A 41519-nucleotide genomic window follows, 5' to 3' on the forward strand; every position below is an offset into this window, starting at 1 on the left:
GCCCGGCGCCAGCGGACCTTGACCCGCGCACCGGGCAGGAGAGCGCCGCCGAACCGGCGCTGCGACCGTGCGGCTGCGGGAGCGAGGGCGACGAGCCGCTCCCCGGAGGCCGCCAGCAGGTGGACGACGCGGTCCGCCTCCCCCCTGACGGTCGTTGCGAGCACGATCGCCTCCGTCTCGCCGCGGGTCACAGCACCGCGAGAAGCGTGGTCGCGAGGCCGAGGAAAATCAGCGAGCCGACCACGTCGGTCGTTGTGGTGACGAACGGGGTCGTCGAGATCGCCGGATCGATGCCCAGCCGGTGGAGAGCCAGGGGCAGCAGCGACCCGACGAGCGTCGCCACGGTCATCGACATCGCCAGGGAGCTCCCGACGACGATGGCGACCGGGAGGGCCCGGTCCGCCGGCAGCCCCGACAGCCAGTGGAGGGTGGCGAAGCTCCCCGCCGCGAGCAGCAGTCCGTAGACCATGCCGAGGACGGCGGCCACGCCGATCTCCCTCAAGAAGGACCGGAGCAGAACGCCCTCGTGGATCCGGCCGGTGGCCAGTCCGCGGATCACCACGATCGCGGTCTGGTTCCCCGCCGAACCCCCCATCCCGAGGACGATCGGGATGAAGGCCGCCAGCCCGACGACCCGCTGCAGCGTGGGCTGGAAGCCGCTGATCACGAACGATGCCAGCATCCCGCCGCAGAAGGTCGCCACGAGCCACGGAGAGCGGGTTCGGACCGACTTCCAGATCGACGGCTCGATCCGCTCCTCCTCGGAGGTCCCCGCCATCCGGAAGATGTCCTCGGTTGCCTCCTCGCGAAGGACGTCGATCACGTCGTCGATCGTCACCATCCCCACCAGGCGCCCCTGATCGTCCAGGACCGGGATGGCGATCAGGTCGTACTTCGCCGCGATGCGCGCGACCTCCTCCTGGTCGGTGTCGGTCCGGACGGTGATGAGGTCGGTGTTCATGATCTCGGACAGTCGCGTGTCCGGAGGATGGAGGAGCAGGTCCCGCAGCGAGAGCACGCCGACGAGGTGGTTCCGCTCGTCGACGACGTAGACGTAGAACGCCATCTCGACGCTGCCCCGCGTTTGGAGCTCGCGGATCGCCTCGGAGACGGTGTAGTGCTCGGGAAGCGAGAAGACCTCCGGCGTCATGATGCGGCCGGCGGTCTCCTCTTCGAAGATCAGGAGCTGCTCGACGCCCGCCTTCTCCTCGGGGCGCATCGCCTCGAGGATCGCCTTCGCCTCCTCCTCTTCCAGCTCGGTCAACAGGTCGGCGGCATCGTCGTCCGCGCACTGCTCGAGGAGGCGCGCCGCCGGCTGCGGGCCGAGGCGGCGAAGGAGCCCCGGTCCGCTGCCCGGCGCCAGCTCGACGAGAAACGCGGCGCCGAGTTCGGGATCCCGCTCCGCGAGCGCCCGGAACAGCGCCACCTGCTCCCGCTCCGTCATCTCCTCGTAGAGGGGAGCGAAATCCTGGGGACGCGTCTTCGCCAGCAGGTTGAGCAGGTGGGCGAAGGCGCCGCGCCGGAGGAACCGGCGGACCGACTCCAGAACGAGGATCTGCCGGCGATCGAGCGGTGCGGGCACGGAACTCCCCTCTCCGCCGGCGAACTCGCCGGCAAGCCGGGCATTTTAGCGCGAAACGCCGTGCCGGCCCGTCCTCAGCCGGGGTAGACGCCGATCTCTCGCAGCACGCCGATCCGGTCCCGCCAGGCTTCCCGCACCTTCACCCAGAGTTTCAGGAAGACGCGGCGCCCCGTCATGGCCTCCAGCTCCTTGCGGGCCTCGGTTCCCACCTCCTTCAGCATCCGGCCCCGGTGCCCGATCACGATCGCCTTCTGGGAGGGCCGCTCCACGTAGATCACCGCGTGGGCTTCCAGGAGGCCGTCCTCCCGCTCTCCCAGGTGCTCGACCGCCACCGCCACGGCGTGCGGCACTTCCTGGCGGAGGCGCTCGAATAGCTTCTCCCGCACCAGCTCCGCCACGATCGTCCGCTCGCGCTGGTCCGTGACGAAATCGGGGGGATACATCGGTTCGCCCGGCGGAAGCAGCGAGACGACCGTCTCGAGCAGGCGGTCCACGTTCTCCCCCGTGAGGGCCGAGACCGGCACCGCCTCCCGGCAGCCCCACTCGCGCACGCCCTGCTCGATCAGCGGCAGCAGGCGTCCCTTGTTCATCCGGTCCAGCTTGTTCAGGACCAGCACCACCGGCCGCTCCGGCGCCACCTTGCGCACTTCGTCGAGGACGCGGCGGTCCCCCGCCCCGACTCCGGCCGCCGCGTCGACCACCCAGAGCACCACGTCGGCGTCGCCGGCGGCCGACCGGGCCTGCTCCAGCATCAGCTCGCCGAGCTGGCGGCGAGGCCGGTGAAAGCCGGGGGCATCGACGAACGCCACCTGACCCGTCGGGAGCGTGCGGACGCCGAGGATCCGGTGGCGGGTCGTCTGCGGCACCGGGGAGACGATGGCCACCTTCCTCCCCACGAGGCGGTTCAGGAGCGTGCTCTTCCCGACGTTGGGACGACCCGCCAGCGCCGCGAATCCGAACCGCTTGCCCTGATCGCCGTCGCTCACTTGCCCGTCCCTTCCGCCGCCGGCCGGAGCCGAACGGCCGCGACCCGCCGCCCGTCCAGCCGGGCGACCTCGAGTTCGATCCCCCCGGCCAGCTTGGCACGATCCCCCAGCCGCGGCACCCGCCCCAGGCGGGAGAAGAGGAGGCCGCCGATCGTGTCCACCTCGTCCTCGGGAAGCTCGACACCGAGCCGCCGCTCCAGCTCGTCGATCGGCATCCGCCCGTCGACGAGCCACTCCCCGCCCGGCTGCGGCTGCAGCGGCTCGCGGGCCGGTTCGTGCTCGTCCCTGATCTCCCCGACGATCTCCTCCACCAGATCCTCGATCGTGACGATTCCGGCGGTGCCGCCGTACTCGTCCACGACGACCGCCATCTGCTGGCGCTCCCGCTGCAGCTCCCGGAGAAGCTCCAGGACCGGCTTGCTGGCCGGCACGAGCCGCACGGGGTGCATCAGATCGCGGGCGCGCACGTCGGGCCGCGGCGCGACGAGATGGGGAAGCACCTCCCGGAGCGAGACGATTCCCACGATCTTGTCCAGGTTCCCCTCGTACACCGGAAGTCGGGAGTGGCGCGAGGCGACGAGAGCCCGCCGGAGAGCGTCGATGTCCGCGTCGGCGGGGACCGCCTTGATCTCGGTCCTCGGCGTCATCACCTCGCGGACCACCTGGTCGCCGACGTCGACGATCTCGCGAAGGAGTTCGCTCTGCTCCCGTTCCAGCAGTCCTTCCTCCTCCGCGTCCCTGATGTACTCCTCGATCTGCTCCTCCCGCCGTTCCTCCTCCTCCACCCCCGTCTCGCCGCGCCGCCGGGCGGCGGCCAGCTCCCCGAGGCGCACCACCGGCGCCACGAGCAGTCCGAGCGACTTGTCGACCGCCCGGAGCAGCGGGGAGGCGAGGCGAAGCACCCGTTCCGGGAAGGCGCGGGCCACGAGCGCCTCGGCCAGCCGCGCGCCGAGGACCACCGCGGCTCCGATCCCGGCCGCCTCGACGACACCCCGCGGCCAGCCTCCGCGCGCCGCGATCGCCGCCGCCATGAGCGCCAGCGCGACGTGCCGGAGGAGCTGGACGGCGACCCAGGTGCGCGAGCCGGGCGCGAGGTCACCGCCCACGCCGGCGGCCCCGAGCAGCCTGTGCGCGGCGTGCCGCCCCAGACCGAGGCGGGCGGCCGCCGCCAGTCCCAGCGCGACGTAGGCGGCGGCGCTCCCGGCGGCCACCCCGAGGGGCAGGGCGCCTCCGGTCATCGCCGCCTCCGGCGAGCGCGGAGCCGGCGCCCGATTTCGCGTTCCGCCCGTTCCATCTCGCCGTCGTCCCGCTCGTGATCGAATCCCAGCAGGTGCAAAAGGCCGTGGATCGCGAGCGCCTCGAGATCGCGGGTCGCGGGGCGGCGCCCGCGGCCCGCCCGGCGCGCCGCCTCGGCGGGGCAGATGGCCAGATCGCCGAGGTAGCCGGCCGGCCCGTGCGCCGGGAAGGAGAGCACGTCGGTCGGGAGGTCCCGTCCCCGCCAGGTCCGATTGAGCCGCCGCATCTCTTCGGGATCGGTCAGCTTGACCGTGACCGTCGCGCGGGGAAGGCCCAGGACTCGAGCCGCGCCGCGCACCCCTGCGGCGATCGCTGCGGCCGGCTCCCGCTGGTCTTCCTCCGAGACGATCTCGACCCTCATCGGCCGGTGCTCACGCGGCGCCCTCCGGATCGTCCCGCTCCCCGCCCTCTCGGCCTCGCTCCGCGGCCTCGTGACGCTCGTAGGCGCGGACGATCCGGCGCACCAGCTCGTGGCGGACCACGTCCCGCTTGTCGAAGTGGACGAACGCGATCCCCGGAATGCCCGCGACGATCCGGCGGGCGTGGATCAGCCCCGACTGCCGGCCCGGGGGAAGGTCGATCTGGGTGATGTCCCCCGTGACGATGGCACGGGAGCCTTCCCCGATCCGCGTCAGGAACATCTTCATCTGCTCCGGCGTCGTGTTCTGCGCCTCGTCGAGAATGATGAAGCTGTCGTTCAGCGTGCGGCCGCGCATGAACGCCAAGGGCGCCACCTCGACGATCCCTTGCTCGATCATCTTGGCGGCCCGCTCCCCCTCCCAGATGTCGAACAGGGCGTCGTAGAGCGGCCGGAGGTACGGATCGACCTTCTGCGCCAGGTCTCCCGGCAGGAACCCGAGCCGTTCGCCCGCCTCCACCGCCGGCCGGCAAAGGACGATCCGGCGCGTCTGCCGGCGCGCGAGCGCCTCGATCGCCATCGCCACCGCCAGGTAGGTCTTGCCCGTTCCGGCGGGCCCGATGGCGAAGACGATGTCGTGGGACGCGATCGCCTCGAGGTACTCGCGCTGCCGGGGCGTGCGCGGGCGCACCGTCCGCCGCCCCGCTCCGGCGATGACGCTCGACTCGAGGACCTCGGCCAGGCGGACTTCGGGCTCCCGGCGGTACAGACGGCAGGCCTGGGCGACGTCGGGAGCGCGGAGCGTCGTTCCGCGAGCGGCCATCTCGGCGAGCTGGTTGAGGAAGGCCGCGCAGGCCGAGGATGGGGCCGGCTCCCCGAGGATCCGGACCTCCCCTTCGCGCGCCAGCAGCCGCACGCCGAAGGTCTTTTCGATCAGCCTGAGGTTGCCGTCGTAGTCGCCGACGACGGCGCGGAAGGCTTCGCGCGGAAAGCTGACACGGGGCCCGCGCGCGTCGGCCTTGGCGTCGCTCACCGGCGGTGCGCCGCCGCGGCGGCGGGCGCGCGCCTCACGAGCGCGGGGCTCGGCGGCAGTCCGGATCCGATCCGGCGAGGCAGCTCGTGAGGACGTCGGGGGGATGGAATCGCGTCTGCGGTCACTGTCGCTCGAAGGCGGACCCCTCCGCCGGCCGGCCGCGAAACCGCTGCGCGGAACCGGCCTTTCGGGGGAAAGCTACCACCTGGCGCCGCGAGCGTCAATTCGCGGCGGGTCATGCAGTTGGGTCGCCCGCCCGCCCCAGTCCGAGCTCCGCGAGCTGCTCCGGATCGACCGCCGACGGCGCGCCGGTGAGCGGGCAGAAGGCCGAGGTGGTCTTGGGGAACGCGATGACGTCGCGGATCGACTCCCGTCCGAGGAACAGGGCGACGAGCCGATCGAGGCCGAGCGCGATGCCGCCGTGCGGAGGCGCTCCGTACCGGAGCGCCTCGAGCAGGAACCCGAACCGCTCCTGCGCCTCCCGCTCGTCGATCCCGAGGGCCCCGAAGACTCGCTTCTGAACGTCGGGGCGGTGGATCCGGATGCTCCCTCCCCCGATCTCCACCCCGTCCAGCACGAGGTCGTACGCTCGCGCGCGGACGCGGCCCGGGTCGCTCTCGAGGTGGTCGAGGTCCTCCGGGACGGGGGCGGTGAACGGGTGGTGGCAGGCGAACCAGCGCCCCGCCTCCTCGTCGAACTCGAGCAGGGGAAATTCGGTGATCCAGCAGAACGCGTGCCCCGTACCGCCGAGACCCTCGCGCCGGGCGACGGCCAGCCGGACGGCCCCGAGCGCCCGCCGCGCCGTCTCCAGGGGCGCGGCGACGAACAGGGCGAGCGTGTCTCCCTCCGCCCCGAGCGCCTCGAGCAGGGCCTCGGCGCCGCCGGTGCCGAGCGGCCGGACGGCCGGCCCGCGCAGCTCGCCGCCCTGCCGCTTGATCCAGGCGAGACCGGCGGCGCCGGCCTGGCGCGCCACCTCCGCGAGCTCGTCGATCGCCTTGCGGGAGTATCCGGCGCCGCCGGGGACGGCGATCCCCCGGACGACGCCGCCCTCCGCCACCGCCCGCCGGAAGACCTCGAACTCGCCGGCCGCCGCGGGCCCGGAGACGTCGCGGATCTCCAGCCCGAAGCGCAGGTCGGGTGCGTCGGTCCCGTACCGATCCATCGCTTCGCGCCACGTCAGGCGCGGGAAGGGCGGGTGCACCGTCCAGCCGGCCTCGGCCGCGGCCTCCCTCACCACACCCTCGACGACCGCCATGACGTCGTCCGGCTCGACGAACGACATCTCGATGTCGACCTGGGTGAACTCCGGCTGCCGGTCGGCGCGCAGGTCCTCGTCGCGGAAGCAGCGGGCAACCTGGTAGTAGCGCTCCACCCCCGCGACCATCAGGAGCTGCTTGAACAGCTGCGGGGACTGGGGAAGGGCGTAGAAGCGGCCCCGGTGCACCCGCGAGGGGACGAGGTAGTCCCGCGCTCCTTCCGGCGTCGAGCGGGTGAGGATCGGCGTCTCCACCTCCCAGAACCCCTCCCGGTGCAGCGCCTCCCGGATCGCCCGGGTGATCCTGGAACGCATCTCCAGCGCCTGCCGCATCGGCTCGCGCCGGAGGTCGAGGTAGCGGTACCGGAGCCGCGTCTCCTCCGTGGGGAGCTGGGCGGCGGCGGGCTGGAGGGGCAGCTCGTCGGCATCGGCCAGGACGCGCAGCGCCTTCGCGCGCACCTCGATCTCTCCGGTGGCCATCTCGGGGTTGACCGTCTCCGGGGTGCGCTCCGCGACGAGGCCCTCCACCTCGACGACCGTCTCCACGCGCAGGCCGGAGGCGGTCCGGTGGATCGGGCCCGATTCCGGGTCGAACACCACCTGGACGATCCCCGAACGGTCGCGCACCTGCAGGAAGACCAGACCGCCGAAGTCGCGCCGACGATGGACCCAGCCGGCCACGCGCACCGTTCGCCCCGCGTCTTCGCGCCGCAGCAACCCGCACGGCTGCCGCTCCGGCCGGCGCCCTTCATTCCCCATCGCCACCGTCCTTTCGGGTTCCGAGCAGCTTCGCGGCGAGCGCCGCCGGTTCCAGCGGCGCCTCCGTCTGCTCTCCGCTGTCGAGGTCCTTGAGGGTGACCCTCTCCCGGGCCAGCTCCTCCTCTCCGATCAGCACGGCGTAGCGGGCCCCGGAGCGGCCGGCGCGCTTCATCTGTCCGCCGAGCCCGTGGCCCGAGGTGTCCCACAGCACCGCCAGCCCGCGAGCGCGGAGCGACTGGACGTACCGGAAGGCACGGCGGCGCGCTTCCTCTCCCAGCGTCACCAGGTAGACGTCCGGGCGGCGGGCCGCCTCCTCCGAGTCGGCGCCGGCGGCGAGCAACAGGCGTTCGATCCCGGCGGCCCACCCGAGTCCCGGGACGTCGGGCCCGCCGAGCGCCGCGACGAGTCCGTCGTAGCGGCCGCCGCCGAGGACGGCGTTCTGGGCCCCGAGCGCCGCGCTCCTGATCTCGAATGCGGTGCGAACGTAGTAGTCGAGACCGCGAACCAGCCGTGGATCGACGAGCGGTTCGACACCGACCTGGCCGAGCGCGTCGACGACGGCCTCGAAGTGCCGGCGGCACGGTTCGCACAGGTGATCGAGCGCCCGCGGAAGGCCGTCGAGCGCCGCCTGGCAGCTCTCGTTCTTGCAGTCGAGCACGCGCAACGGATTCCTGTTCATCCGGTCGCGACAGTCCCGGCACAGCGCCGGGGCGCGTGCCTCGAGCGCCTCCAGCAGCGCGGCCCGGTAGCGCGGACGGCAGTCCCGGTCGCCGAGGCTGTTGACGTGGAGGCGGAACTCGCCGACGCCCGCCTGCCGCACGAACTCCGTCGCGAGCACGATCGCCTCGGCGTCGGCCTCCGGGGCGGGCTCGCCGAAAACCTCGATGCCCACCTGGTGGAACTGCCGGAGCCGCCCCTTCTGCGGCCGTTCCCGGCGGAAGGCCGGTCCGAGATAGTAAAGGCGTGTCAGGCCGCGCCGGTCCAGCCCGTGCTCGATGAACGCCCGGCAGACCGAGGCGGTGATTTCGGGCCTGAGGGAGACGCTCTCATCTCCCGCGAGGAAGGTGAACATCTCCTTTCCGACGATGTCGGTCGCCTCCCCCACCGAGCGGACGAAGAGCTCGGTCCGCTCGAGGTGCGGCGGGCGGATCTCCCGGAAACCGTACCGGTGCATCAGGCGGTGCACCCCCTGCTCGAGGCGCTGCCAGCGCTCCGTCTGGCCCGGAAGGATGTCGTGGAACCCGCGCAGGCTCTGCAGTCGTCTGCCCACGAGACGCCTCCGCCCGCCGGGGTCCGGCGGGCGGGCCATTCTGCCACGCCTCCCTTCCGGGGTCAGACGGCCGCGCCCGCGCGCCGCGTCCGCTATGCTCCCCCGCCGATGCGACGCTCCTGGCTGATCGGTGCCTGCCTGATTCCCGCGGCCGCGGCGGCCGGGCCGCCCGCCCCGCACCTGGCGGTGCCGTTGCCGGCGGCGCCGGTGTCCGGTCCGCTGGCGATCCCCGGCGATCCTCCCGCGCTGCTGCTGTGGTACGGGGACACGCTGGAAAAGCGCGAGGCGGCCACCGGCGAGCCCGTCTGGCGGATCCCGCTCGGGCCCGGAGGCCATCTGCAGTCCCGGGCGTTCGGCGAGGGCCGCTGCGGTCCCGCGGTGGGGTGGGCCGGTGTAAAGGACGGTGCCGCCGAGTTCCGGTCGATCTGCCTCGCGGACGGACGGATCGCGGCCCGGACCCCGCTCCCGCGCAGCCCGGTGGGCGCTCCTGTGCCGGTCCCCTCCCCGGACCGGCCGCTGCGCTGGTTCGTTCCGCTCGAGGGCGGGACGGTGGCCGAAATGGACGCCGAGGGCGGCGTCCGGGCCGTGCACGTCGTGGGCACCCCGCTGGTCCCTCCGCTCGTCGCCCTCCTGGGCGGGGCGGCCGCGTGGGTGGGCGATCCCCCGAGGCTGACGCCGCTCGAACGGCACCGGCGGCGCGGTCTTCCCGAGGGAGCCGATCCCCGCACCGCGGCGGTCGAGGGGGACTGTGTGGTCGCGGGCGCCGGGCGGGCGGCCGTCGCCTGGAGCTGCCGCCGCCGCCACGGCCGGATCCGGTGCCGGCGCCTCTGGCGGCAGCGCCTCGGCGCCGGGCTCACCGCACCCCCGGTCATCGACGGCGGCCGCGTCCTCGTTCCGAGCCTCGACACGTTCCTCTACGGGTTCGCGCGCGACAACGGCCATCTCCTGTTCAGGTCCCGCGCCGAGCACCGCCTCGCGTCCCCCGGAGCCCTCTTCGACGGACGGATCGCCTTCACCCCCGCAGCCACCGCCGAGATCCTCGTCTTCGACCGGGGGGACGGGCGCCGCGTGGCGACCATCCGCGGCGAGCGGGGGGAGCTCTTCCTCACCCCGCCGGCTCCGGCGGGCGACCGCGTGTTCGTGGCCGTGCTGGCGTTCCCCGGGGAGAAGGTCGAGCTGCGCGGCTACCCCTTGCCGTCCGATTGAGGCCCGGTCCCCGGCCCCACCGGCTCGCCGCGCAGCGCCGCGAGGAAGCGCTCCTCGATCAGGCGGCACACACCGTCGCCCGGCTTCCCCTCGCCCTGCACGGGAAGGCGATCGAGCGGCAGGATCGCCTTGGCCATCGAGCGATGACCGCCGGCGCCGCCCAGGTCGCCGAAGGCCGCCTTCACCACCGCCCCTGCCTTCTGCACGAACCCCACGTTCCGGATCGAGATGCTGACCTCGCCGTCCACCACGCCCGAGACGACCGACCAATCGACGTCCTCGATCTGGAGGCAGAAATCGGCCAGCTGCGGGATGACGTCCTCCCGCGCCACGCGGCCGAGGTGGCTGAAGATCACGCGCTCCTCGATCCGCGCGTTGCGCAATCCGTCGGCGAACGCCCCGAGCGTCTCCCGCGGCAGTGCCGGACGTTCGATGCGCCTGATCCAGTTCAGGTTGGCTCGCTGGAACAGCCACGTGAAGGCATCCACATCGGCCGGCGTCACCGGGCGGTCGAGCATCATCGTGTCCGCCCGGATGGCGTACAGCAGCGCGGTCGCGAGGCGCTCGTTCACCTTCACGCCCTCGGCCCGGAGGTACTCGACGAGGATCGACGCGGTGGCCCCGTAGGCGTTCCGGACGTCGCGGAACCTCGCTTCGTAGGTGGTCTGCACCGGATGGTGGTCGATGACCGCGTCCACCCGGGGCAGCCGGATGCGCAGGTGGGGCGGTTGCGTGTCGACCATCACGATCCGATCGAACCTCTCGAGGTCGCCTTCGGTCACCGGCTCCACGCCGAGGTCGAGCACCCGGAGCATCGCCAGATTCTCGGGCCGGGTCACCCGGCCGAACGATCCCATCGGCATCGTGGAGCGCGTCCGCCCGAGGAGGGTGCGCAGCGCGAGACCGCAGGCGAGTCCGTCGGGATCCGGATCGTCCTGCAGCAGCACGAGGATCTTCTTCGCGTCGCCCAGGATCTCCCGGAGCCGCCGGACGAGCGGGCGCGCCGCCGCCAGCCGCGCGTCGACGGCCAGCGACTCGCGGAAGCGCTCCCCCACCGGCACGATGTGGGCCCAGGGGTAGTCGGTCACCGCGAAGGAGAGCTTCTCCAGCGGGACGTTAGAGAGCGCGATCACGGGGGTGTCCCGCCGTTCCGGCTTGACCGCCTCGAGGACGGTCCGCAGGCGCCGGTGATCCCGGAGCGAGATCACCAGAAGCCTGGCGGGGAGGAGTTCTCGGTACAGCGCCCGGTCGCGCAGGCGCCCGCGGGCGACGGCGACACCCTGCCGCTTGAGAAACCGCTCGAGCGAGACCGACTCCACGGCGAAGGCCAGCTCCTCCGGGCGGTTCCCGAGCGCCTGGAGCATGAGCACCGCGTGCGAGCGGCTCTGGCAGACGACGGCGTAGCGCACGGCCGTGCCTCAACCGCACCCGCGGCGGCGCCGGCTCCACGCCGCGCCGGCGGCCGCGGCCGCGCCGGCGGCGTCGGCCGCGAGATCGCCGAGGGAGGCGTTCCGGCCGGGGACGAAGCCCTGGTGCACCTCGTCGAGCCCGCCCCAGCCCGCCGAAAGCGCACCCGCCAACAGGCAGCCGGGCGCCGGCCTGGCCGCGGGAGGGCGCAGGGCATAGACCCAGCTCGCGGCGAGCGCGGCGTAGACCGCGGCGTGGGCGAGCTTGTCGGACCCGGAAGGCAGGGGCACGGGGCTCGGCCGGTGGCTGGAGAAGAAGATCGCCGCCATCAGGCCGAGCGGCACCAGGAGCCGGCGCCGGTCGGGTGCGTTCCGGTTCTGCCTCGACGAGCCGCGCATCGTCCGCCGCCTCAGGTGAACGGGTACATCAGCAGGGAGACCGCCAGCGCGCCGCCGGCCAGCGCGGCCCACATGATCGCGGCGAACCGCAGCCGGCGTCCCCGTTGCGCCACCAGATGCGCGAAAAAAGTGCTGAGGATCGCTGCGAAGAGCATCATGTGCGCGACGTGGATCACGGGCTCAGCTCCGCCTTCCGATCCCGATGTCCCAGGCATCGAGGATCAGCAGGAGATTCATCAGTCCGGCCGCGAGAAGATAGGTGCTCCCGTAGTTGCTGTACGGCCGGTAGAAGCGCCGGCGGCGGCGTTCCAGCGCCGCGGCCTTCACGGGCGATCCCCCGCCCTGCTCTTCGCGATAGAGGAGAGAGCCGTACATCGACAGGCGCATCAGCGGATCGAGCGGGCCCAGCGACAGGTGGGCGCCGACCTGGAGCGTCGTCAGGACGGGGGCCCGCCTCGCGTCGATGATCCCGAGGTTGCCGTCGCAGGCGACACCGAGCCCCACCGTGAGGAGGACGAGGGTGCAGAAGACCGCCGCGCGGCGCCGCGCCCCCAGGTAAAGGTGCCCCGCCCCCGGGAAGAGCCAGGCGAGCTGAGCCGCCCGCAGGGCGCGGCGAAGGTCTCCACCGCGCGCGGCGTTCCGCTTCATCGTCCGGCCCGTGCCACCCCGGGTCCGCTCACGCGCCGTCCCCCTCCTCCGGCTCGACCTCCACGACGACCTCCACCTCGAGATCCCCGTGAACGTGGATCAGGACCCGGTGGGTGCCGATCCGCTTGATCGGCTCTTCGAGCCTCACCTGCCGGCGCTCGATCGGCAGGCCACGCCCGGTGAGCTCGGCGGCGATGTCCTGGGCGCTCACCGACCCGTAGAGCAGTCCCGTCTCTCCGGCCCGCCGCTTGAAGCGGATCACGTCGAGACCCCGGAGCCGCTCGGCGACCGCCTCGGCCTCCGCCCGCTCCCGCGCCTCGCGCGCCAGCTTCGCGCGGGTTTCGACCTCGACCTGCCGCCGGATCCCGGGCGTCACCTTGTAAGCGAGCCCCTTCGGAATCAGGTAGTTCCGGGCGTAGCCGTCGGCGACGTTGACGATCTCGCCGCGCTTTCCGAGATGAGCGACGTCCTCTCGAAGGATCAGTTCCACGGTCCACCTCCCCGCCGCTCAGTCCGCCGTGTAAGGCAACAGCGCCAGGTGACGGGCGCGCTTGATGGCGCGGCCGAGCTGCCGCTGGTGCTTCGCGCAGGTGCCCGAGGTGCGCCGCGGCAGGATCTTGGCCCGCTCCGGGATGTAGTTCTGGAGGGTCCGCAGGTCCTTGTAGTCGATGATGTCGACCTTCGCCTCGCAGAACTTGCAGTACTTCTGCCGCCGGAACAGGAATCGGCGGCCCCGTCGCCGTCCGCCCGACATCACTCCTCCTTCCCGGCGGAGCCGTCCGCCGGAGCCTCGGCGGTCTCGTCGCCGGCGTCATCCGGTGCTTCCGGTGGTTCGCCCGCCTCGTCGCCGGCCTCCTCCTCGTCGGCGTCCTCGGGCTGTTCGTCTCCCTCGACCTCGTCCTCCTTCTCCTCTTCGGCGACCAACTGCCGCGCGGCCTCCGCCGCGGCCTGGGCGGCCCGCTCGGCCGCGCGCCGGAGCTGTTCGCGCCGGCGCTCCTCGAGCTCGGCCTTCTCCTCCTCGGTGGGAGGCCGCTCGTGGTCGGCCCGTACCGAGAGGAACCGGAGGAAGGTGTCGGACAGACGCACCCTGCGGAGAATCTCCTTTTCGACCTCCGGCTCGGCGTCGTACAGGAGGAGGGTGTAGTTGCCCTCGTTGAACTTCTTGATCGGATAGGCGAGCTTGCGGCGGCCCCACCGGTCCACCTTGAGCACCTTCCCGCCCATCTCGGCGATCAGGTTCTCGAGGCCGGTGATCTGCTGGTCGAGCGCCTCCTCGGCGACGCTCGGGGCCGCCACGAGAACCATCTCGTAGCGACGCATTCTTCGTTCCCTCCTGGACGTCAGGCCCCGGTGCGGCGGGGCGAGGGGGTCTTCGAAACCGGGCGATGCTAGCACCGGCCGGGGGGAGCCGCCACGCTCCCCCCGGCCGGCCGGATCACCGGAGCAGAGGCGCGATCACCAGCGCCACCACGCTCATCAGCTTGATCAGGATGTTCAGCGAGGGCCCGGCCGTGTCCTTGAACGGATCGCCGACCGTGTCTCCGATCACCCCCGCCTTGTGGGCGTCGGAGCCTTTGCCTCCCAGATGGCCCTCCTCGATGAACTTCTTCGCATTGTCCCAGGCCCCACCCGCGTTGGCCATGAACACCGCCATCAGCACGCCGGAGGTGGTGACGCCGGCCAGCAGGCCGCCGAGCGCGGCGGGCGTGTGGGCGTCGTTCAGGAAGCGCGAGCCGAAGCCGACGACGACGGGGGTCACCACCGCGAGAAGTCCGGGCACCACCATCCGCCGGATCGCCGCCGCCGTCGAGATGTCCACGCACCGGGCGTAGTCGGCGCGCGCCTTCCCCTCCATCAAGCCGGGGATGCTCTTGAACTGGCGGCGCACCTCCTCGATCATGTCGAACGCGGCGTCCCCGACCGCCCGCATCGCCAGCGCCGAGAAGAGGAAGGGAAGCATCGCCCCCACCAGAAGTCCGGCGATGACGTCCGGCTGCGAGAGGTCCATCGTCATCGGACGGCCGCCGGCGGAGATCTGCGTCTGGAAGGCGGAGAAGAGGGCCAGCGCGGTGAGCGCCGCCGATCCGATCGCGAAACCCTTGCCGATCGCGGCCGTGGTGTTCCCGACCGCATCCAGCTTGTCGGTGCGCCCCCTCACCTCGGGTGGCAGGCCGCTCATCTCGGCGATTCCGCCGGCGTTGTCGGCGATCGGCCCGTAGGCGTCGACCGCCAGCTGGATTCCGGTGGTGCTCAGCATGCCGAGCGCCGCCAGCGCGATGCCGTACAGGCCGGCCAGGCGGTAGGAGACGAGGATGGCGCCCGCGATCCACAGGACGGGCAGCGCGGTGGACCTCATGCCGACGGCGAGGCCGGAGATGATGTTCGTGGCCGGTCCGGTGGCGGAATCGTGCGCGATCGACTGGGCCGGCTTCCGGTCCTTCGACGTGTAGTACTCGGTCGTCAGGCCGACGAGAATCCCGGCGAGCAGTCCCGCGACCACCGCGGCGAAGACCTTTCCCCAGCCGATGGCCGAGCCGCCGTCCGCGAAGGTGATTCCCCGTACGGGAACCATGATGCGGGAAAGGACTCCGGCGCCGACGACCATCAGTCCCCCGGCGACGAACGACCCGGTGTTCAGAGCCGCCTGAGGGTTGCCTCCCTCCTTCACTCGGACGAAGAAGGTGCCGATGATCGAGGCGACGATCCCGACCCCCGCGAGGTACAGGGGGAGCATGGTCGCGTTGTAGAAGCCGGTGGCCGCCGATGCGCCGATGACCATCGAACCGACGATCGCGCCCACGTAGGACTCGAAGAGATCGGCCCCCATTCCGGCGACGTCGCCGACGTTGTCGCCCACGTTGTCGGCGATGACCGCCGGATTCCGCGGATCGTCCTCCGGGATCCCGGCCTCCACCTTGCCGACCAGGTCGGCTCCCACGTCGGCGGCCTTGGTGTAGATGCCGCCGCCGACGCGCGCGAACAGCGCGATCGACGACGCTCCCAGCGAGAAACCGGTCAGCACGGTCACCACGTCGCGGAGGAATTCGGCCCGGCCGGCGGTGCCGGGGATGCCGAGAATTCCTGTCTCGTGGTAGAGCGCGAGCAGAAGGCCGAGCCCCAGCACGCCGAGTCCCACCACCGACAGACCCATCACCGACCCGCCGGTGAAGGCGACCTTCAACGCGGCGTTCAAGCTGTCCCGCGCGGCCTGCGTGGTCCGCACGTTGGCGGCGGTGGCCACCCGCATCCCGAAGAAGCCGGCAAGCCCGGAACAGAGCGCCCCGACGACGAACGAAAAAGCGACGAGCGGATGCTTGAAACCCCCGTCGGTGGCGCCGCCCATGTTGCTCAGCGCCAGCAGGACGGCCACCGTCACCACGAACACCGCGAGGACCCGGTATTCGCGCGAGAGGAAGGCCATCGCTCCCTCGCGGATCGCCCGTGCGATCTCGTTCATCCGGTCGTCGCCCGAGGACGACCGGTTCACCGACCCCGCCCGCGCCCAGGCGAACGCGAGAGCGAGCACGCCCAGAGCGGGCACGACGAGGAGTCTCCAATCCATCGCGTCTCCCTCCGCGGGGCCTCCCGTGCCCCGCCATGGTTCCCGGAGCCGTTCCTCCGATCCGCCGGCCGCCGGTCAGCCGTCGCCCGCGCGGCGGCGGTTGAAGCGCTGCATCGCCGCGTCGACGCCGTCCGCCAGAACCGCCTCGGCGGCGTCGGCCGCGAGCTCGATCCCCACCTCGAACGCCTCGCGCTCCTCGCCGCTCGGGGCGGAGAGGACGTAGCGCTCGAGCGGCAGGCGGTCGGAGGCGGGGCGCCCGATGCCGACACGGATCCTCGCGAAGTCGCGCGTCCCCAGGTGCCGGACGATCGAGCGGAGGCCGTTGTGCCCCGCGATCCCTCCGCCCATCTTCACCCGGACGGTCCCGGGGGGGAGGTCCGCCTCGTCGTGGATCACGAGGAGCCGTCCCGGGTCCGCCCCGTGGTAGGCGAGCAGCGGCCGCGCCGCCTCGCCCGCCAGGTTCATGAAGGTCAGCGGCTGGGCGAGGAGCGCCGGCGTACCGGCCACGTTGCCCTGGCCCAGCCGGGCCCGGTGCCGCACGCGGTCGAGGGCGATTCCGTGCCGCGCCGCGAGTCTTTCGACGACACGGAAGCCCGCGTTGTGCCGCGTCCGCTCGTACTCGGGGCCCGGGTTGCCGAGCCCGAGCACGATCCACACGCCGCCGGGCCCCCGGGCGCGTCAGGAGCCGGACTCGGAGGAGCTCTCCTCCCCGCCGGCACCTTCGGCCGCCGCGCCCTCGGCCGCCGCCTCCTCCTCGGCCGCCGCCTCCTCCTCGGCCGCCGCCTTGCCGACCACCGTCACGATCGTCTCGGTCGGCGGCGCCAGCAGCTCCACTCCCTCCGGGAGGGGCAGGTCTCCGGCGTCGAGGTGCTGGCCCACGTGCAGGCCCGAAATGTCGGCCCGGAGCGCCTCGGGGATGTTCCCCGGCAGCGCGCGGATCTCGACGGAGCGGGTGACGAACTCGACGAGGCCTCCCTCGTTCTTGACGCCCGTCGGCACCCCCTCGAGCTCGATCGGCACCTCGACGGTCACCGGCTGGTCCATCTCCACCCGCCGGAAGTCGGCATGGATGAGCCGGTCGGTCACGGGGTGCCGTTGCGCTTCGCGGATCATCACGAGGCGCCGCAGTTCCCGTCCCGCCAGTTTGAGCTGGATCAGCGTGTTGACGCCCTGCTTGCTCTGCAGGACCGCCTCGACCGGTCGCGGATCCACCTCGATCCCGACCGGCTCCCGGCCGCCGCCGTAGACGACCCCGGGAATCTTCCCCTGGCGGCGCAAGCGCCGCGACGCGTTCTTCCCCAGCTCTTTGCGGGGCTCCACTTCGATCACGACCCGTGGCTTCATCGCCTCTTGTCCTCGCCTCGTTGGGCCCCGGATGCTCAGACGAACAAAGAACTGATCGACGAATGGTTGTGCGTGCGGCTGATCGCCTCGCCGAGCAACGGGGCCACGGAGAGCACGTCGATCTTCTCGTTCCGGCGCCGCCTCTCGTCGAGCGGAATCGTGTTGGTCACGGTGATGCTCTCGAGGGGGGCCTTTTCCAGCCGTTCCATCGCGTCGCCCGACAGGACCGCGTGGGTGAAGCATCCCCGGACGGAGCGCGCCCCCGCCTCCATGAGCGCCCGCGCGGACCCGAGAAGCGTTCCTCCCGTGTCGATGATGTCGTCCACGATGACGCAGTCGCACCCGGCGACATCCCCGATCACGTGCACCGATTCGGCCACGTTGGGGCCGGTCCGCCGCTTGTCCACGATCGCCAGGCCGCACTGGAGGCGCTTCGAGTAGAAGCGGGCGCGCTCGACGCCCCCCGCGTCCGGGGAGACGATGATCGGGCGCTCGAGCCCCATCTCGCGGATGTGCTCGATCATCAGCGGTGCGGCGAACAGGTGGTCGACGGGGATGCTGAAGAACCCCTGGATGGCGGGCGCGTGGAGATCCATCGTGAGCACGCGGTCCGCGCTGGCGGCCTCGATCAGGTCGGCGACCAGGCGGGCGCTGATCGGAACCCTCGGCTTGTCCTTCCGCTCCTGCCGCGCGTAGCCGTAGTAGGGAATCACGGCGGTCACCCGCGCCGCCGACGACCTCTTGAAGGCATCGAGCATGAGCAGCAGCTCGAGGATGTTCTCCGCCGGAGGGTTCGTCGGCTGGATGACGAAAACGTCCGCTCCCCGGACGTTCTCGAGCACCTGCACGTAGACCTCGCCGTCGCTGAACCGCTCCAGCTCGATCCGTCCCGGGGGCACGCCGAGGTAGGCACAGATTTCCTGGGCGAGCTCCGGGTGGGCGGAGCCGGAGAACACCTTCATCGGCCCGACGGCCGTCACCGCGCTGGTTCCGCTCACCGTCACCGGCCAGGAGCCTCGGGCCGCGGGCCCTCGGTCGCGGCCCCGCCGGGAAGCGGCGCCTCCGGGGCCTTCGCGGAGCGCTGCTCTGGCTCGACCGGGTCCGGCGCTTCGCGCGGCCTCCGGACCGAGCGCGGCAGCGTTCCCGCGGCGAGCACGGCCTCGTACTTGCTCAGAACCTTCTCCTCGAGCATCCGCCTCGTCTCGCTGTTCAGCGGATGGGCCACGTCCCGGTAGGTGCCGTTCTTTCTCTTCTTCGAAGGCATCGACACGAACAGACCGTTGTTGCCGTTGATCACCTTGATGTCGGAGACCATGAAGCAACCGTCGATCACGATCGTGACGTAGGCCTTGAGCTTCTCTTCGTCGACAGGGAAAACCCGGATGTCCGTGATCTCCATCGTGCTGTCACCTCTCCCGTCACGCCCCGCCGGCCCGCGCCCGGCCGCCGCGCGGAAGCGTCCGCGTGAGGCAGACCCACGCCTCCGGCTCAGCCGCCGCCAACGCGCGGGCCGCGGCCGCCGCCTCCTCCTCTGCAGCGAACAGGCCGAAGACCGCCGATCCGCTCCCCGTCATCGCTGCGCGTCCACCCGCCTCGGCCAGCCGCTGCACGAGCCGCCGGATGGCCGGTCGCAGTTCCGCCGCGGGCCCGAAGAGCATGTTCCCCACGGGCGGGAGGCGGCGCGGAGCCGCGCGCAGCTGGTCCAAGAACCGCTGGATCTTAGGCGGATCCCTCCGGGGAGTCAATCGCGCGCGGGCGTACACCTCCGCTGTGGACAGGGGCGGACCGAGCCGGGCGAGCACGACGGGCAGGGGCCGCGGCCAGTCGGGAAGCGGCTCGAGCTCGTCTCCCCTTCCCCGGCCGATCGCGAGCCCCCCTTCGAGCAGGAACGGAACGTCGGCACCGAGTCGCGAGGCGAGGCGGCGGAGCGCTTCCTTCCCGAGGCGCCGGCCGGCGAGCTCCTCCAGCGCGACCAGCACCGCCGCGGCGTCCGACGAGCCGCCTCCGAGGCCCGCTCCCTCCGGGATCCGCTTCCGGAGGGCGATCCGGATCCCGCCGCTCCATCCCGCGGCCCGCCGGTAGACCTCGGCCGCCCGCCAGGCCAGATTCCGCTCGGGCGGGAGATCGAGCCCCTCCGCTTCGATCACCGTGCGGTCCGGGCCTTCCGCCACGGAGACCGTGACCTCGTCGGCCAGCTCGACCGTCTGATAGACCGTGGCGATCTCGGTGTAGCCGTCCTCCCGGCTGCCGAGCAGGTCCAGAACGAGGTTGATCTTCGCGGGAGCCGCGAGCCGGAGCCGCCTCCCCTCGCTCACGAACCGTACTCCTTCCTCGCGAACCCGGGCGGAACCGCGGGCCACGCCCCGGGCCGGGGCGAGGGGGCCTCCTGCGTCTTTCTCAGCTCGATGCGGGCGCCGCTGGGATGGCGGGCCACACCGCCCGGGGTCAGCCGGCCGTCCGGATCGCCGTCCCGCACCCGCTCGACCACCCGCCACCGTCCCGCTCGCTCCGCACCCCCGCGCAGGAGCTCCAGCAGCAGCCGTCCGCTCAGGGGGAGGCCGAGTTCCCGCCTCCACGCGCGGGAGTCCGAGGCGGGAGCGTCGACCACCAGGCGTTCCGACGGGAGGAGGAGGCGCGTCCGTTCCTTCTCGATCGCCACCACCAGCGCCGGTCCCCCGACGATCCCGCGGATCTCCAGCACCGAGGGAGCGTCCCCGCAGACGCGCGCGCGGAGGGTGAAGCGCCGGCGCTTCCCCTCGGGGCTGACGTAGCGCCCGCGGTAGGCGGCGTCGACGCAGTCGCCGGCGCTGGGGGTCCGGCCCGCCGCCGGAGGCCGCACGGCGCACCCCGGCGCGGCGAGCAGCCAGGCGGCGGCGACGAGGGCGGGAACCGGCGTCCGCCGCCAGCGCGTCACGGCCGAACCGCGCTCCGTTCGTGCCGCCGGATCTTGCCGAGCAGGCGCTCTCGATCTTCCGGAAGCCGGTCGAAGCCCAGCCCGAGGGCCGCCTTCCACTCCGCCACCGCGCGGTCCGTCTGCCCGAGGGCCGCGTAGACGTCGCCCAGATGCTCGCGCATCTCGGCCACGGCGTCGCCCGTGGCCCGCTGCACCGCTTTCAGGAGCAGCGGAAGGGCCTCCTCCGAGCGGCCCGACCGGTGGAGCGCCCACGCCAGGCTGTCCAGGTAGGCCGGCGTGTCGGGCCGCAACTCCAGGGCCCGTTCCACGAGGCGGATCGCCTCCGGGAGGGAGCGGCCGGCGTTCGCCAGCAGATAGCCCAGGTCGTTGAGCACCCGGTGATCGTCGGGGTCGACCTCCAGCAGCCGCCTGAAGGCCGCCTCCGCTTCCCCGAGCCGCCCGGCGGCTTGCAGGGTGATCGCCCGCGCCCGCAACACGACCGGATCGGGATCGGGCGGCAGACCGACCGCGTCCAGCAGGCGCGCGGCCAGATCGGCCGCTTGCCAGCCGGTGAGAATCCCCGCGACGCGGGCGGCGAGCCGGTGGCGCTCCGGTCCCGGCGGGAGGGCGGCCAGCGCCACCTCGAGCGCCTCCTCGGCACCCTTGTCCCTCGCGCGGTCCACGCTCAGGGCGATCAGCCAGGGATCCTCCGGCGCCTCCTCGAGCCGCGAGTCGAGCAGCGCCGCCGCCTCCCCGGCACGCCCCGCGGCGTCGAGAGCCTGCAGCCGGAGCCGAAGCACGGAGGCGTCGCCCGGATCGAGGGCGTCGAGCGCGGCGAGGGCGTCCTCCGGTTCGCCGGCGCGCAGCCGGTCCCTGGCGGCCCGCAACCGGAACACCGGCGCCAGCTCCTTCTGCCGGTCGTCGTCGAGAGCGCGCACGAGCGACTCGTACCGCTCCGCCGCCTCCTGCCACCGGCCCGCCTGCTCGGCGGCCTGGGCCCAGACCAGGAGGGTGCGCGGCGTGACGTAGATGTCGGCCAGGCCCGCCAGCAGCTCGAGCGCTTCCGCCCCCCGCCCCATCCGGACCAGCGCCTCGGCGAGGTCCCGGCGGATCAGGGGGTCGGCCCGGCGAAGGGCCAGCGCGGCTTCCAGCGTTCGAACGGCGTCGAACGTGCGCCCGAGCCTCAGGTAACCGAGGCCGAGCCGGTGGGCGATCTCGGGATCGTTGGGGCGCAGAGCCCTCAGCCGCGACAGCGCCGAGACCTGCCCCTCCAGGTCGTGCCGGCGCCCTTCCAACTCCACGAGCAGCTCGAGGAGCGGGAGGGCGGCCCGCCCCTGAACCTCCACCCCCTCGAGCAACGAAACCGCGCGATCGGTCTGCCCGGCGGCCACCAGGGCGCGGGCGAGGACGAGCCACGGCGCGGCGGCATCGAGGCCGGGAGTGGCGGCCGCCCGCCGGGCCACCTCCTCCGCCTCGTCGAAGCGGCCCTCGCTGCCGAGCAACCGGATGAGATAGGTCCACACGCCGACATCGTTCGGATCGACCTCGACGGCGGCCTTCAGCTCCTGGATCGCGCGGTCGAGATAGCGCGCGTCGCCGCTCTCCCGGTACCGGTCGCGGGCCAGCTCGGCGAGCACCAGGTGCCCGTCCGGATCGTTCTCGGTCAGCGCCACCGCCCGCGTGGCTTGCGCCTCGGCGCAGGGCCGGTCACCCAGCCTCAGGCAGAGCCGGGCGAGCGCGGACCGCACCCGGGGGGCCTGCGGGTCGAGTTCCGCGACCTTTTCCATCTTCTCGCGGGCCTTGCGGAACTCTCCCGCCGCGGCGAGGTCCTGGGCCTCGAGGAACAGGACGTAGGCCTCGGCCCGCTCTCGGACGGCCTCGGGGGCGGCTCCGCCCTCCGGATCCGCCGCGGCCGGGGCCGCCAGAAGAGCCGCTGCCACGCCGCTCGAGGCCGCCAGCGCGCGAAGCCGGGGGACCATGCCGCCGGCCCCCCTCAGGCGGCGGGCGCGAGCGCCCGCTCGCCGTCGCCGGCGGCTCCGGAACGGATCCACTCCAGGGCGGCGCCCAGGAGGCGATCGCTCTCCCCGCCGATCTCCTCGACCCCGGCCTCGGGGGTGAGGATCTTCTCCGGCTCGAGCCCCTCCCCCGCCCAGCGACGGCCGCCCGGCGTCGTCATCTCCCGCGTCGCCAGGAGGATCCACCGGTGGTTCCGCAGCTCGATCAGCTCCGGAACCCCGCCGAGTCCGTACGTCGTTCGGCCGCAGAGGCGGGCTCCCGACCGCTCGGCGAGAAGGGCCGCGAGCGCTTCTCCGACGCCCGCCGTCGTCCCGTCCATCAGGACGAAGAGGGGATCGAGCCGGACGGGGCCCTGCTCCGGGGCGGCGATCGGCCGGGGGTCCCCCTCCTTAGGAACGAGATCGAGCAACCGACCGCCGGGCAAGAGCACCCCCGCGAGCCGCGTCAACGAGGAGGCTTCGAGCCCCACCACCCCCCGGACATCGACGAGGATCGGCGCGCCGGGGTGCGCGGTCCGGTAGCGGGTGAGAGCCTCGGACAGCGCGGCCGCATCCACGCGGTCCGGGTCCTCGATCCGCAGATGCAGCACCGGGCCCGCCTTTTCCGACGCGGTGAAGCCCGGTCCGGTCGGCGGCTCGAGCGTGACGGTGACGGTTCGGCGCTTGAACTGCGAGCCGTCGAGGATGACCAGCTCCCGGCTCTCGCCGGGTCGACCGGACAGCAGCCTCTCGACCAGCGGCAGCGGCATCAGCCGCGTCGAGCGCCCGTCGATCCTCCAGATCTGGTCGCCGGCCTCGAGACCGGCCTTGTCCGCCGGCCCTCCCGGAACGACGCGGACGACGACCGGGATCCCTCCCGACGGCAGCACGCGCAATCCGCAGCGGGCCGGACCCGGGGGCCGCTCGAGAAGGGCCCGGTCCCCCTTCTCCAGGTAGGCGCTGGCCGCGTCGAGCGAACCCAGCATCCCCTTGTAGGCGCCCTCGAGCAGTCTCTCCTCGTCCACCGGTTCGACGTAGTTGGCCCGGGCCAGCCTCCACACCTCCTGGAAGACGCCGAGGTAGCGGTAGGTGGCGCGGTTGTGGAGACCGGCCGCCAGCCCCACCGTCAAGAGAAGGACCAAGGCGGCCGCGTAGGCGAGGCGACGGGGACGTGGAAGCTGCATATGTCAAAGGATAGGCCAGACCCGAGGCGGCCACCATCCCGAACCCGGTTCACCCGCCCTCCGCCGGCGGCGCGCCGGGCTTGACGACGAGCACCGGGCAAGGGGCGGTCCTCACGACCCGCTCGGCCACCGAGCCGAGCAGCAGGTGGCGCGCCCCGGTGCGGCCGTGGGTGGCGATGACGATCAGGTCGGCACCGACCTCCCCGGCCACCCGGACGATCTCGGCATGCACGGTCCCCGCCTCGACCCGCCGCTCCACCCCGCCGGGCGCGTCGAGTCCGCCCGGGGGCGCGAAACCCTCGAGCTCCCGCCGGGCCCGTTCGACGGCCGCGTGGAGCAGCTCCCCGTCGGAGAAACCGGCGATGTCGGGAACGAACGTGGGCAAAAGGTCCGGCACGACGTGGACGAGCACGAGCCGCCCGCCCGTTTCCCGGGCGATGTCTCGGGCGGTCTCGAGCCCGTGGCGCGAGTGCTCCGAGAAATCGACCGGAACGAGGATCGTCCGCCAGCGAGGCATGCGGGCCTCATCCCCCGGGGGCGAGCCGGGGAACCACGTACAGCAGGGCGAAGACGGTCAGGCCGTACAGGAGGATGTTCACCACCAGGGGGCGGTCGGCGACGAGTTCCCGCGCGGGGCGGCCGCCCTCACCGCGGACGTGGACGAGGTAGAAGTAGCGGAAGATCCCGTACAGCACGAACGGCACCGTCAGGCCGAGGTAGGGCGTTCCGAGCTTCCGCGCCACCTCCTCCGAGAGCGCGTAGAACGTGTAGGCAACGACCGTCGAAGCGGTGACCACCGCGATCATCTGATCCAGGAACGGCTCGGTGTAGCCGGCGAGCACCGCCCGGTGCCGCGTCGCGTCCCCCTCCAGGCTGGTCAGTTCCTGCCGCCGCTTGCAGAAACCGAGGAACAGGGCGAGGAGCGAGGTGCAGAGCAGGAGCCAGCTCGAGAACTCGACGTCGATCGCCTCCGCCCCGGCCACGGCCCGCAGGGCGTACCCCGACGCCAGCACCATCACGTCGAGAATCACCACCCGCTTCAGCGCCAGGCAATACGCCAGCGAGACGGCGGCATAGGCCACCGCCGCAGCGAGGAACCCGAGCCCGAGCAGCGCGCTCCCGGCGAGGCCGGCGGCGGCCAGACCCGCTGCCAGGGCGAGCGCCAGCGGCAGGGGCACGAGACCTGAGGCGATCGGCCGGCTCCGCTTGACCGGGTGGAGCCGGTCGGCCTCCCGGTCGACCACGTCGTTGACGAGGTAGACGAACGAGCTCAGGAGGCAGAAGAGGAAGAACCCCGCGGTGGCCCTCAGGACGGCGTGCGGATCTCCGGCTCTCTGGGAGAAGACGAGCGCCGCGAACAGGAGAACGTTCTTCACCCACTGGTGCGGCCTGAGCGACCGGACCACCCCGGCCCACACCCTGCGTCGGGACACCGGGGAGGCGGCCATCACGGCGCGTCGTCGCCGTCCGCTCCCTCGCGGTCGTGCAGCGTCACCACGCGCACGATCTCCAGCGTCCGTTCCCCGGACGGCGCCCGGACGGTCACCAGGTCCCCCTCCGAGCAGCCCGCGAGAGCCCGCCCGATCGGCGAGTTGATGGAAAGCTTGCCGTTGGCCGGATCCCCGTCCTCGGCGGCCACCAGCTCGTACCGCCGTTCCTCTCCCGAGTCGACGTCGACGACGTCCACGATCGAACCGAACCCGGCGCGGTCGCGGGGAATCTGCGACATGCGGATCGTCGAAAGCTGACTCAGGCGCCGCTTGAGCTGGCCGATCCTGGCCCGCACGTAGGACTGGCGCTCGAGCGCCGCGTGGTACTCCGCGTTCTCGCGCAGGTCGCCCAGCGCGGTCGCCCGTTCGATCTCCTTGGGAAGCTCGTACCGCAACTCGTGCTCGAGTTGCTTGAGCTCCCGCTCGACACGCTCCCGGATTTCCCGCATCGGCTCCCCGTCTTCCGGCCCCTCGCCCCCCTCCGGCTCCGGGGCCGCGCAAAGTGTACCGAAACCGGGGCGCCGCGGGCACGCCGGCGCCCTGCGGCCGTGCCGCCCCCGCCGAAAAAAACGGGGAGGCCGGCCCGAAGGCGGCCTCCCCTCGAGCAAGGGGGGGTCATGAAGCGTCCACCGTCGAATCTAGGCGGCGAAAAGGGGCGGTCAAGACGCCGGTGCGGGCTCCTCCCGACCGCGGGCGGGCCCCTTGTCGCGAGGTGGGGGGGCGGTGTCGAAGACACCGAAGTCGCACCGCTCGATCTCCTCCCGGTGTTCCTCCAGCCACGCCACGGTGGCCGGGTCCAGCCGGTCGAGAACCGCCTTCTTCTGGGCGGCGGTCTCGTAGGCGAACGGGGCCACGAAGGCGATCTGGTGCCGGACCGCCGCGAGCCTCTCCTGCAGCCGGTCACGGGCCTTCGGATCCTCCGGAGGATTGTTGGCGAGGTGCCGCTGCAGCCCCACCGCCAGCTCCGCCAGTTCCCGCACGAGCTTCGCCTCCGGCGACGGGCGATCCGAGACGGCACGCAGCCACCGGCCGTAGACGAGGAACGTCAGCCGCATGTACTGCTCGAACGACAGCCCGTGCTGTTCGAGCAGCTCGTCCAGCTTCTTGCGCATCACGGTGACGCGGAGAAGGGAGCCCCACATCGGTATGGTGCCGGCCTCCCGCAGCGCCCACTGCGTCAGGTCGAAGCTGTGCTCCTTGTAGTACGGCTGCAGCGCCTTTCGGATCTCCAGGAACTTCTCCAGTTCTTCCGGAGCGGCGGGGTCGAAGGAGGCGTCGATGAGCCGCGACTGGAGCTCCGCCGGCGACTCCCCCGCGACGGCCGCGCCGGCGGCCAGCGCGGCGGCGAGTGCCAGCGCCCGGCGCACCCCTCTCACGCCCGGGGCTCCTCCGCCGGGCCCTCCGGGCCGCCGAGCAGCTCCTGGACGCGGCGCTCGATCGCCTCCAGATCGTTCACCCCGGTGAAAACGTCGGCCACCGTCCCGTCGCGGTCGATCAACAGAAGCGTCGGGATACCGATCACGTCCCCCCAGGCGCACGAGAATTCCGCCGCGTCGTCGTCGTAGAGGACCTGATACCCGACGTCCCGCTGCGCCACGAAGCTCGGGCCGATGCTCATGGCGTTGCTGTCGATCATGATGCCGACGACCTCGAAGCCGCGGTCCCCGTACTTCCGGTCCATCGCCTCCAGATGCGGAAGCGCCGCCAGACACGGAGCGCACCAGGTCGCCCAGACGTCGACGAGGGCCACCTTCCCGGCGATCAGGTCGTTGACCACCACTCGGCCGCCGCTGGCGTCCTTCACCTCGAGCGGCGGAGCCTTCTCGCCGGCGCGCAGAAGGTCGCGCGGCTCGCACGTTTTTTCCGCCGTCGCCGTGCATCCGCTCAGGAGCAGGGCGGCCCCGAGCGCCAGGGCGAGCCCCGCCGGAACCGTCCGCCGAACCAGCCTGCTTCCGGTCACGTCGGTCTCCTCCGCGCGCCGTCGTTTCCTGCGCCCCCGCAGCCCGGCGCCCGGCTGCCTCCTCCACGCCTCGAAGGCGGCGATCTTAGCCCGGCGCGCGGCGGGGCGCCGCCCCGCCGCCATGCGATAATCGCGCGCCGGCGCCGCGCGGCGCCGGGGAGGAGCGATGGGGTCACCGGAGCGGGGCATCGCCGTCTTCGGCGGCGTCGAGGCGGAACCCGGTGACGCCGCCTACGAGCTGGCCCGCCGGGTGGGGTGCCTCGTCGCCGAGCGCGGTCTGCCGGTCGTGACCGGCGGTTACGGCGGCGTGATGGAGGCCGCCAGCCGAGGGGCCCGCGAGGCCGGGGGGGAGGCGGTGGGGGTGACCTGCGCGGCGTTCCGCGGGCGGACGCCGAATCCCTACCTCACTCTCGAGATCGAGGAGCCGACGCTTTCGGCGAGGACCGAGCGGCTGGTCGCCCTCTCGCGCGGGTTCGTGGTGCTCGCGGGTCGCGCCGGGACCCTCGCCGAACTCGCCTACCTGTGGGCCGCGTTGCGGGCCGGCGTGATCGCCGCGCCGGTGGCGATCCTGGACGACGCCTGGTCCGCCCTGTACCGTGAGCTGGTCCGCTCCGGGCGCCTCGACGAGCGCCCGCGCCGGGCGACGCGGGTCGCCCGGGACGCCGACGAGGCGGTGGCGATCGCCTCGGGCGGAGGATCGGGATGAGCGAACCGGCCGGAGGCGCGCCTCCGAAGGGGGTGATCCGCGAGTACGTGGAAACGATCGCGGTGTGCGTGCTCTTCCTCGTCTTCGCCCGCACCTTCGTGTTCATGCAGTCGAAGATCCCCACCGAGTCGATGCTGAACACCCTCCTCGTCGGGGACTACATCCTCGTCAACCGGAACGTCTACGGCGCTCCCGGGGACGGCGGCGGACTGGCGATCCTCGGGCAGCGCCCGATCCGCCGGCAGGACGTGATCGTCTTCCGCTACCCCGAGGATCCCGACGTGGACTTCGTGAAGCGGGTCATCGCGCTGCCGGGCGAGACGATCCGGATCGACGCGGGACGCGTGTACGTGGACGGCGAACCGCTCGACGAGCCGTACGTCCGCCGGACGGTCAGCCTGGACCGGACCTACTTCGGGCCCTACAAGGTGCCGAAGGACGCCTACTTCGTGATGGGCGACAACCGCACGAACTCCAGGGACTCGCGCGTCTGGGGTCCGGTGCCGCGGGCGATGGTCAAGGGACGGGCGTTCTTCGTCTGGTTCTCGTACAAGGAAGACCGGAACGATCACCTCCGGACGGGCTGGCGCCGGCTCTACTCGATCGGCAAGAAGCTCGTTCACTTTCCCACCCGCACGCGCTGGCATCGCCTGTTCTCCCTGATCCGCTGAGCCCCGGCGGGCTTCCCGTTCGTCCTATACTCACCGCCCCGGGGCGGGTTGCCGTGCCCGAGGCGCCGAGCGAGGTTCTCCCTCGGGCTCCGGGAGCTTCTCAGGGAGGGAGTCATGGACCAGTCGAAGGGCGACGACCGCCGTCCGGAAAGCGCGCGGCCGGCCGAGGAGCCGCGCGTCGCCCAGGAGCTACGCTACGACGGGCCGATCACCATCGACGACGAGGCGTTCGAGCAGGGACCGCGGCACCCCGGCTCGGCGCGCCGCACCGTGATCGCCTTCTTCGCCGTCTCGTTCGTCGTCGTCGTTCTGCTCGGAGTCGCCCTGTTCCTCAAGGAGGACGAACAGGCGCCCGATGTCACGTCGCTCGTCGCCGCGGCCCGCGGCGAGAAACCCGTTCCGGGGCTCGCGCCGCCGCCGCCGGCGGAGCAGCCCGAGGCGGCCGAGCCCGGAACGAACCCCGCCGCGCCGGCCGCCGAGGCGGACGCCGGCGCCTGGCGCCCGGTGCCCGCTCCGGAAACGCCACCGGAGGCGCCGCAACCGGCCGCCGCCGCGGCCCCACCGGAAGAGCGCCCCGCGCCGCGGGCCGCCGCGCACTACGTCGAGCCGGCCGCCGAACCCGCCGCCGGGACCGCGCCGGTCGAGGCGGCCCGCGGGGGGAGCCTCGCGGAGGTCGCCCGCCGCTCGCGCCGGCTGGCGATGGCGGCCCCCTCGGGAAGCTGGACCCTGCAGGTGCTCTTCGCCTGCGATCCGGCGAACGTCCGGCGAGCGCTCGCCCAGGCGGGCGGGGACGAGCTCCTGGTGTTCGCCGTGAACCGCGACGGCCGGCAGTGTGACCGGCTGGCGTGGGGCATCTTCGGCAGCCGGGACGAAGCGTCGGGCGCGGTCGCCCGGGTTCCCGCGTACTTCCGCCGCGCCAATCCGCCGCAGCCGGTGGTGTTGGCGCGGGCGGCGGGGTTGTGACGGCTCTCCCGTGACGGGCCGAACCGCCATCGCGCTGCTCGCCCTCGCCGGGGCCGCCGGTGCCGCCTCGCCGGCGGCCGTGCTCCACCTGAAGAGCGGCGGTGCGGTGGCGGTCTCCAGCTACTGGATCGAGGGCGACACCGTCTTCTACGAGGGGCCCGGTGGGGTGGTGGGCCTGCCTCGCAGCGAGGTGGCCCGCATCGACGACGACGCGCCCGGCCCTCCGCCCGGCCGTCGCTCCCCCGCCGCCCCGAGGCCGGAGGCCCGGCCGTCGCCTCCCGATCGCGGCAGCCAGGACCGCTGGAGCGACGAGGAACTCGAGCAGGCGATCGCGAGGCTCGAGGAGGAGCGGCGGCGGGCCGGTATCGCGGAGCAGCGGCGGCGGATCGACGAGGGTCTGGCCAACCTGCACGTCCTCCTGGCGCGCCGCCATGCGGAGCGGGGGGAGCTGGATGCCGCGGAAGACGAGTACGAGCGCGCCCTCGGCCTGCTGCCGCGGCATCGCGTGGCGCGGGTCGAACTCGGCTGGCTCGAGTTGCGCGCCGGGCGCTCCCGCCGGGCCGAGGCGGTGGTCGAAACGGGACTCGCCGCCGATCCGGACGACCCGTGGCTCCTCGAGCTCCGCGGGGAGATCCTCTACCGCGCCAACCGCCTGGAAGACGCGCTCGAGGACCTCCGCGCAGCCCTGAGAAAGCGACCCGGCGATGCGGGCCTTCGCGCGCGGCTGGAAAAGGTCCGGCGCGACCTTTCTGCGGAGCGCGGGTACCGGCGGACGCTCTCCCGCCATTTCGAGGTGCGGTACGACGGCGACCGGGACGACGCCGCCGGCGAGCTGCTCGTCGAGGTTCTCGAGGACGCCTGGGACGAGCTGACGAGAGAGCTCGAGGTCTACCCCACCGAGCCGATCACAGTGATCCTGTACACCAGCCGCCAGTTCCACGAAACGACCGGGACGGGACGCGAGGTCGCGGGGCTGTACGACGGGAAGATCCGGCTGCCGGCCGGCGGGATCGAACGCGTGACCCCGGCGGTACGCCGGGTGGCCCGCCACGAGCTGGTGCACGCCCTGCTGCGGGCCAAGGCGGCCGGACCGCTCCCCCGGTGGCTTCACGAGGGGCTGGCGCAGCTCCTCGAGCCGCGCGATCCGGACACCGTCCGCCCCGCCCTCGCCCGCGCCGCCTCGGAGGGGCGGCTCGACCTCGAGCCGTTCTCCTACCCTGCATCGCTGTCCTTCGTCGCGTTCCTCGACTCCCGCTACTCGCGCACCCGGCTCCTGTGGCTGGTGGAGCGGCTGGCCCGCGGACAGCCGGAGGACGATGCTTTCCTCGGCGCCTTCGGCGCCGGACGCGAGGAGCTCGTCGACGAATGGCGGCGGTGGCTGCCGGAGCGGAGCTGACCTTTCCCGCCGAGGGGCGGCTGGCGCAGTATCCCCTGCCCTCTCTCCTCGGGTGGCTCGGTCGGCTCCGGGCCACCGGCGCGCTCGACGTCACGCGCCGGAAGCTCGTCCGGCGGTTCGTGCTCGAGGAGGGGCGGGTTCTCGTCGTCGTCTCCAACGCCCTCGAGGACCGCCTGTACGAGTGGGCCCGCGAGTCGGGTCGCCTCGACGTCGAGGACTGGAAGGCCGTGTCGCTCGAGCAGCGCCTGGCGCGCCGGCCCCTGGCCGGAGCCGTCCTGGTGGAGCGCGGTCTGGCGACCCCCGGCCAGGTGCGGGGGTGGTTGCGCGACCAGATCGTCGAGCTGCTGTGCGAGGCGGCCGCGTGGCGCGACGCTCGCTACGCCCTGCACGCCGGTCGGGCCGAGCTGGGTGAAGAGCCGACGGCGGACCTGCCCGCCGTCGCGGCGGCCCTCGAGGTGGCCCGCCGCGTCGCCCCGCCCCGCCGGCCGGTTCTGCCGCCCTACGTGGTCGCCCGGATCGGCGCGGAGGAGCTCGAGGGAATCGAACTCCGGCCTGAGGAGCGGGCGCTTCTCGAACGAGCGAAGGAGCCGATCGCGCTCGGCGCCCTCGCCCCCGAGCGCGATACGGCCGGGCTCGAGGTCCTCTGGGCGGCGGGCCTCCTGGCGGAGGCCGAGCCTCCCCGGCATGCCGCGGAGACGCATCACGTCCGCGAAGAGGAGCTGCAGGAGTGGCTCAAGGCGGCGGCGGCCGAGCAGCTCGAGCGGCTCTTGGGCGTCGAGCCCGGCGCGGACGTGGACGAAGTGCGCCGCGGGTACTACCGCACCGTGCGCCGCTTCCATCCCGACCGCTTCCGGGGCGGGCCCCTCGCCCGGTATCACAAACAGGTGGAAAGCGCCTTCCGGCTCGTGCACGAGGCGTTGAAGATCCTGACCGATCCGGCCGAGTACCGCGCCTGGCAGCAGCGCCGGCGGCAGAAGGTCGCACGCCGGCCGGAGGAGATGGCCCGGCAGCGGCTCGCGCTCGCCCGCGCCGCAGCGCGCGCGGGAAATCGGGCACAGGCGGTCGAGCACCTCGAACGCGCCATGGAGGATCACCCGGACGACGCCGAGGTGGCGTTCCACCTGGCGCTGCTGCTGATCGGCAACCCGCGGCGCCGGCGTGAGGCAGCGGGGCTGCTGGAGGACCTCGCCAAGCGCCATCCGCACCGCGCGGACATCCTCGCCGCGTGGGGCATCGCCCTCAAGCGCCTCGGCGAGGGGGACCGCGCCGTCGCGGCGATCACGCGGGCCCTCGCCCTCGACCGCCACCAGCTGATCGCCCGGGCGGCCCGTAACGACGAGGCCGCTCTCGAGCGGTTGCGCGACGATCCGTTTCTCGGCCCCCTATTCCGGAGCTGACGGCGGCGCGGCGAGGAAGGCGCCGATCCGCTCCGCCGTGGCGGCCGGACGCTCCCACACCACCATGTGGCCGGCCCCCGGAACGATCTCGAATCGGGTGCCGATGCGATCGGCCATCTCCCGGCCGATCCGGGGCGGGACCAGCCGGTCCTGCTCGCCGAAGATGACCAGGGCCGGCACGGCGAGCCCTTCGAGCAGGCCGTCGAGGAGGAACCGGCCGGACAGGGCGGACGCGAGCAGCGCAGCGGAGGTCCCCGCCGGGCGCCGCACCGCGATCCACAGCAGCGGCGCCGGCACGAAGCGGGGCGGCCGGGCGAACAGAAGCGGGAGGCTCGCGCGGGCCTGGGCGACGGTCGTGGACAGCAGCTGGGGGAGCGGTGGCGGATCGAAGGGCAGCCCGGGAGAGGAAACCAGCACGACCGGCCCGCACCGCCCCGGGTCCCGAAGCGCGGCGTAGGCGACGATCCACCCGCCGAGCGAATGCCCCACGAGCGCGGGCCTCGGGCCCATCTCGAGCCGCCCGGCCGCCTCGAGCAGCAGGTTCGCGGCGGCGCCGATGTCGAGCGGCCGGATGGGTGCCGGGGAACGGCCGTGACCCGGAAGGTCGATGGTCACGGCCCGGAAACCGCGGCGCGCCAGTTCCCGGGCGAGAGGAAGGAGAACCGTCCCCTCCCCCCGAAGGCCGTGCAGGAGCAGAACGGGCCGGCCGCGGCCGACCTCCAGGTATCGCAGGCGCGCGTCCCCGGCCTCGATCTCCCCCGCGCGCGCTCCGTAGCGCCATCGCGCCGCGAGCCGCCAGGTTCCCAACGCCAGCTCGGGAAAGGCGGTGAGCGCGGCCGCCAGCAGGAAGGGCGCCGCCGCGGCGCCGAGGAGAGCGGCGCGGCGTCCCGGCGTCACGATTCCTCCCGGGCCAGCCGCACGATCGTGGCCCCGGCACCCCCTTCGTGCGGCTCCGCCTCCCGCCACGAGGCGACCTCTTCGTTGTCCTCGAGGCGGGCGCGGACCGCCGCCCGCAGCCGGCCGGTCCCGATCCCGTGCACCACCCGCACCTCCTCCAACCCCGCCAGGCACGCATCGTCGATGTACCGGTCGAGCTCCGGGAGCGCCTCGTCCACCCTCTTGCCGATGAGGATCAGCTCGCGCGGAACCTCCCGCCGCGAGAGTTCGGCGTGGACGCCGGGGCGGTCCGGAGGTGCCTTCCTCACCGCGGCCGGGGCGGCCCCTCCGGAGCCGGGACGCAGATCCTCGGCGGCCACGGTGAACACGGAGCGCCCCAGCTCGACCTGCGCCCGGCCGTGGCTCACCGACCGCACGACACCCTCCCTCCGCAACGAGGCGACGAGGACGCGCTCGCCGGCGCGAGGGCTCCAGCCTCGCGGCCGCTCGGGAACCGGCTCTTCCCGCGGCCCGTAGCGACGCTCGAGCCGGCGCAGCGCTTCGGCGCGCGAGCGCTCGAGGGCCCGGCGGTCGCGCGACCGGCGCAGTTCGTCGAGGATGCGCTGCGATTCCCGCCGCAACTCCTCCAGGCGCTGTTTGACCTGGCGCTCCCAGTCCTCGCGCAAGCGCTCCCGCGTGCGGGCGAGCTTCTCGCGTTCCTTCTCGAGCCGGGCCTCCAGTTCCCGCCGGCGGGCGACGTAGTTTTCGCGCTCGCGCTCGATCTCGGCGGCGGTCCGCCGGATCGCTTCCAGCTCGCGCGCCGCCTCCGCCCCCGCGGGGTCGAGCCGCCGCCGCGCCTCCTCGACCACTTCCCGGGGGAGCCCCAGTTGCTCGGCGATCGTCAGGCCGATCGAGGCGCCCGCCACGCCGGGCACGATGCGGTAGGTGGGCCGGAGCGTCCGCTCGTCGAATTCCGCCGCCGCGTTGAGCGCTCCCGGCGTCCGGTAGGCCCAGGTCTTCACCGCCTGGTGATGGGTGGTGGCGACGACGTGGACGCCGCGGCGCCGGAGGCGGTCGAGGACGGCGATCCCGAGGGCCGCGCCCTCGGAGGGATCGGTCCCGGTGCCGATCTCGTCGGCGAGCGCGAGGGCCGGCGGTTCCGCCTCCCGCACCATGGCGGCCAGGTTGCGCACGTGGCTGGCGAAGGTGGACAAACCGTCGTCGATCGACTGCTGATCGCCGATGTCGGCCATCACCGCGCCGAACAGGGGGAAGCGCGCCCGCTCGGCGGGCACCGGAAGGCCGGCGTGGGCCATGAGCGCCAGCAGGCCGATCGTCTTCAACGCCACCGTCTTCCCGCCGGCGTTGGGACCCGAGATCACCAGCACCCGCGTTTCCCGATCGATGTCGATGTCGAGCGGGATCAACCGGCGGCCGGAGCGGGCCAGGGATCGCTCGAGCACGGGGTGCCGCGCCCGCACCAGCGTGAGTCCCCCCTCGCCCAGCTGCGGGCGGCAGGCATCGGCGGCGTCCGCCCACGCGGCGACCGCCTCGAGCCGGTCGATGTCCGCCAGCACGCGGGAGGTCTCGGCGATCTCGGCCCGGCACCCGCGGAGGAGCTCCGTGTAGCCGGCGAGGATCCGCTCGACCTCCTCCGCCTCCTCGTCCTTCAGCCGGACGAGCTGGTTGTTGATCTCCACCGTCTCCATCGGCTCGACGAAGAGGGTCTTCTCCGAGCCGCTCCTCCCGTGGACGATTCCGGGGAACCTCCGGGGAGTGTCGACGCGCACCGGGAGGACGAAGCGGTCGTTCCGGACCGTGATGTACCGGTCGCGCAGGACCGGACGCGTCCACTCCGCGTCGAGGAGCGATTCCAGGATCGAGGTCAGGCGGTCGCTCAGATGGCGGATCTCGCGGCGGAGGCGGGCGAGCTCGGGGGAGGCGTGGTCCTCGACATGCCCGGTGGGTGTGACGTTCCCTCCGATCGCGGCGCGCACCCCGCCGAGGTCGGGGAAGCGGGCCCAGTCGGCGGCGAGCTCCGGGTACCGGTCGGGATCGAGCTTTCTGAGGGCCTCCGCCACCTCCGCCGCGACGTCGAGGAGTCGGACCGTCTCGTAGATCTCGATCCCCCCGAGAACCCTTCCGGCGATCCCGAGCGCGGTGAGCACCTCCCCGGGGTCGGCGACCTCGACGATCGGCAACCGGCCCTGCTCGGCGTGGAGGCGGCGGATCTCCTCGACGCGGCGATGCTCCGCGAGGGTGCTCTCGATGTCGGCCCGGGGGCGCAGCTCGAGAATCCGCCTCCGGCCCATCGGCGTCCGGGCGTGCCCGGCCACCATCTCGAGCACCGAGGCCCACTCGAGCCGGTCGAGGACGTGGTCGTCGATGCGCACGGCCCGATGACCTCAGCCCGACGCCCGCGAGTCCAGGGCCGCGAGGCGGCGCCGCGTCCGGAGCAGGTACTGCAACCCCGACGCGACCACCAGCGCTCCCGTCACCGCCGCCCCGGCATGGAGCAGGAGCGGCGGGAAACCGGTCCACACGTTCGCCAGGAGGAACCCGCCGGCCGTGCCCATCTCGAAGCCGGTCGTCCACTTCCCCAGGCGCGTCGGAGGAAAGCTCCGGACGTCGGTCGCGAGGTACAGGGCGGCGGCCACGAGCACGATCAGCACGTCCCGGGCGACGACGAGGAGCGCCAGCCAGGCCGGCACGTGCCAGGCCAGACGGAAGTCGGGGAAGGGCCGCGGCGCATCCGGCATGGCCATCGCCACGTAGCTGACGAGCATCATGAGCTTGTCCGCCGCCGGATCCAGGAACGCACCCAGAGCCGTCTGCTGTCCGAACCGGCGGGCGGCGAGGCCGTCGAGCCGGTCGGTCACCGCGGCCGCCACGAACAGGCCGAACGCCAACCCCGGCAGGCCGTTGAGGAGGGCCAGGGCGAGGGCCGGCGCGGCGGCCAGCCGGAGGAGGGTGAGCTGGTTGGCGACCGTCAGTTGCCGCAGCAGCGACTCGAAGGGCTTCATGCGGGGGATTCTACCGCCCGGCCGCGCGTGGCCCCCGGGCGCGGCCGGACCTAGATTCGCTCCGTCGGCGCGTCGCCCGGCCGCCCGCGGGGGGAGGGCCGGTCGCGCGACCGGAAGGGGATCGCCAGGTGAGTCGAGCGGTCGCCGAAGGCCCCAGGAAGGCGGTGCCGACGCTGCGCAGTCTGCTGAAGTTCCTGGTGGACAAGGAGGCGTCGGATCTTCACCTCAAACCGATGCGCCCGCCGCTGGTGCGGCTGAAGGGCCGCCTCCTCCCCCTCAAGGCGCCCCCGTTCCGGCCGGAAGATCTCGACCGGATGCTGCGCGAGATCCTCACACCGCAGCAGCAGCGCATTCTCGAAGAGAAGCTGTGCGTGGAGTTCGGACACTCCGTCGGCGGGATGTCGCGCTTCCGGGCGACGATCTTCTACCAGCGAGGAACGCTCGGAGCCGTTTTCCGGCGCGTGCCGATCCACTTCCCCACGATCGACGAATGGGGGCTCCCCGAGGCGATCAAGGAACTCGCCGATCTGCGGCAGGGCCTGGTGATCATCACCGGACCGACCGGATCGGGAAAGTCCTCGACGCTCGCCGCGTTGATCCACGAGATCATCAGCAAGCGGTTGGTCCACGTCGTGACGATCGAGGATCCGATCGAGTTCCTCTTGACCGACGGCCTCGGCGTCGTCACCCAGCGCGAGGTCGGGTCGGACACCACCAGCTTTCCCGACGCTCTCCGCAACGCGCTTCGCCAGGATCCGGACGTGATCATGGTCGGTGAGAACCGCGACCTGGAGACGATGGAGACCACGCTGACCGCGGCGGAGACCGGGCATCTCGTGCTGACGACCCTGCACACGAACTCCGCGGCCCAGACCATCGACCGCATCATCGACATGTACCCGGCGGAGCAGCAGCGGCAGGTGCGCCAGCAGCTGTCTCACGTCCTCCAGGCGGTGGTCAGCATGCAGCTCGTCGAGCGGGCGGACGGGAGCGGGCTCGTCGCCGCCGTGGAGATCCTCCGCGCCACGCCGCGGATCAGCAAGCTCATCCGGGACGGGAACATCGGGGAGCTGCAAGAGGAGATGGAGCGGTCGGTTTCGTACCACCGAATGCAGACGATGAATCAGTCCCTGGCGGCGCTGGTCGTCAACAGGGTCATCACCCGCGAGCGGGCTCTCGAGGCCTCGCCGAACCCGGGCGACCTCGACCTTCTGCTCCGCAAGCTGCTCTACTCCGCGAACGCGACCGACGCCCCGGGGGAGGAACAGGAGATGGCTTCCGACGCCGATTTCTCGCGCATCCACCGCCTGATGGAGATCGAACGCCTCTACGACGAGCTCCAGGAGCGCCACCAGCAGGCGATCGCCGAGCGGGACGCGAGGATCGCCGAGCTGCAGGCGCAACTCGACCAGTTGCGGAACGCCGATGCGGAGCAGGACCAGCGGCTGCGGGCACTCCAGGACGAGCGGGACCGCATCGCGCGGGCCATGGAGGCGCAGCGCGCCGAGTACGAGGCGAAGATCGAGCGCCTGCAGGCGCGCGTGCGGGAGCTCAGCACCGAAACCGCCGGTCGCGGCGGGCTCTTCCGCCGCTGACCGCGAGGCGGGCCGGAGCGCTCAATCCCCGCGCGCGGGCCCGATCGTGGCGATGGCGTGCTTGAAGACCACGTGCTCGGCCCCCCCGTGGTCGAGAACGATCGTGTAGCGATCGTAGCCCCGCAGCCGCCCGATCAGGCGCTTGCCCGAGACCAGCCACACCGCCACCACCGCGCCGTTCTGGCGCAGGCGCTCCAGCAGCTTCGCCTGCAGATCGGACTCTCCGGCCATGGGCGGATTATAGGCGACGGCGGGGCTCGCGCGCGCCGATCTCCCGGAGCCACTCGATGACGATCCGCTCGGCGGCGTCCACGAGGCCGGGAGCGTCGGCCTCCAGCCAGCGCACGCCGGGTTCGCCCCTGAACCAAGTCATCTGGCGCTTCGCGTAGCGGCGGGTGTTCCGCTTGACCAGCTCGATCACCTGCGGGAGGCGATCCGGAGCGCCTCCCTCCTCCAGCCAGGCCACGACCTCCCTGTACCCGATCGCCTTGAGCGCGTTGGCCGACCGGGGGACGCCCTGCCCGAGGAGCCGGCGGACCTCGTCGACCAACCCCGCCGCGAAGAACTCCTCCACGCGGGCGTCGAGACGTTCGGCGAGTCGCTCCCGGGGCAGCCGCAGGCCGAGCCGGAGCAGCGGAAAGCGGTCCGGGCCCCGCCAGTCCGTCTGCAGCGGCGCCGGCCGGCTCGCCGGATCGACCAGGCGCACCTCGAGCGCCCGGACGATCCGCTGGCGGTCCCCGGGGCGGAGGCGGGCGGCCGCTTCCGGATCGATCCGCCGCAGCATCCGGTGGAGGAACGGCACCCCGCGCCGCCTGGCGATCGCATCCAGCCGCGCGCGGAGCTCCGGCCTGCGCCGCGGCGCGGGGGTGACCCCCTTCGCCAACCCGCGCAGGTAGAGCCCGGTGCCGCCCACCACGACGGGAAGCTCGTCCCGCCGGGCCGCTTCGACGAGTTCCGCCTCGGCCGCCCGGACCCAGCGCCCGAGGTCGGCGTCCCGCTCGGGCGGAAGCCAATCGACCAGCGCCCACCGGTGGCGGCGCTCCGCTCCGCTCGGTTTCGCGGTGGCCGCGTCCAGCCCGCGGTAGACCTGCACCGCGTCGCAGGAGATCAGGCGACAGGCGTACCGGTCGGCCAGGGCCGCGGCCAAGCCCGTCTTCCCGGTCCCGGTGGGCCCGACGACGGCCACCGTCGGCGGGAACCTTGCGCGTGCGCCACTCATCACCGGCAGGCGGCCAGGGCTCCGCAGAGCTGCAGGCCCGCCACGTAGACGGCCAGGAGCGCCCCGAGGAGGAGCAGTCCGTCCGTGGCGTCGCGGGCCGCTTTGCGCGGATCGCGTCTCATGGCGCGTCGATGCGGGCGATCCTCGCTCCCGTGTAGTAGTGCGCGAGGATCTCCCGGTAGCTCTTCCCCCGGGAGGCCATCCCGAAAGCGCCGTACTGGCACAGGCCGACGCCGTGCCCCCACCCGCGCCCTTCGAAAAGGGCGCGCCGGACGAGGCCGTCCTCGTCCCGCTGAATCTCCACCCCGAACAACGTCTCCGGCAGCCCGAGGGCACGCCGCAGGCGGAATCCCTCCACCACCGCCCGGCCCGCGGTGCCGATGGCCTCGAGCCGCGCGACGCGGCCCGAGATCCCGCGCTCGAGCACCCGCAAGTCGCGCAGAGCGCCCACCGGTGCCACCTCCGCCAACGAGCGCTCCAACTCCCGCCGGTCCCGGACGAGGGTCCAGCGGAAACGACCGCTGGACCGGTCGTCCGCCACCCCCTGCCGCTCCGGAACGGCTAGCAGCCGAATGCGCCCGCCGGGGTCGGTCACGAGGCGCACCGTGTCCCCGGAGAGCAGCCGGACCGACCTGACCCAGTGCCAGCGGCCCCCCGTCTCGGCGACGATCCACGGGGCGGCATCCGGCGGGAGATCCCGGACCACCCGGCCCGAGCGCACCCGGAACGCGGCGCCCGAACCCTGAATCTGCCCGTCCTCGAGTGGCACGAGGCCGTAGCGCTCGGCCAGCCGCAAGACCCAGGTGAGCGCCTCTCCGCGGGAAGGGTGCGCGGCCGGAGCGAGACGTCCCGCATCCTCCGGGACGACGAGGCCCTCTGCCATCAGGGCGGCGACCAGGAGGCGATCCTCCGGGGCGAGCGCGCCCGCATCGTCGACGGGAAGGAGCGGGTCGAGCGGCCCGTCGGGGACCGACGATTCGATGAGAGGGCCGGCGAGCCCCAGGCCGCGCGCCCACCAGCGCCACGCCTCGAGTCGGGTCGGGCGGCCTCCGATCGGCGCCGGTGCCGGCCGTCCGGCCCGGCGGGCGAGGGCGCCGAACAGCGCCGTCAGATCGGCTCCGGTGACCCGCTGGCGCCGCCAGGCGGCGCGAAGGATCTCCGGCCCGGCGAGTCCGTGGGCCACGAGCCGCGCGAGGCCGAGAGGATCCGGCCCCGGGCCGGGATCGCCGACCCCCGCCCCCTCGATCTCGACCCAGGAACGCTCCAGCTCCTCCTGCTCGGGGCGGCACGGCACCCCGCGCAGGTAGGGCGCCGCCATTTCCGGGAACACGACGGCTGCGTCCTCCGTGTGCCCCCCGCATGTCGAGGTGTACAGGGCATTGATCGGCTGTCCGTCGAAGACGAGGATCTCGCCCGCGGTCTCCGCCACCGCCCGGTCGCTGAGCGGATGCTCGCTCGCCTGCCCGCCGTAGACCTGGCAGCGCGGGGTGTCGCAGATGTCGAAGCCCGCTTCGGCGAACTGCCCGCGATTCGCGTACGCGTAGGTCCGGGCGGCCACCGCCTGGGCCTTGAGCGCCTCCAGCTCGGGGAACGCGCCGGGGCCCAGCTCTTCCGGAACGACACCCCGCAGGTACTGCTCGAGATTGAGTTCGTTCACGACGAGCAGGGTGCCGCGGTCGGTCACCCGTATCTCCAGCACGCCGCGGTACGGGCGGCCCTCCTGCGTGACGAGCCCTCCGGGGGCCGCCGCCACGATCGCGGACGTGCCGGCGGAGCGAACCCGCCACCGGGCGTCCACCAGCTTCAATCCGGTCGCCTCGAACGACGCCTCCGGCTCGGCGACCACCCAGGCGTCCGGGAATCCACCGGAGCGCAGCGCCGCCAGCAGGCCGGCGAGCGCGCGCGCCTCCGGCGCCCGACCCACGCGCACCCGGAAAACGCCCCGCGGCGCGTCCCGGACGGCCCGTGCGGGAACGCGGTGCTCCCGCTCCAGCCGCCGCGCGAGGGCCCGTGCCGCCCCCTCGTCGCGGAACGCTCCGACCTGAACGGCGTAGACCTTCCGGCCGCTGGCGACCTTTTCCCCTTCGGGGACCACGATCACCTCTCCCGGAGCCCGGTCCTCGCTCCACAGCGGGCGGCCCGTCGCCGCATCGAAGAGCAGGAGCGGTCCCTCCGTCGCCCCGACCCGCACGGCTTCCTCGGGTGCGCTGAGCGCCACGCGGATTCTCGGCGGCGGGATCGCGACGCCCGGGTCGACGTGGTCGAGTGCGCTCGGTCCGGCTGCGAGGGCCAGCGCCGCCGCGCCGGGGGCCCAAGCGGCGATCCCCCCGAGGAGGCGGGAACGGGCGCCAGCTTGCCTCCGGTTCGCCGGTCGGCGCCGGCCTCGCCGGATCCTGTCGTCCCGGAGCCGCGAAATCACAGGAAGGAGGCGATCGCTTCCGTGACGTCCTTGTACACGTCGAGGACCCGGGTGAGCTGCGTCACGTGCAGGGCGTCGGAGACACGCTGGCTCACGTGGGCGATCTTCAGGTCGCCCCCGGCCTCCCGAACCCGCTTGAGGGCCGCGACGAGTTCACCCAGCCCGGCGCTGTCGAGAAAGCTGACGGATTCCATGTCGAGGACGATGAGCTTCCGGCCTTGATCGAGCTGTTCCTTGACGACGTTCCGCAGGGCGACGTCCCCCTCGCCGACCCGGACCGCGCCCTGCGGGCGGAGGATGGTGACCTTCCCCGTCTGGTCCACGCTGATCTTCATCTGGCGCCTCTCTCTTTCGGCTTCACCCCTTCCCGGCCGGCCCTCCGGCCGGGCCTTCGGGGCATTCTAGCCCGGATCATTCGCCAAGCCCTCGGCCGCAGCGCCGGATCGGCTCGCCGGCCGGGGCCTCGGCCTTTCCGAAACGGAGCCGGCCTTTCCGCGGCCGGACGCCCGCCGGACCGTCCGGCCATCCGTACGGCCGCGCTCGTCGCGGCCAAGCCGCCGACGCGCGCCCCGGCGGAGTCCTCTTCGAGGGCGCTCGGTCGCTCGGACCGGCGGCCGGGGAAACCGGCA

At 73.0% G+C, this 41519-nt stretch carries 41 protein-coding genes; 6 read left to right on the plus strand and 35 right to left on the minus strand.

Annotated features, from left to right (window positions below):
• From D6718_03290 to D6718_03325, 8 genes are all read right to left on the minus strand, one after another.
• A partial coding sequence (locus tag D6718_03290) for a DNA repair protein RecO (protein ID RMG47517.1) occupies positions 1-191 on the minus strand: 191 nt, incomplete at its 3' end.
• Complete coding sequence (mgtE, locus tag D6718_03295) at positions 188-1582, minus strand: magnesium transporter (protein ID RMG47518.1); 1395 nt, start codon at positions 1580-1582, stop codon at positions 188-190. The genes D6718_03290 and mgtE, both read right to left, overlap by 4 nt.
• A 74-nt stretch (positions 1583-1656) precedes the next feature.
• On the minus strand, positions 1657-2568 hold the full coding sequence (locus D6718_03300; GenBank protein RMG47519.1) for a GTPase Era: 912 nt from the start codon (positions 2566-2568) through the stop codon (positions 1657-1659).
• The gene (locus D6718_03305) at positions 2565-3806 is read right to left on the minus strand and encodes an HlyC/CorC family transporter (GenBank protein RMG47520.1); all 1242 of its coding nucleotides are present in this window, start codon (positions 3804-3806) and stop codon (positions 2565-2567) included. Before D6718_03305 ends, D6718_03300 begins: the two co-directional genes overlap by 4 nt.
• Positions 3803-4225 carry an rRNA maturation RNase YbeY gene (gene ybeY / locus D6718_03310; GenBank protein RMG47521.1) on the minus strand — a complete coding sequence of 141 codons (423 nt, stop codon included), beginning with the start codon at positions 4223-4225 and terminating at the stop codon, positions 3803-3805. Before ybeY ends, D6718_03305 begins: the two co-directional genes overlap by 4 nt.
• Positions 4226-4235: 10 nt before the next feature.
• Positions 4236-5255 (minus strand): PhoH family protein, encoded by a 1020-nt coding sequence (locus tag D6718_03315; GenBank protein RMG47522.1) that lies wholly within the window; start codon positions 5253-5255, stop codon positions 4236-4238.
• A 235-nt stretch (positions 5256-5490) separates the two neighbouring features.
• Positions 5491-7269, minus strand: coding sequence for an aspartate--tRNA ligase (gene aspS, locus D6718_03320; protein ID RMG47523.1), 1779 nt, complete (start codon positions 7267-7269; stop codon positions 5491-5493).
• The gene (locus D6718_03325) at positions 7259-8578 is read right to left on the minus strand and encodes a histidine--tRNA ligase (protein RMG47524.1); all 1320 of its coding nucleotides are present in this window, start codon (positions 8576-8578) and stop codon (positions 7259-7261) included. The genes aspS and D6718_03325 overlap by 11 nt, the downstream gene beginning before the upstream one ends.
• Here D6718_03325 and D6718_03330 point away from each other — a divergent pair.
• Positions 8450-9745: a hypothetical protein gene (locus D6718_03330; GenBank protein ID RMG47525.1), complete on the plus strand. Its 1296-nt coding sequence runs from the start codon at positions 8450-8452 to the stop codon at positions 9743-9745. The genes D6718_03325 and D6718_03330 overlap by 129 nt on opposite strands.
• Here the strand turns inward: D6718_03330 and D6718_03335 are convergent.
• The 20 genes from D6718_03335 to D6718_03430 all read right to left on the minus strand — a co-directional run bounded on the left by D6718_03335 (position 9724) and on the right by D6718_03430 (position 26814).
• Positions 9724-11154 carry a hypothetical protein gene (locus tag D6718_03335; protein ID RMG47526.1) on the minus strand — a complete coding sequence of 477 codons (1431 nt, stop codon included), beginning with the start codon at positions 11152-11154 and terminating at the stop codon, positions 9724-9726. The two genes, D6718_03330 and D6718_03335, sit on opposite strands and share 22 nt — an antisense overlap.
• A gap of 9 nt (positions 11155-11163) precedes the next feature.
• Positions 11164-11550 (minus strand): hypothetical protein, encoded by a 387-nt coding sequence (locus D6718_03340; protein ID RMG47527.1) that lies wholly within the window; start codon positions 11548-11550, stop codon positions 11164-11166.
• Between the two features lie 180 nt (positions 11551-11730).
• Complete coding sequence (locus D6718_03345; protein ID RMG47528.1) at positions 11731-12198, minus strand: hypothetical protein; 468 nt, start codon at positions 12196-12198, stop codon at positions 11731-11733.
• Between the two features lie 28 nt (positions 12199-12226).
• A complete protein-coding gene (locus D6718_03350) occupies positions 12227-12688 on the minus strand; it encodes a 50S ribosomal protein L9 (protein RMG47529.1) in 462 nt (153 codons plus the stop codon).
• An 18-nt stretch (positions 12689-12706) separates the two neighbouring features.
• A complete protein-coding gene (gene rpsR, locus D6718_03355) occupies positions 12707-12952 on the minus strand; it encodes a 30S ribosomal protein S18 (protein RMG47530.1) in 246 nt (81 codons plus the stop codon).
• Positions 12952-13518 carry a 30S ribosomal protein S6 gene (gene rpsF / locus D6718_03360; GenBank protein RMG47531.1) on the minus strand — a complete coding sequence of 189 codons (567 nt, stop codon included), beginning with the start codon at positions 13516-13518 and terminating at the stop codon, positions 12952-12954. The genes rpsR and rpsF overlap by 1 nt, the downstream gene beginning before the upstream one ends.
• Positions 13519-13633: 115 nt before the next feature.
• Positions 13634-15760 (minus strand): sodium-translocating pyrophosphatase, encoded by a 2127-nt coding sequence (locus D6718_03365; GenBank protein RMG47532.1) that lies wholly within the window; start codon positions 15758-15760, stop codon positions 13634-13636.
• A 75-nt stretch (positions 15761-15835) separates the two neighbouring features.
• Positions 15836-16417 carry an aminoacyl-tRNA hydrolase gene (locus D6718_03370; protein ID RMG47533.1) on the minus strand — a complete coding sequence of 194 codons (582 nt, stop codon included), beginning with the start codon at positions 16415-16417 and terminating at the stop codon, positions 15836-15838.
• Positions 16418-16438: 21 nt separating this feature from the next.
• A complete protein-coding gene (locus D6718_03375; protein RMG47534.1) occupies positions 16439-17104 on the minus strand; it encodes a 50S ribosomal protein L25 in 666 nt (221 codons plus the stop codon).
• A 35-nt stretch (positions 17105-17139) separates the two neighbouring features.
• Positions 17140-18066: a ribose-phosphate pyrophosphokinase gene (locus D6718_03380; protein RMG47556.1), complete on the minus strand. Its 927-nt coding sequence runs from the start codon at positions 18064-18066 to the stop codon at positions 17140-17142.
• A gap of 38 nt (positions 18067-18104) precedes the next feature.
• Positions 18105-18503, minus strand: coding sequence for a septation regulator SpoVG (gene spoVG, locus D6718_03385; protein ID RMG47535.1), 399 nt, complete (start codon positions 18501-18503; stop codon positions 18105-18107).
• Between the two features lie 19 nt (positions 18504-18522).
• Positions 18523-19464: a 4-(cytidine 5'-diphospho)-2-C-methyl-D-erythritol kinase gene (gene ispE / locus D6718_03390; protein ID RMG47536.1), complete on the minus strand. Its 942-nt coding sequence runs from the start codon at positions 19462-19464 to the stop codon at positions 18523-18525.
• A complete protein-coding gene (locus tag D6718_03395; GenBank protein RMG47537.1) occupies positions 19416-20018 on the minus strand; it encodes a hypothetical protein in 603 nt (200 codons plus the stop codon). The genes ispE and D6718_03395 overlap by 49 nt, the downstream gene beginning before the upstream one ends.
• Entirely contained in the window at positions 20015-22048 is a 2034-nt protein-coding gene (locus tag D6718_03400) for a hypothetical protein (protein ID RMG47538.1), read from the minus strand. The genes D6718_03395 and D6718_03400 overlap by 4 nt, the downstream gene beginning before the upstream one ends.
• Positions 21991-23175 (minus strand): PDZ domain-containing protein, encoded by a 1185-nt coding sequence (locus tag D6718_03405; GenBank protein RMG47539.1) that lies wholly within the window; start codon positions 23173-23175, stop codon positions 21991-21993. The genes D6718_03400 and D6718_03405 overlap by 58 nt, the downstream gene beginning before the upstream one ends.
• A gap of 49 nt (positions 23176-23224) precedes the next feature.
• A complete protein-coding gene (locus D6718_03410; GenBank protein RMG47540.1) occupies positions 23225-23692 on the minus strand; it encodes a universal stress protein in 468 nt (155 codons plus the stop codon).
• Positions 23693-23699: 7 nt separating this feature from the next.
• Positions 23700-24623 carry a decaprenyl-phosphate phosphoribosyltransferase gene (locus D6718_03415; GenBank protein ID RMG47541.1) on the minus strand — a complete coding sequence of 308 codons (924 nt, stop codon included), beginning with the start codon at positions 24621-24623 and terminating at the stop codon, positions 23700-23702.
• Complete coding sequence (locus tag D6718_03420; protein ID RMG47542.1) at positions 24623-25114, minus strand: transcription elongation factor GreA; 492 nt, start codon at positions 25112-25114, stop codon at positions 24623-24625. Before D6718_03420 ends, D6718_03415 begins: the two co-directional genes overlap by 1 nt.
• Before the next feature lie 210 nt (positions 25115-25324).
• Positions 25325-26041: a hypothetical protein gene (locus D6718_03425; protein ID RMG47543.1), complete on the minus strand. Its 717-nt coding sequence runs from the start codon at positions 26039-26041 to the stop codon at positions 25325-25327.
• Positions 26038-26814: a TlpA family protein disulfide reductase gene (locus D6718_03430; GenBank protein RMG47544.1), complete on the minus strand. Its 777-nt coding sequence runs from the start codon at positions 26812-26814 to the stop codon at positions 26038-26040. Before D6718_03430 ends, D6718_03425 begins: the two co-directional genes overlap by 4 nt.
• On the opposite strand from D6718_03430, the gene D6718_03435 reads away from it, so the two are divergent.
• The 4 genes from D6718_03435 to D6718_03450 all read left to right on the plus strand — a co-directional run bounded on the left by D6718_03435 (position 26792) and on the right by D6718_03450 (position 31758).
• Positions 26792-27331 carry a DNA-binding protein gene (locus tag D6718_03435; protein ID RMG47557.1) on the plus strand — a complete coding sequence of 180 codons (540 nt, stop codon included), beginning with the start codon at positions 26792-26794 and terminating at the stop codon, positions 27329-27331. The genes D6718_03430 and D6718_03435 overlap by 23 nt on opposite strands.
• The gene (lepB, locus tag D6718_03440; protein RMG47545.1) at positions 27328-28002 is read left to right on the plus strand and encodes a signal peptidase I; all 675 of its coding nucleotides are present in this window, start codon (positions 27328-27330) and stop codon (positions 28000-28002) included. Before D6718_03435 ends, lepB begins: the two co-directional genes overlap by 4 nt.
• Positions 28003-28834: 832 nt before the next feature.
• Positions 28835-30361: a hypothetical protein gene (locus D6718_03445; GenBank protein ID RMG47546.1), complete on the plus strand. Its 1527-nt coding sequence runs from the start codon at positions 28835-28837 to the stop codon at positions 30359-30361.
• Complete coding sequence (locus D6718_03450; GenBank protein RMG47547.1) at positions 30331-31758, plus strand: DUF4388 domain-containing protein; 1428 nt, start codon at positions 30331-30333, stop codon at positions 31756-31758. Before D6718_03445 ends, D6718_03450 begins: the two co-directional genes overlap by 31 nt.
• On the opposite strand, the gene D6718_03455 is transcribed toward D6718_03450, so the two are convergent.
• The 3 genes from D6718_03455 to D6718_03465 are packed head-to-tail and all read right to left on the minus strand — an operon-like array spanning position 31744 to position 35657.
• Positions 31744-32724: an alpha/beta hydrolase gene (locus D6718_03455; protein RMG47548.1), complete on the minus strand. Its 981-nt coding sequence runs from the start codon at positions 32722-32724 to the stop codon at positions 31744-31746. The genes D6718_03450 and D6718_03455 overlap by 15 nt on opposite strands.
• Positions 32652-35027 carry a hypothetical protein gene (locus tag D6718_03460; GenBank protein ID RMG47549.1) on the minus strand — a complete coding sequence of 792 codons (2376 nt, stop codon included), beginning with the start codon at positions 35025-35027 and terminating at the stop codon, positions 32652-32654. The genes D6718_03455 and D6718_03460 overlap by 73 nt, the downstream gene beginning before the upstream one ends.
• Positions 35028-35039: 12 nt before the next feature.
• Positions 35040-35657, minus strand: a complete 618-nt coding sequence (locus tag D6718_03465) for a CDP-alcohol phosphatidyltransferase family protein (protein RMG47550.1) — start codon at positions 35655-35657, stop codon at positions 35040-35042.
• A 164-nt stretch (positions 35658-35821) separates the two neighbouring features.
• Here D6718_03465 and D6718_03470 point away from each other — a divergent pair, with 164 nt between their 5' ends.
• Positions 35822-37252 (plus strand): PilT/PilU family type 4a pilus ATPase, encoded by a 1431-nt coding sequence (locus tag D6718_03470; protein ID RMG47551.1) that lies wholly within the window; start codon positions 35822-35824, stop codon positions 37250-37252.
• 21 nt (positions 37253-37273) lie between these two features.
• Here the strand turns inward: D6718_03470 and hfq are convergent, their stop codons facing one another.
• From hfq to D6718_03490, 4 genes are all read right to left on the minus strand, one after another.
• The gene (gene hfq, locus D6718_03475) at positions 37274-37483 is read right to left on the minus strand and encodes an RNA chaperone Hfq (GenBank protein ID RMG47552.1); all 210 of its coding nucleotides are present in this window, start codon (positions 37481-37483) and stop codon (positions 37274-37276) included.
• Between the two features lie 7 nt (positions 37484-37490).
• Positions 37491-38471: a tRNA (adenosine(37)-N6)-dimethylallyltransferase MiaA gene (gene miaA / locus D6718_03480; protein RMG47553.1), complete on the minus strand. Its 981-nt coding sequence runs from the start codon at positions 38469-38471 to the stop codon at positions 37491-37493.
• 118 nt (positions 38472-38589) lie between these two features.
• Positions 38590-40890, minus strand: coding sequence for a SpoIID/LytB domain-containing protein (locus tag D6718_03485; protein ID RMG47554.1), 2301 nt, complete (start codon positions 40888-40890; stop codon positions 38590-38592).
• Entirely contained in the window at positions 40887-41225 is a 339-nt protein-coding gene (locus tag D6718_03490) for an anti-sigma factor antagonist (GenBank protein ID RMG47555.1), read from the minus strand. Before D6718_03490 ends, D6718_03485 begins: the two co-directional genes overlap by 4 nt.
• Positions 41226-41519: the final 294 nt, after the last annotated feature.

The organism is Acidobacteriota bacterium, from assembly GCA_003696075.1.
Lineage (GTDB): Bacteria > Acidobacteriota > Polarisedimenticolia > J045 > J045 > J045.

Coding starts and splice junctions, on each gene's coding strand:
- aspS (RMG47523.1), bottom strand. CDS start 7,269: ATGGGGAATGAAGGGCGCCGGCCGGAGCGGCAGCCGTGCGGGTTGCTG.
- D6718_03415 (RMG47541.1), bottom strand. CDS start 24,623: ATGGCCGCCTCCCCGGTGTCCCGACGCAGGGTGTGGGCCGGGGTGGTC.
- D6718_03405 (RMG47539.1), bottom strand. CDS start 23,175: ATGCAGCTTCCACGTCCCCGTCGCCTCGCCTACGCGGCCGCCTTGGTC.
- D6718_03380 (RMG47556.1), bottom strand. CDS start 18,066: ATGAAGGTGTTCTCCGGCTCCGCCCACCCGGAGCTCGCCCAGGAAATC.
- spoVG (RMG47535.1), bottom strand. CDS start 18,503: ATGGAGATCACGGACATCCGGGTTTTCCCTGTCGACGAAGAGAAGCTC.
- ybeY (RMG47521.1), bottom strand. CDS start 4,225: ATGAGGGTCGAGATCGTCTCGGAGGAAGACCAGCGGGAGCCGGCCGCA.
- D6718_03435 (RMG47557.1), top strand. CDS start 26,792: ATGGGGTCACCGGAGCGGGGCATCGCCGTCTTCGGCGGCGTCGAGGCG.
- D6718_03305 (RMG47520.1), bottom strand. CDS start 3,806: ATGACCGGAGGCGCCCTGCCCCTCGGGGTGGCCGCCGGGAGCGCCGCC.
- hfq (RMG47552.1), bottom strand. CDS start 37,483: ATGGCCGGAGAGTCCGATCTGCAGGCGAAGCTGCTGGAGCGCCTGCGC.
- D6718_03345 (RMG47528.1), bottom strand. CDS start 12,198: ATGAAGCGGAACGCCGCGCGCGGTGGAGACCTTCGCCGCGCCCTGCGG.
- D6718_03465 (RMG47550.1), bottom strand. CDS start 35,657: ATGAAGCCCTTCGAGTCGCTGCTGCGGCAACTGACGGTCGCCAACCAG.
- rpsR (RMG47530.1), bottom strand. CDS start 12,952: ATGTCGGGCGGACGGCGACGGGGCCGCCGATTCCTGTTCCGGCGGCAG.
- D6718_03325 (RMG47524.1), bottom strand. CDS start 8,578: ATGGCCCGCCCGCCGGACCCCGGCGGGCGGAGGCGTCTCGTGGGCAGA.
- D6718_03410 (RMG47540.1), bottom strand. CDS start 23,692: ATGCCTCGCTGGCGGACGATCCTCGTTCCGGTCGATTTCTCGGAGCAC.
- D6718_03365 (RMG47532.1), bottom strand. CDS start 15,760: ATGGATTGGAGACTCCTCGTCGTGCCCGCTCTGGGCGTGCTCGCTCTC.
- D6718_03420 (RMG47542.1), bottom strand. CDS start 25,114: ATGCGGGAAATCCGGGAGCGTGTCGAGCGGGAGCTCAAGCAACTCGAG.
- rpsF (RMG47531.1), bottom strand. CDS start 13,518: ATGCGTCGCTACGAGATGGTTCTCGTGGCGGCCCCGAGCGTCGCCGAG.
- D6718_03450 (RMG47547.1), top strand. CDS start 30,331: ATGGCGGCGGTGGCTGCCGGAGCGGAGCTGACCTTTCCCGCCGAGGGG.
- D6718_03375 (RMG47534.1), bottom strand. CDS start 17,104: ATGAAGCCACGGGTCGTGATCGAAGTGGAGCCCCGCAAAGAGCTGGGG.
- D6718_03490 (RMG47555.1), bottom strand. CDS start 41,225: ATGAAGATCAGCGTGGACCAGACGGGGAAGGTCACCATCCTCCGCCCG.
- D6718_03340 (RMG47527.1), bottom strand. CDS start 11,550: ATGCGCGGCTCGTCGAGGCAGAACCGGAACGCACCCGACCGGCGCCGG.
- miaA (RMG47553.1), bottom strand. CDS start 38,471: ATGAGTGGCGCACGCGCAAGGTTCCCGCCGACGGTGGCCGTCGTCGGG.
- lepB (RMG47545.1), top strand. CDS start 27,328: ATGAGCGAACCGGCCGGAGGCGCGCCTCCGAAGGGGGTGATCCGCGAG.
- D6718_03430 (RMG47544.1), bottom strand. CDS start 26,814: ATGCCCCGCTCCGGTGACCCCATCGCTCCTCCCCGGCGCCGCGCGGCG.